Here is a 57671-nt window from a genome sequence, read left to right on the forward strand (position 1 = left end):
CTAGAACCTAGAACCTAGAACCTAGAACCTAGAACCTAGAACCTAGCTCCATAAAGCTCGCTAACTTTACTCTCGTCCCTCGCTAACTCTTCATTTCTTCAATATCTTATCTTTAAAGTCGAGTACTTTACCAATGCCTGAGCCCAGCTTCATTAAGCTTTGTAGCTGTTCTGGGCTTAAGCGCTGTAGCTCTGATGACCATTTTGTGACTGTTTCGAGCAGGTCGTGAATTTCATGCATTTGCTGTTGAGCAAACTTTTCATCGTCATTGTTTGCAGGCTCTAGCAGGTTATCTCTGAGTAGACTTAAGGTCGGGTCTATTTCACGTTTTTTGCGCTCTTCAAATACGCGGTTGGCCATATCCCAAATAGTACCTGCAGGGGCGTAATATTCTTTTCTGTCACCTGGAATATGCTGCACTTTTATTAAACGCCAAGATTGCAGTTCTTTGATCCCCATGCTGACATTACCACGAGAAATGCTTAAGGCATCGGCGATTTCGTTTGCTGTCATTGGCTCTTTGGTGATGATCAATAAACCACACATTTGGCCAATGGTGCGATTAAAACCCCAACGACTACCCATTTCGCCACAGTGCATTACAAAGGCAAAGTTCTTATCTGATAATGTCATTGCTTCTCAAGTTTCAATAAATAATGAAATTAATGCTAGCACGCTGAATATGTTTAGCAAGATTTACTGCGCAATACGCTGAATTTTCCTTGGCTGAAGCAAGCCTATGGGATTATGTGTTGGTACTAGGGCGTGTTGACCTTTGTGGATTAAAATTTGTTCACTCTAGGGGTGATTTAATGGCGGCGCGAGGTTTGTAACCTAGTGGGGCTAAGTAAAAATCGAGCAACAAAGAGTTAATCGCCCCTAGGAAGAACCCTAAGGGCAGCGCGTGTTTGGCATTGATGCTGCGTTATCGCCTATTTATGGGGAACAACCACACTACATAGGCTCTGCCTTGCCTAAATACCAAACACACTGCTGCAAAATTAATCACAAAAGGTCAACACGCCCAAATGTCGTTCTGAACAAGTTATATCACTAAAGTTTGATTTAGATTAATTTTCACTCATCTAGAGTCGCGTAAGGTGTACACTAATTTACGACAACTAATTTCTTAACAACTATTTAATAACAACTTCGCAACAACAAGGAACGAGCAATGAAAGCAGCCGTTAATAGTACTTACAAAGGCAAATTAGAAATTTCAGACTTACCCATTCCAACCGTTGGAGTCAATGATGTTTTAGTTAAAATAGCCGCATGTGGTGTGTGTCATACTGATTTACATGCCTGTCATGGTGATTGGCCAGTAAAGCCTAAAATGCCGTTAGTTCCAGGGCATGAAGGTGTTGGAGTGATCGAACAGCTGGGTAGCAATATTACTCATTTAGAAATTGGTGATCGTGTTGGCATTCCTTGGCTATACAGTGCATGTGGTCATTGTGAATTTTGTTTAGAAGGTAAAGAGACCTTATGTCTTTCACAGCATAATACGGGTTACTCAGTTGATGGTAGTTACGCAGAATATTGCTTAGCCGATGGGAACTATGTTGTAAAGATCCCTGAAGGCTTAGGTTTTTCAGAAGCTGCGCCATTATTTTGTGCCGGTGTTACAACCTATAAAGCGCTAAAAGTGTCAGGTGCTAAGCCAGGACAATGGGTCGCTATTGTTGGTGTAGGTGGGCTTGGGCATCTTGCGGTACAATATGCAAAGGCAATGGGCTTTAATGTAATTGCAGTGGATACTGGTGTTGATAAACTGGCTTTAGCAAAAGAGTTAGGTGCAGATATCACACTGGACTTTAAAGAATGTGTGCCTAGTGAGGCTATATTTGAGCAGGTAGGGGGCGCACATGCTGTGGTATGTACCGCTGTATCCAAGCCGGGGTTTGAGCAAGCTTATAAGAGTGTTCGCCGTGGTGGAAAATGCGTGTTAGTTGGTCTGCCTCCAGAGGATATGCCGTTGCCTATTTTTGATACTGTACTCAATGGCGTTTCTGTTGTTGGCTCAATTGTTGGCACACGTAGAGATTTACAAGAATGTTTAGAGTTTGCTGCACAGGGCAAAGTTAAAGCAATTATTGAAGAAAAACGTCTTGAAGATATCAATGACATATTTGACGATATGCTCAAAGGTGAAATTAATGGCCGTATAGTAGTCACTATGTAAAGGTAAAAAAGCGCACAAGCATTTTGTGCGCTTTTACAGCTTATAACTTAAAGCTTATAGCTCAAAGTTAGCTTCGCATTGCGTTCTTCGCCTGGCATACCACCTAAAAACATTGCTTTTGAGTAATAAACTTTATTAAACAAATTATTTAAATTTAGCTGTAAGCCCCATTTATCAGTGTTATAACTTAACGCAGCATCATAAATAGTATAGCTTGGTACATAACCATCAGGAATGCCGAATGATGACGAATTAGTACTGCGATCATCAACATACTTTACGCCCGCACTTAATTTTAGTGGCTGGGCTAGTTCAAACCACTGAGCACTGTATGTTAACCATGTGCTTGCTGTTACATAAGGCACACCTTTTTGACGCGCAGCAAATGTGCTCACATTAGGGTTTTTCTGTTCACGCGCATCTTGATAAACACCATTGATATTGACCTTCCATTGATCATTTAAATAGGCATTTAGATCAAGCTCGACACCACGGGTTTTTTCTTCACCATTAAAGTAATTTTTTGGGACCGATGGATCTGGCTTTGTATCATCATAGGCAGGGTTTGCATATTCTAAGTTAGTACGTGCAGTGTCAAATACCACGAATGAGGCGAGTACCTGATCATCAAAGGCTTTTACTCTTATACCTAAATCAGTACTAAGAGACTGTGCATCATCACGGTCAGCTTCATTGCCTGAAACAGAGCCTAAAACGCTATACGCAGTGCGACCCTTCGAATGGTTTATAAATATAGACAGGTCATCAGTCGGTTTGTATGTCGCGCCTAAATTATAGGTTAAACCATTATCCGAGGTACTTGCTTCTGGCGTCGCAGCAGCGGCACTGGCCCGGTAACGTGCATCAACACCTAAATGTTCATATTTTTGAGTAATTTCGTTGTATGCAACACCAATACGGGTTGTGAAGCTGTCATTGATATAAGCAACATGTTGCAGTCCTAAGCCCCATGCTTGCACTTTTTTACTATAGTTACTGGTTTTAAGCGGATCATAGTCGCTAAATTGCCCGTCTGACCAAACCGGTGTACGAATATCTAGAATATAGGGTAAAGAGCCTTGATAGGTTATATCGCCATTTTTATCTTTGAGAATATAGTCTTTATCCCAAATAGAATACTGCGTGAAGCGTATATCGCGGTCTTCATAATTAGCATTGACCAAAAATTCGTTTTCTATATCACCTAAACTAAAGTCATAGCGTAAATCTGCAAAGTATTGCCATGACTTTTCATCGGCCTCTACTTGGCGATATTCTTGACGGCGTGCAGCAAATGGATAAAGTACATCATCAACTACCAATGGCGCACGAGGATCAGCATTGATCACGCCATTTCTTTGCCAATAGACATAATTATAGGCGCCTGTTTGACGTGCAAAACTTGACTCATAATTACGGTATTGTAACTGTTGATTTAAAAATAAATTGTCAGTTATGTAGTAATTATGAGTGAGTTTAAAACGCAGTTCTTCACCTTTATTATCTTTTGCCATGGGTGAGATAATACCGCGATGACCAAATTTATACGGTGTTAAACCATCAGACGCTGCAAGTGAATTCGCTAATTGTTGGCGCTGTGCATCAGATAATTGCAGCCCAGCAGTGGTTGGATCATTGACTAAATCATCCGCAGTTACTTGGCCGGCGGTTTTGCCATTTACCGACTGCGCATTATAAATACGGATAGGGTGGCCAATTGAATCAACTGCAATGGCATCTTTAATATAAGCGGCTGAGATCATAATATTTTGGCGGTCATTGAACACATATTTTAATGCGCCGTAGATTTCATCGCGGTCATCTTTTAAATCACGGTAGCCATCACTGCGTGCTGTTTTTGCATTAACTCTGTATGCTAGATTTTCGGTAATTGCGTTGGTGCTATCAATTGATAATGAATAGGTATTCCATTGACCAATTTCCGCTTGTATGTTGTGCTGCTCTGTAAACTGTGGCTTTTTTTCAATCAAGTTAATAACACCACCTGCGCTGCCCATGCCATATAAACCAGTGGCGGGACCTTTTAATACTTCTACGGCCTCCACATTGGTTAGTGATCGAGTTGGATTGAATGTGTTTCCTAGGCCCGCACCGCCATACATACCATCATAAGTATAATTTGCACCAAGGCCACGGATCACTAAATTGTCGCCAATTCCGTAGTTATTACCTGCTTGGGTTACACCACTGATATTACGCGCTAAGTCTTGTAAGTTATCAACGCCTTGCGAGTTGATAAGCTCTTGATCGACGATAACGATAGGCGCAGGTGTTTCCATTAACGACATATCAGACTTTGTTGCTAAACCCGAATTTAATACAACATGATTTTGCTTTTGATAAACCGTGATGCGTTCAAGATCGGATTGTTCGGCCGCAGTTGCATTATATGCTGTTAAACAGGCTAGGGTAATTAGAGAGAATTTATGCGTTGTCATAGTCATTACCATTAAAAAATTTTCGTAATGATAATGTGTGGCATTTGTATTTCAAGTTTTAATTACCTAAAAAAGGCAATTATTTAAACCTACCCCAAGCTGTTTACCCTTTGCTTTCAAAATATTAATATATTAACAACGTATTTAGTTAGCTGTTAGTTTAACCCTTACTTAATGATGGAGTTAGCTTAACGCTAACTCCACACATTTATTTATAAGAAACACCTGCTTTCATCACAAATGCTACATTTTCTAGCAAGGTTATGTCTTGCAGTGGATTGCCTTTGACTGCGATGATATCTGCGGCAAAGCCCGTTTTGAGTTGCCCTAACTGAGTGTCAACTTTCAACAATTTAGCACTGTTGATTGTTGCAGCTTGTATTGCTTGCAGAGGGGTCATACCAAACTCAACCATTCGCGAGAATTGTTTTGCATTATCACCATGTGGGTAAATTGCGGCATCGGTACCAAATACCATGTTGACACCCGCTTTTACGGCACGGCTAAAGCTGTCGCGTTGCTTTTTAGATACTTGACGTTCTTTTGCTAAGTTTTCTTCTGCTACACCATTTTGCTCACCAAACGTGAGGGTATATTCAGTGTTATAAATATCCATTGAAAACCAAGTGCCGTGTTTTTTAGCCAGTTTAATTGCTTCATCGTCAACAAAACTGACATGTTCAACACTGTCTACACCGGCTTTAATGGCTGCGGTAATACCACTGGTACCATGTGCATGTGCAGCAACCGTTAAACCGCGCATATGTGCTTCATCAACAATGGCAGTCATTTCTTCTAATGAATACTGTTGAATACCTACTTTTGTGCCCTTGGAAAATACTCCGCCAGTGGCGCAAAACTTAATAACATTGGCACCGTACTTGATGTTTTCGCGTACTTTTGCACGAACAGCCCATGGGCCATCAGCCACACCTTCGGCAGTGTATTTCATTTCAGGAGGTAGACGGTTGTTGTCACAGTGACCACCCGTTACACCCAAAGAGGGACCAGCAGCCCAGATGCGTGGGCCAATAATATCGCCTGCATTAATGCCGTCACGTACTGCAATGACACTGTAACCTTCGGCGCCCACGTTACGTAAGGTTGTAAAACCCGCTTTTAAGGTTTTTTCTGCAAAATAGGCCGCTTTAATCGCTTTACGTGGCACTGACTGACCGATACGTTCACTACGAGGGACTGTTGGATCGCTGGTTAAGTGTACGTGCATATCCATCAGGCCAGGCAGAATGGTTAACTCGGGCAACTTAATATGGTCATCACCTTGTTGTAGGGTTGGCATGGTGCCACTACTGATTTTAGTAATAATACCGTCATCGATTTGAATAAGCGGCGCATTAATAAGCTTGCCATTATTTACGTCTAGCATTGCTTTAGCACTAACGTATGTTGTTGCTTGCGCGCTAAAAGCGCTGACACACAGTAAGCCCAAAGGGACAGAAAGTGATAATTTATTCATTTATTTTCTAATTTTTGATTATTTAATATAGCAATGTAGCAAGCAGTTTTTAGGCTGTAAACAAAACGCGATAAGTATCGTATTTTCTTTATTTAGCGATTTGAAAGCTGCATACTTGCGCTAACTACTTATACTCAGGGATCATTATGAAAAAATTTAAGTTAACCTTGCTTGTCGCTGGTGTACTCAGCGCTTTGTCTGCGTGTTCAAATACGGCTAATAATAATTTAAATAAGCCACAAGCAGCATTAACAAGTGAAACTGCCAGCGCAACAACACAACAATTAAATAGCTTGGTTGAGCAGTACTTTGTGGATTCGTTGCAATTTAGCCCTCTTGGCGCCACTTATATTGGTTATAATCAATACAATAACCAATTTACAGCACCGAGTACTGCGCAAAACCGAGCTCAGCAGCTTGCTTTTTATAAAGATTATCAGCAACGTTTAGCGGCGATTGACCAGCAGCAGTTAACCGGTCAAGCCTTGTTAAGTTATGAAATACTGGCACGGGATTTAGCATTAACAATCGAAGGTTTTCAATTCCCGAGTTACTTATTACCAATTAACCAAATGTCTGGCGCTCACAATACGTTTGCAGGCTTTGGATCGGCGCAAAGTGCGCAGCCATTTGCAAATTACCAAGATTATGAAAATTTCGTCGCGCGTGCTGAAGGTTTTGTAACTTGGTTAAGCAGTGTGCAAGATGCTATGCAGCAAGGGGTAAATGAAGGCATTGTTTTACCAAAGCCATTAGCTGAAAAGTTATTACCGCAATTTCAAGCTCATATAGTTACCAGTGCAGAACAATCTTTATTTTATAGTCCGATAAAGCAGCTTCCAGAGCAATTCACAGCAGCGCAAAAGCAACAACTCACTGACCAATATAGTGCACTTATTATGGATAAGTTGGTCCCAGCTTATACAAAAATGAGCGAGTTTTTAGCAACCACTTATATACCAAATAGCCGTGCAACAGTAGGTTATAGCGATTTACCAAATGGTAAAGCATGGTATGAATACCAAATAAAGAAAAACACCACCTTGAGTTTATCTGCAGATGAAATTCATGAAATTGGTTTAAAAGAAGTATCGCGTATCCTTAATGAAATGAAAAAAGTAAAGGAAACCGTTGGTTTTAAAGGCAGTTTAAGTGAGTTTTTTACTCATTTACGAGATTCTGATGAGTTTTATTTTGATACACCTGAGCAATTAATTGCGGCCTATGAAGCCGTAAAGTTAAAAATTGATGCGCGTGTACCTAAATTATTTAACATTGTCCCCAAAGCTGATTACGTTGTAAAAGCGGTTGAAGATTTTCGTGCTGAGTCTGCGGCAGGAGCATCTTATCAATCACCAGCACCGGATGGCTCTCGTCCGGGAATTTTTTATATTAATACCTTTAATTTAAAAGCGCAGCCTAAGTTTCTACTCGAAACATTGTCAATCCATGAAGCAGCCCCAGGACACCATTTTCAAATCGCCTTACAGCAAGAAGTTCAGTCATTACCTGAGTTTCGAAAATTTGGTGGTTACACAGTGTTCGCCGAAGGTTGGGCATTATATGCTGAAAGTCTAGGTAAAGAATTGGGTTTATTTACCGACCCATATATGTGGTATGGCCGTTTATCTGATGAGCAATTACGCGCTATGCGATTAGTGCTCGATACAGGTTTTCATGCTAAAGGCTGGACTCGTCAACAAGGTATTGATTACATGCTGGCTAATTCCTCAATGGCTTTAAGTGATGTAACCGCAGAAGTTGAGCGCTATATAGCTTGGCCAGGACAAGCATTGTCGTATAAATTAGGGCAATTTAAAATTCAAGAACTGCGAGATTATTGTAAACAAGCATTAGGTGATAAATTTGATATTAAAGAGTTTCATACGCAAATTTTAATTGATGGTGCTTTGCCGATGCCAATACTAGAAGCGAAAATTAAACGTTGGGTTGATACGCAGCGCTAACTTTTAAACTTGAAATAGCGCAAAGCTGAATGTAGCTTTGCGCGCGGTGCTCAATTAAGCTAAAATGCGCGCTATTAGGGGCACCGAGTTATACCATGTTTGAAAACCAATTTTGGCTTGAGAAATCACTTGAGCAAATGTCACAAAATGAGTGGGAAGCCATTTGCGATGGCTGTGGAAAATGCTGTTTAAATACCTTTATAGACAGCGAAGATGAAGATGAGTTTACCGCCACAGATCAACTTCGCGATGGTGAAGAACTCATTTTTACTAATATTGTTTGCCAATACTTAGATAATAATACGTGTGGTTGTAGTGAGTATGAAAATCGACAAACATTAGTCCCGTCATGTGTAAAATTAACTAAAGAAAACCTCGACAGCATTTTCTTCATGCCGCAAAGTTGTAGTTACCGCCGTTTACACGAAGGCCGTGGTTTAGCGTCTTGGCATCCACTAAATAACGGTGGCAGCAAAGAATTAATGCATACATTGGGTATTTCTGTAAAAGACAAAACAGTAAAAGATTGTGATGTAGCTCTAGATGACTTTGATCTGTATGAAGCTGATTGGCCAACGAGGGATTGCGATTAATGACTGCGAAGATTGGTTTGATCAATCCTAAAAGCCCCTCTAACGTTGGCGCAGTTTTAAGAGCTGCGGGTTGCTATGGGGCTGAACAAGTATTTTTTACAGGCACGCGTTATTTAAATGCTAAAAAGTTTCATACCGACACAAAAAATGTTGTTGAACGCATCCCACTGACTTGCGTTGACGATTTAGCAACAGCAAAGCCCGCAGGTGCGACTGTTGTGGTGATTGAACTAATAGAAGGTGCAACACCTTTGCCTGAGTTTGTTCATCCTGAAAACGCATTTTATATTTTTGGCCCTGAAGATGGCTCTATTAGCAAAGATGTACTGAACTGGTGCGATGAAGTGGTGTATATCCCCACAATCGGTTGTATGAATTTAGCAGCTACCTGTAATGTGGTTCTTTACGATCGACAAGCGAAACTCGGTGGAGTAGAAAGTTCTGATCAAACGATTATTCAAAGCCGCGACACCAATAATAAAATGATATGGCAGAAATAGTACAAACTGAATTGAACAATTGAAAAAGGGGCAATTAATGCCCCTTTTTTCGTTTAATTCCAAAAAGTTATTACTTTTTAGTAATTTTGATCTCTGAATTAATAACAATCCCTTCATCTTTTATATCTGTTGCAAAATACACAGACATTGTTTGATTTTTTAATTGTTCAAGTTCTTCCGGGATCACTTGTCCTGTCATTTTAAATACTTCGATGACAGGAGTCATTAATGAGCTGAGGTCAACTGCGGAAGTTAAAAATCCATTTTTTTCAAGCGCTTGTTCTGATAATGTATTTGCAATAGCCGCTGATTTTTCACCAGTGAATAAAACAATATGCTTTCCTTTTTTAGCTAATCTAATATCAAGGCCAGCAGGTAAAGGATAAGGAATTGCAGCATTGACACTAATTGCATCGCCGTTTTCTGGTATTTCAAGCTCCGCTAATGCAGGTAAAAATCCTTTAGCAGTAAAAAGTAAATTATCAGGATCTGTCGCAGAAAGTGTGATTAGCGCGTCTAAAGCTTTTAGTTGTGGCAGTTGATTTGCATCGGCTTCTAAAGCAAGATCTTGAATACTTACACTGACACCTTGAATACCATTAGCCATAGCGGTCATCATTGATAGTGCAGCTAAATTTGAGTCTTGAGTTTGTTGCTGTAAAGCAACAAGAGGTGCACACTCAAATTCAGCTTTTTTAAATGTACTTGAGAGTATATTTAAAAGCGGTGGAATTTTTGAAATATCCGCACCATAAGCAAAGCTTAGCATTTGCCCGTCAAGTTTAGTTGTATGCTCAGGAACAAAACCTCGCACAGATTTTAATGTTTTAATAATATCTGTAGCAGTGCTTTGGAAAATAGCATCAGCTTTAAAATGAGCATCAGAGTTTGTTACTTGTATGTACGTGCTACCGGTTACTGATGCAGGCCAATAACTAACAAGATTGGTAATGTCATTTTGGCACTGTGGTGTTCTAGCTACCTCTAAAGCATTTGGATCACCCAATTCTTTTAATAGTTCATCAAGCATTTCACCTAGGCGTGATGGTGTTCTAGCGGTAATAGCATTAGCAATCTCAACATGGTCTATATACGCAATAGAGTGGCCATCAAATGAATAATTAGCAATATAGTTTTCAAGTTTAGCGGTTTGCGTTAATGATTTTGTTGGTTTATCAATTGCTAAAGCAAGACGTAAATCTTTAATTGTATTAAGTTTTGTATCAAACGTGATGGTAGCCCAGTTATCTTTAACAGACACAATTAAGTTTAATGTAATGTCATTTTCAAGTACTAAAGGGTACGTGTTGTAGTCAACACCTTCGATGGTTTGTGTTGTGAAGTTAATTCCCGCTTTATCAGCTGAGCTATTAATTGTATTAAATAAAGCCGTTTCATCTTCAAGTTGATAGCGTAATACTGGCATTAGACCAATCGTATAGGCTAGAGCTTTATAATCATCGGCGAATCCCCAGGCTGCTTTTAGTGTTTCATAAGATGCCAATGATGTTTGATATTGATCTAATAGAGACGCTAAAAACTGTGCATTGTTATCGTTACTTGCCGCTAAATTTTCGATCAATGGCGTAAAATCGTCTGCACCTTTCATTTGATCTGGAATCAAATTGAAATATTTACTATAGGGAAATGGTTTTAGCTGACCATAAAATAAAGCAGTATCAGCAGGGACGTAATCAAGTTGAGCAAGTTCTAATGAGGCTGTTGAACTGTCAGTTTGTGTATAGATTATTGCACCGGCCGCTACAGCAACTGCGCAACCAGCAAGTAGTTTGGTGTTCATTTGGAAATTCCTTTTTTGTATCAGTACCAAGCGGTACGTTCTGTAGTATTTATGTTTTGTAAAACGATATCATAAAAGTGCGTAGTCTAGCGAGGAAAAGCACTATTAGTGTTGGTTGTAATGAGGGCACGGTATTATATAAAATTATTAATTTTTACTGCGATAAATCGGCAATAGTTGGTTAAGATGCAGATGCGCTAGCAATGGCAGCGAAATAGCAACACTGCGCATAAATATATGTTGGCATTTTGCCCTTGGTAATCATCTACAATAGCAAAGCCACTGTTAATCTCACCTAAATAGGCCATTGCATAGTTAAATATAAAATGTGTACAAGAGGCTAAGTAGCGAGTCTATTTATCAAAAAATCAAAAATGGCGCCATCGTCTTTATTGAAGTGCTAAAAGCCTTCCTGATCTTGTTTGTCAACACAATTTAGGTGATAAAAATTTAAACTGGTTTTGATATGTCCTTGAAAAAAAATCACTGCTTTGGAAATTAGCCAGCATCTATGTCCATTTCTAGGTAATTAAATTCGTTAAATAGCGATACCATTGAATAAAAAGTATGGAACGGTCCAAATATTAGTTTGTGATCTTTTTATTGGAGTGTGTAGAATCAAACACAACTTGTTAATGGAGTGAAAATCACGTGAGTGAAATAAATACAAATAAAACGTTTGTCACTGAGCAGTCGCAGCAAAATAATAATTACCTGTTACCTTTGACTGCAATGACAACTCTATTTTTTTTATGGGGTTTTATCACAGTACTAAATGATGTACTGATCCCGCGTTTAAAAGGGGTGTTTGATCTTAGTTATACTGAAGCGATGTTAGTGCAGTTCTGCTTCTTTGGCGCTTACTTTATTGTTTCTTTACCTGCGGGAATATTGGTTAAGAAATTTGGTTATAAAAATGGTGTGCTTAGCGGTCTTATCGTGGCTTCTATCGGCTGTATGTTATTTTACCCTGCTGTAGTCGTACATGAGTATTGGCTATTTTTAACCGCATTATTTGTTCTAGCTGGTGGTATTACCGTATTGCAAGTATCAGCTAACCCTTACGTTGTGGCGCTTGGGCCTGAAAAAACAGCTTCGTCTCGGTTAAATTTAGCGCAAGCGCTTAATTCATTAGGAACGACTATTGGGCCCTATGTTGGTGGTATATTGTTCTTTGGTGCCGCAGGCACATTGACGGCATCTGCGGCGACTGCTGAATCGGTAAAAGTCCCTTATTTAATGCTTGCTGCAGCACTGCTTACTATTGCGGTCGTATTTGCATTTTTAAAACTGCCTGAAATCAAATCACATAAAGAAGAACTTGATTGCAAAGCAAAAGATCATTCTTTAACGCAAGCCCCGCATTTAGTTATGGGGGTGTTAGGTATCTTTTGTTATGTTGGTGGAGAAGTGGCAATAGGCAGCTTTTTAGTTAACTTTTTTGGTGAAGCTCACATTGCAGGACTTGAAGAGCATGCCGCCGCGTCATTAATTGCCTATTATTGGGGCGGGGCGATGGTAGGACGCTTTATTGGCTCTGCTGCATTACAAAAAATTGCACCATCAAAAGCAATTGCTTTTAATGCATTTGCGGTAATTGCGTTACTTCTAATTACAATCTTCACCGAAGGTGACGTTGCTTTGTATGCTGTACTGTCGATTGGTTTATTTAATTCAATTTTGTTTCCAACAATTTTCTCAGTCGCCATTCAAGGGCTAGGTTCATTAACTAGTAAAGGATCAGGTTGGCTTTGTTTAGCGATTGTTGGTGGTGCATTAATACCCTTAATTCAAGGTATTGTTGCTGATGCAATGAATATTCAAGTTAGTTTTATCATCCCAGCACTTTGCTATTGTTTTATCGCTTGGTACGGATTAAATGTTGTAAAACTTGCGAGCAAGTGGCAACAAAAAATAAACTAAGCTAATCGTAAACCTCTTCAGATAAATGCATTTGCAGCACTGTTAATGCATTTATCTACTTATTATTCTCAATTAATTAGCCGCACTCTAAAGTGAAAACCTCTCAGTTATGTTCATTACAAAATAACGACTTATATGCACTGAATACGTATTCAATCGCTATTGCTTATAATATTAATTGGAAGCTTCCAATTTTGAGTTTGTTATTTTTCTGTGTAATTACGAAATTGGCTAACTTTAACTGACAATGAATTACGTTATTAATTTGTTGTATTAATAAGTGCTACACTTAATTTTTTACCATGCTTTATTATTGTTTTTGACTGGGATATAGCAAGTTTTGCCGATAAGATAAGACAAATAGCGTTATTTTTGTTAAAAAGTAGTTAGCTAACAACGATAAAAGATAAATAGGTGTGTCATGCAAAGCTCGCTAAAATTTACCACCAAGGTAACTATCGCAGCATCTGTAGTATTAGTGTTGGTGCTGGGGTTATTTACCATCAATAACTTTATTTCAATGCGCTCACAAACGCAGCAGCAACTGTCTCTAATATTACAAGAAAGCTCTCAATCGGTTTCACAAAATATTGCTAACTGGCTCAATAATAAATTAGCTATTGTTCAGTCTGTTGCGAAAACGCATCAGCAAAATGACACTAAGGAATTAACTCTTAGTCAACTCAATAGCGCAGAAATGGCAGGTAAGTTTAAAAACACCTATATAGGCAAACCTGATGGTACTTTTGTACTCAATGATCAAACAGTTGTATTACCTGCTGATTATGATGCCACAATCCGTCCTTGGTATAAGCTGGTAGAAAATAAAACCACCACAGCGTTTACGACTCCTTATATCGACGTAACCACCAATGAGCTAACTATTTCAGCGGTTGCGCCCATTTTAAATAATGGCCGTTTTAGTGGTGTCGCAGGTGCCGATATTGATATGCAAACCATTACTCAAATAGTCAACGAAATTGATTTTTTAGGTTTTGGTTATGGTTTTCTATTAGACAGTGACGGTCGCATTCTGAGCCATCCAGATATCAAACTAAACGATCAGAGTATGGCGAAGCTGTTTGGTAAAAAGCTTGCTTTAAAAGCTGAATTTGTCGAGCAGGAAATTGCTGGTATTGATCATCTTGTATCATTTACACATATCAAAGGTATTGAAAATGTAGATTGGTATTTAGGTGTGGTGATCAACAAAGATATTGCTTATTCATCTGTTGCTTCATTTAGAAATATGGCTGCAATATATATGTGTTTGGGTGTTATCGCGACGATATTAATGATGCAATTTTCACTGCGTTATTTGATGCGGCCTATGCAGCGTTTAAACGATGCAATTAAAGATATTGCCCAAGGTGAGGGGGATTTAACTCGTCGTTTAGAGATTGAAAACGATGACGAATTTGGTGAACTTTCAGGTTACTTTAATGCCTTTATAGATAAAATTCATACCTCAATTGACCAAGTAAAAACGACCACGGTTGAACTTGAACGTTCAGTGGAAAGCTTAGTTGAGCAAACAGAGTCGACGCTAACGATGTACAGTGACCAAACTAAACGTACAGACAGCGTTGCAACAGCGATTAATCAGCTGTCATCAAGTGCGATTGAAATATCAAGCAGCGCAAGTCATGCATCAACCCTTGCTACTGATGCGAATACACAGTCAGTACAAAGTCAAAGTACGTTAAATGATAATATCAATGCCATTGGTGTGTTATCGCAAAATATGGAACAAGCACAACAAATTATTAGTAGTGTAGCTGAACACTCTGCAAGTATTGGTCAAGTACTCGAAGTTATTAAAGGAGTCAGCGAGCAAACTAATCTACTTGCGCTTAATGCTGCAATTGAAGCCGCTCGTGCCGGTGAGGCTGGTCGTGGATTTGCAGTTGTTGCAGATGAGGTGCGCCAGTTAGCTCACCGTACTCAGCAATCAACTCAAGAAATAGAAAATACTGTTAGCCAATTACAGCAAGGCTCGGACACTGCTGTTTCAGTTATGAAGGCTAGTTTAGTTGAAAGCGAAAATACTGTAAAACAAGCGCAAGCAGCCGGTGAGCAAATGGCAGGAGTAACCAAAGCTATAAAAGCAATTGATGATGTAAATCATAGTGTTGCAAATGCGACCACTGAACAAAATCAGGTAATACAATCTTTAGATAATGATATTCATACAATTAGTGAGTTATCTCAACAAGGCCAGCTAAACTTAAATAACACCTTAGCTGAGTGTACTCGTTTAAAACTGCAATTTGATGAACTTGAAAAAATGGTGCTACGTTTTAAAGTCTAAATGCAATCAGCGATAACTAAAAAGATATAATAAATGACGCCTGAATCACCTGAAAGCCAACCTAGTTGGCTTAACTTAGTTAATATAGACAGTGTTTACAGCGCTGAAAAACAGCGTCGTGCGTTTACATTTTTTACTATGATATTCATTGCGGTTGTATTGATCACAACTTTAGTCACAGTTAACTACTCGGTTTATGCAAAACTTCTGACTATTATGTTAGTGCTATCCGACTTAACCTTTTTTATATGCGCAGTGTATTTTTTGCGTACTGGGCGTTTAACTGGGGTCGCAATACTCGTACTGAGTGTTATTTGTGTATTATGTTTAGCATTGGTGTACACCGGGGGCAAGGAAAATACAGCGCTTTATTGGCTGATGTTTTATCCAGTTGTCTCGTTTTCTACACTCGGCCTAAGAGTTGGATTTTTAGCCGTGTCATCGCTATTAGCACTTACCTGTTTGTTTCTTTATGGTCCTGACATAGGGCAAGTGATGTATGGTAATGCTGAAAAAGTTCGTTTTACCGCCTCATTTATTTTGGTGTTTTTTTTCGCTTTTATAGGCGAGTATTTCCGAAATAAAAGCCACTTAGAAATTGCACGCATTACTTTGTTACAAAAGCAAGACGCCTATACTGATCAGTTAACAGGCCTTGCCAATCGGCGCTTTATTAGCAGCCATTTTTTGCCGTTTGCAAAATTGAACTCTGAGCAGTATTTACCTTTTACAGTGTTGTTAATCGATCTGGATTTGTTTAAAAATATTAATGATAATTTTGGGCATGATTTTGGCGATCAAGCATTAATCGAATTTAGTAGGATGCTTGAAACACAGTTACGCTCATCAGATATTAAAGTTCGCTACGGTGGTGAAGAGTTTATGGTGATATTACCAAAAACAGTAATTACTGACGCCTATGCCGTAGCCGATAAATTTAGAGAATACGTAGCTGCACAAGTAATAGTGTTCAATGAGCATCAATCTACCTCTGTCACTTGTAGCATAGGGGCTGCACAAGTTAGTCATATCGAAACGTTTAACCAAACAGTTAAACTAGCTGATGAATACTTGTACCAAGCAAAACGCCTAGGGCGAAATAACGTTGTTTCCAGTGAACAGCAACAGGCCAATAATGAACAATAGTCAGCTTATATATGTGTGCGACCCAATGTGCAGTTGGTGTTGGGGTTTTCAAAAGTGCTGGCAAAAAATCCAAGACGCCTTAGCGAATGAAGTTGATATTATTTATAAAGTAGGTGGCCTTGCTGTTGATTCCGATCAGCCAATGCCAGTAAGTATGCAACAGTTTTTACAACAAACTTGGCAGCGTATTGGCCAGCAAACCGGTGCTAAATTTAACTTTGATTTTTGGCAAAACTGTCAACCACGCCGCAGCACTTATCCTGCGTGCCGGGCGGTTATTGCAGCACGTTATTTCAATAAAGAGCGGGTTATGCTTGGCGCTATCCAGCAGGGGTATTATTTATCGGCACAAAATCCTTCGGATCTTAATACACTCGTTAGCTGTGCACAGCAAATAGGTATTGCTGCTGATGAGTTTTTAGCTATATTGCAAAGTGAACAACTTGAACAGGCGTTTCAACAAGAGTTAGCGTATGTTCAGCAGTTACCCGTGCAGGGTTTTCCATCTTTAGTTCTTTGTCATAAACAGCAGTACTTTGCTATCGCCGTAAACTATACCAACGCAAATGCTATGATCAGCACCATTCATTGCATACTTGCTGATTAATTTATTTAATCTCACTTCACTCATCATTCAAGCGTATACGCTTGTTAAATATTAAAAACTATTGCTTTATCTAAGGTAAAAAGCTGTATTTATGGCAGTTGTCATAAAAAGGACTTTTTAGCGCAACACCTCTGTCATTTTTCACCTATAGAATCTCGTTCATTGATATTAAGCAACTAGCAAATCCGCTAATTTAACGAGTAAAGGTGTATGCGATGAAAGGCGTTAAACCATTGATATTAGCTAGTATTGTAGCCATGAGTGCAACAGTGCAAGCAAGTGATTTAAATAAGGTTATCGATAAAAGCAGTGAAATTAACCAGTCAGCTGCGCAATCACAAACAAAAATAGACAAGATTGCAGACTCTATGCAGGGTCGTTTACAACAGTTTAAAACCCTTAATAAAGAAATTGATGGTTTGACAGTTTATAACGCACAACTAAGCAAACAGCTTAGTAACCAAGTGAGTGAAATGGAAGCCATTAACTTATCTATGGATCAAGTGTCTATTATTGAACGTCAAATTACTCCATTAATGCTACGCATGATCACAGGGCTTGAGCAATTTGTTGCTCTTGATGTGCCGTTTCTAACCGATGAACGTGAAAAGCGTTTAGCGTCATTAAAAGACATGATGAACCGTGCTGACATTAATTCAAGTGAAAAATTCCGCCGTGTTTTAGAAGCGTACCAAGTTGAAGTTGATTACGGCCGTACCATCGAAGCCTATACCGCATTATTAGATGTTGATGGTCAAGAGCGTGAAGTCGATTTCTTACGCATTGGTCGTTTAGAACTTATTTACCTTACTCGCGATGGTAAAAAAGCAGGCTCATGGGATACAACAAGCAAACAGTTTGTTGCCCTGGATGACTCAACAATCAGCCAAATTAGTAAAGGTTTACGTATTGCACGTAAGCAACTTGCCCCAGATATGTTAACACTGCCAGTACACGCTGCGGATTAAGAGGTTAAAATGAAACTTTTTACAAAAATGACCAAAATTGCTTTATTTGGTGCCACCCTTGGTTTTGCGGGCAACAGCGTTGCTGCTGAAGCTATGGATTTAGACTCGTTATTAAAAACACTTGAGCAAGGTAAAACACAGCAATCAGCACAAAATAAACAACGCGAGCAAGAATTTGCTGCACGTCAAAATGAACAAGTGCAAATGCTTAAAAACACTCAAGCAAAACGTAATCAAATGCTGGTTGAGTCTGAGCGTCTTGAAACACAGTTCGAAGAAAATGAAGTAAAACTTGCTAACCTAACCGATACATTATCTAAGCGTATGGGTTCATTGAAAGAACTTTTTGGTGTGCTGCAACAAGTGGCTGGCGATTCAAGTAATAAATTTGCAACGTCAGTAGTGTCTGCACAGCTACCTGGTCGTGGTGCTTTTATGGATGAATTGGCTCAAAAAATGGGCTCGACTTCTAAACTTGCATCAATCGAAGACATTGAAAAAGTATGGTTTGAACTGCAACGCGAAATGACTGAGCAAGGTAAAGTGTCACGTTTTACAACAGATGTAATTGTAGAAGGCGGCAACAAAGCTAAGCAAGAAGTTATGCGAGTGGGGGCTTTTAACTTAATTTCAGAAGGTAAGTATCTTGATTATAACACCAGCACTAATACGTTAAGCGAGCTTACCCGTCAGCCTGTTGGCCGTTACACCTCAACGGCGAATGATTTACAACAAGCTAAATCAGGCACTGTACAATTTGCGCTTGACCCAACCGGTGGCTCTATCCTTGGTTTATTGGTACAAGCACCTGATACTTCAGAGCAAGTACATCAAGGTGGTGCAGTAGGTTACGTTATTTTAGGCGTTGGCTTACTTGCTTTAATTATCGCTATTGAACGATTTGTTTCATTGATGCTAATGGGCAGCAAAATCCGTCGTCAACTTAAAGACTCAGTGCCACGTGATGACAATCCACTTGGTCGTGTAATGAAAGTCAAAGATCAATACCCTGATGTAGCATACGACACCTTAGAGCTTAAATTAAGTGAAGCGATTTTACGTGAAATGCCAAAAATCACCCGCAACTTAACGCTCATTAAGATTATCTCGGTCGTTGCTCCATTGTTAGGTCTTCTTGGTACGGTAACCGGTATGATCAATACCTTCCAAGCAATCACCTTGTTTGGTACAGGTGACCCTAAGTTAATGGCTGGTGGTATTTCACAAGCGCTTGTTACTACGGTACTTGGCTTAGTTGTGGCAATCCCAACAGTATTTTTATACACCTTATTGAATACCCGCTCTAAGAACTTGCTGCTTATTTTGCAAGAACAAAGCGCAGGTATTATCGCTGAGCGTAGCGAAAAGGGAGCATAACCCATGGTGCTATTGATTGACTCAATCAATGCTATCCGTGATTTTCTCGACACTGGTGGCCAAGTTCTGTTGGTCATCGGAGTGTTAATCTTCGCGATGTGGTTATTGATACTCGAGCGATTTATTTATTTTTTTAATGGTTTTCGTAGTTACAAACATGCCATTAAAAGTAGTTGGACAGGGCGCGATGAGCGTAATAGCTGGAACGCTGAGCAAATCCGCCAAGCAACTATTTCACGCGCTGGGATGAAGTTAAACAACAACTTAGCGCTGATCAATGTGATGGTTGCCTTGTGTCCGCTGCTGGGGTTACTCGGTACGGTAACAGGTATGATAGAAGTGTTTGATGTGATGGCGATTACCGGAACGGGCAGTGCGCGTTCAATGGCATCAGGTGTATCGAAAGCGACTATCCCGACAATGGCAGGCATGGTTGGTGCGTTATCTGGTGTATTTGCTTCTACGTACTTACAACGCAAAGCAAAGCGCGAAGTAGCCCTACTTGAAGACAGCATGGTTTTAGACCATTAAACAACAATTTTTAGTATGTGGCGAAAGCCACATACAATCAGGAGAATAAAATGAGAGCCCCATTAGGAAGCCTTTTTCAAGAAGATGAAGCTGAAGAAATAAACATGACCCCGATGCTTGATGTTGTGTTCATCATGCTTATTTTCTTCATTGTAACCGCCTCTTTTGTTAAAGAGTCAGGTATCGATGTAAATCGCCCAGAAGCGGCAACAGCCGTTAAGAAAGAGCGTGCAAATATTCTAGTTGCGATTTCAGATCAAGGTGAAATTTGGATCAATAAACGTCAAATCGATGTGCGTGCTGTGCAAGCAAACATTGAGCGTTTAAAAGCAGAAAATCCACAAGGTAGTGTGGTTATTCAGGCTGACAAAAAAGCCACTACAGATACCCTTATTAAAGTGATGGATGCAGCACGCGCCGCAGGTGTATTTGATGTGTCTATCGCGGCACAAGAAGCCTAAGGAAGCCATAATGCGTTATTTAGTAGCATTATTAGTTGCCGGTGTTGTGACCTTTATGTTGTTTTTGGGCATGCAAGCGCTTATCACCGGTGGTGAAGGGGCGATGACAGAGCCTGCTAAAGGCAATGTACTTGATTTTGTAAGGCTTAAAAAAGAAGAAACGGTACAAAAGAAAGAACGTAAACCACAAAAGCCGCCAACGCCGAAAGAGCCTCCGCCGCCAATGGATTCACCGCAAATGCAAAATAGTGATCCAAATGCAGCAGCGTCTAACTTTGACTTTGGTGCCAGTGTTGATGCTGACGTGAGTCTTAGTGGTGGTCTAGCTCTTGACTCTAGTGACGGTGAATATCTACCGATTGTAAAAGTGGCACCTGTTTACCCGCGTCGAGCATTGTCACGGGGCATTGAAGGCTATGTGATTGTTGAGTTTACAGTGACTAAGCAAGGTACTGTTCGTGATGCAAAGGTAGTAAAAGCTGAGCCTGAATCATTGTTTGATCAAGCAGCCATGGATGCCGCACTTAAATTTAAATACAAACCTCGCGTAGTAGACGGTGAAGCTGTTGAAGTTGCGGGTGTACAGAATAAAATTTCTTTCCAAATAAATGGTTAGCACTGAATAAATGGATAGAGAAACGAGGCGATTATGAAATTATTAAAAACAGCATTATTTTGCTCGTTAGCACTAAGTGCTAGTGTTGCTTTACCAAGCGTAGTAAGTTTGTTGCCAGGTGTTAATTTAGCAACGGCCTATGCAGAGGAAGTAAAAACAAAGCGCGTGCCGGCACTGCGTGAAAAAGTATATAGCCAATTGGCTCGTGCGCAAAAGTTAGCTGATGATGGTGATGCAAAAGCGGGCCTTGCTGCGCTTGATAATATTAATGAACGTTCATCCAGTATGAACTCGTATGAAAAAGCCATGATGTATAATTTTTATGGTTTTATTTATTACAACGAGAATGATTTACCGAAAGCGATCGCGTCGTTTGAAAAAGTCGTTGCTGAAGAAGAGATCCCTGAGTCTTTACGATTAAGTACCAGCTTTAGTTTAGCGCAGCTTGCAATGGCGAATAGCGATTACAACAAAGTGTTAGACTTTTTAGCGCAATGGGATGCAATCAACACTAAGCCTAAAACGGATGCTTACTATGTGCTTAAGTCGCAAGCTTACTATCAGCTAAAAGATTACCAAAATGGTATTGATAACATTAACTTGGCTATCGCGCAAAGTGATAGTGAAGGCAAACAGCCAAAAGAGAACTGGTTAGTGTTACTGCGTGCTATGTATTATTCACTTAATCAAACTGAGAATGTAGTTGCTGTACTTGAACGTATGGTCAAACTTTACAATAAGCCTGAGTATTGGGTTCAGCTCGGTGGTATGTATGGCGAAACAGGTAAAGAAAAACAGCAGTTAGCAATACTCGAAGCCGCTTACCAGCAAGGTTTTTTGACTTCTAAATCAGACTTGCGTCAACTAGCACAAGTTTATTTATACAATGGTTTAGCTTTTAAAGCTGCCGATGTGATGAGTAAAGCTGTTGCATCTGGTATTGCGGAAAAGTCAGCTAAAAATTACGCATTTATTGCAGAAGCCATGATACAAGCAAAAGAAGATGAAAAATCTGTTAGTTATTTTGCAAAAGCAGCTGATCTTTCAAGCCATGGAAAGTACGAGCAACGTTTAGCCGAAGTGTATGTGAATCTTGAAAAGTATGAAGATGCAGCTGATGCAGCGCGTAAAGCGCTTGATAAAGGTTCACTAGATTTTGAGTCAAATGCTTATGTTGCTTTAGGTATGGCGCAATATAGTTTACAAAACTTTGACGCGTCTATTTTAGCATTCGAACAAGCCGAGAAGCATAAAAAATCGCAGCGATTAGCTGAACAATGGATTAAATACGTGAAACGTGAAAAATTGCATGCTGAAACATTACGCACTGCTTTGTTATAAGTAAATATGCGTTAAGAAACGCTATTTTAACTTCAACGATTTTATTAAAAAACTCGTTTTATAATCGCAACACCAAAACCGCCTCAGGGCGGTTTTTTTCGTTCTAAATATTCCTAACAAATTGTTATTTAAATAAATTAGATTGTCACTTTATGTTTATTAAAGTGTAACTGTATTGTCATACACCTCCAGTATTGTAGTCCTCGTTCTAAAGCTCAAGTGACCTTAAAGCATGTTTTTCGTGTTTTAAAGTGACTTGAGTTTTACTTAATGCGCTAACAAAATAATTAAATACTTTAATGGAGTGAACAATGAAATTATCTGGTTTATTTAAAGTCAGCCTTGTGGCTACTGCAATTACACTCGCTGGCTGTGGCGGTGGTGATATTAATGTTACACCTACAACAGTTGATAACAGTGTAGATAATAGTGTAGACAACTCAGTGACTAACCCAGGTGGTGATAATGGTGGTGATACATTAAGTTGCGCTACATATACATTAGATGGAGCTACATTTACAGGTGAAGCAAAGGGTGTTAACTGTGTTTACAGTCAAGCATTTGCAAGTAATGCGAAAGAAATTACCAGCTCTTTTGTTATCCCTGCATTAAGCAGTGGCGGCGCACATGTATTTGAAGGTGCATTATTTATTGGTGATGATGTAGACACATCAACAGGCGCTACAATTGATGGCAATGGTCCTACATTGTCTATTGAAGCTGGCGCGACGATAGCTTTTACTAAGCCTGAGAGTTTTATTCGTATTGCACGTGGTGCAAATATTGAAGCAATTGGTGAAGTAGATAAGCCAATTATTTTCACAAGCATCAAAGAAGTTGATGGCGATGATGCAACAACCGCACAAATTGGTGATTGGGGTGGCGTTCAGGTAAATGGCAGAGGCCATTCTATCCGTTGTACGGCTGCGGCTGCGGCACAAGATATGTGTAACCACGCTGCCGAAGGTATTGTATCGTATTATGGTGGTAATGATCCGCAAGATAGCAGCGGTATCCTTAAGCATATAGTTATAAAATATGCGGGTTTTGGTGTTGAAGGCGATGAGCTCAATGGTTTAACCCTTAATGCTGTAGGTTCAGGCACAACGATTGATTACGTGCATGTTCATAATGGTTTCGATGATGGTATAGAGCTTTTTGGTGGTAGCGTTAACCTTAAACATATTGTTATTACTGATACAGGTGATGATGGTATTGATTGGGATGAAGGCTGGAAAGGCTATGGACAATTTATTCTTGTACGTTCAAATGAATATGGAAACCATGGCTTTGAAACAGATGGCGCTAAGGTAGATCCATTATCAGCAGATGCACAAGATTTAGTAACAACTGTTTCTAATCCAACAATTGCTAATGCAACGGTTGTAACTACTGGCGACCAAGGTGCTGAAGGGCGTCGTACTGGTGCTGGTATGGAAATGAAAGAATGGGGTAAAGCGCAATTAGCTAATATGCTATTTGTAAACTCTTCATCTGTAGATGGTGCTGGTTGTCTTGATTTATATAATGAAAAAGACCAATCAGGGGATGCTGGTGTGCATGCGAATGCAAATAATGGCGATATCGCATTTATGAGCTCAATATTTGCTTGTGGTAAGAATTTTGAAGACGTAAATACACCTTTAACTGGCGCATTAGCAAGTTTTGATATTGCTTCTTGGTTTACTGGTGGCGAGAATAACCAGTTAATTGGTTTTGCTGATTTTGCAAATGTACTTGGTGCTGATGGTGTTTCAACAGCTGCCACTATTACTGATTCACAAGGCACTGCAGTAGCTACAACAGCTAAAGACATGAGTGAAGTTAACTCTTTCTTTACTAACGCAGGCTATATTGGTGCACTTAAAGAAGGTGAATCAAGTGAGTGGGCTGATTTTGTTGCCGCATCTTTACAACGCGCTAGTAATTAATCTAGACCGGCTCTAATTATAAGGCGCTACGGCGCCTTTTTTAAGGGAATTTTAGGTTTAGAGGATATAAATATGAAACATCAAAAGCAGTTTAAAACCAATCTAATAACTTTATCTCTGCTCTCCCTTTTTTCTTCATTTCATTCTTTCGCTGATCAGGCACAAGAAATAATAAATGAAGACGCGATAGAAGAAGTTGTTGCAACAGGTACGCGCCTTAAAGGCAGTGCTAGTGCGGTAATTGATGAGCGTAAAAATCAGGCGTTTGTCGCTGATATAATGGGTTCAGAGCAAATATCTAGAACGGGTGATAGTGATGCAGCTTCGGCACTTCGCCGTGTTACAGGCTTATCATTAGTTAACGATAAGTTTATCTATGTCCGTGGATTAGGTGAGCGTTACTCTAGCGTACGTTTAAATGGCGCGGTAGTTCCAAGCCCGGATCTAACACGAAATGTAATTCCACTTGATATCTTCCCATCAAGTATTATTGAATCGTTGGCTGTACAAAAAGCCTATTCACCAAATATGCCTGCGGCTTTTGGTGGTGGTGACGTTAATATCAGAACCAAGAGCATTCCAAATGATACTTTATTTAAAGTCGAAATTGGTGCCAGTTATAAAGATACAAACGACGAAGGCTATACATATAATGGTGGCAGTGATGATTGGTTAGGTAAAGATGATGGTACACGCGCATTACCCGGTTCAGTTAAGACTGCGTTAAATACCTATATCAATGGCCTGTCTGATATTTCGTATAGAAATATCAGAGATGTAGAGTCAAAACGTCAGGGGGCTGATATTGGCCAAGCTGCCGCGATAGACTTAAATAAAAGTTTAGCAAAAGCATTGCCAAGAGATTTTGGCTTGGAAAAAGAAAGTTTAAATCCTGATGCCGGTATTAAAGCTGTGTATGGCGACCGTTTTGATAACTTATTTGGCTTAGACGGCTCGTTTGGTTTCTTAGCGTCAGTTGCCTATGAAAATGAATGGTCCAATGCTGAGAAGTTTAGCGCTGTACTTTCTTCTGTTGACGCATCTGAGTCCTCATGTTCACAAGATGACTTTACTTGTTACTCTGCAACAGAGAAAGAAGTGTCAACCAAGCATAATATAAAGTTAAATAGCTCTCTAAATTTAGGTTATAAAATTGGAGGTCATGATTTAACAGCAACTTATATGATGTTACGAGATTCTGAAGATGAAGCCTCTGTTGCGCTTTACCAAGAACCTTCAAAGTCATTAAGTATTGATGCTGGGCAGTTGCAGCGTAGTCACTTAACCTCTTTTGAGGAACGAGAACTTGAAATACTTCAGCTTCGTGGAATGCACAATTTAGATTGGGGTTTTCTTGAAGGTGTTGGTGTAGATTGGCAGTATACTGACTCAACAGCGACTACAAGTATACCTGGTGAGCTTAAAGTAACGGTTCGTGATGAGTACTTAGATGGCAAATATCAACGTACTTTTTACAATGGTAGCTTAGGTGGTAATCCTTATTTGTATCGATTTGTAGAGCTAGAAGACGATGTAGAAAACTGGGGCGTTAATGTAAACAAAGTTTTTTACTTTGATAACGCCGAAGTAGAAATTGCGGGTGGTGGTTATTTTGTTGAAAAAACACGTGATTACCGCACTGATTTTTTTAACTATCGTTTTAACCAAACTCAGTCTTTAGATCTAGCACAAAGTGAAGAAGAAGCACTGTCAATCGGTAGTTTTTTTGCTAACGATGCTGTTGTTGATTCAACGGATGTCGAGTTATTGTTCCAAGAACCAACAGCTGATGATTACTTAGCAGCGCAAATGATTGATGCTTACTACGGCTCTTTTGACGTAACGTTTGCTCAAGATTGGCGTTTAAGCGGTGGTGTGCGTTACGAGGACTTCCGCCAAGTTGCGCTTGCTTTTTCTCGCTCAGCATTCGATCCTGCTTTATTGGCTGATAAATTAAGTGCAGATGCGATAGAACAAGCAAGTGTGATGGAAGATGAGTATTTTACTTCGTTATCTATGACATATAGTCAGCAATCGTATCAAGTTCGTTTTGGTTATGGCAACACGGTTGTACGCCCTGATTTGCGAGAGCTAAGCCCTGTTCAATTCCAAGATCCGCTGACCGGTTATCGAACGCTTGGTAATCCATTCTTAGAATCTAGTTACCTAGATAACTTTGATGCACGTATCGAGTTTTATATGGACAATGGCGATAATTACTCAGTTGGCGCATTCTATAAAGATATCGATAAACCAATCGAAGCACTATTAACAGAAAGCGACGGCCGTTTTACTCTGCAGTTTGACAATGCAGAAACAGCCTATGTTTACGGTATTGAAGCTGAATGGTTAACTGAGTTGCACAGTGATTTATTAGGGGGCGCTTTTTTTACTTCTGGAAATATAACGCTCAGTGATTCAGAAGTTGAAATTGCAGAAGAACAGCGCGGCGATCTCACGAACCTAAAGCGACGTATGACGGGCCATTCAAAGTATGTTGCCAACTTGCAACTGAATTACGATTCACATGATGGCATGCATCAAGCATCTGTTATCTACAATGTATTTGGTGATCGTATTTTAGCTGCGGGTGTTAATAACTTTGATGACGCTTACGAACAACCTTTAAACTCGTTAGACATGGTTTATAGTTATTACCCAACGTTTAATACCACATTAACACTTAAAGTGAAAAATATGTTGGGACAAAACTTTGAAGTAGAACAAAATGATGTGCTAATTCGTTCTCAAGAAACGCCTAGAGAATTAAGCGTGAGCTTTAGCTACGAGTTTTAAAGTCATCTAATAAAGGCAAATTACATAAGTCTCTATTATCTCAGCCCTGCCAAATGCAGGGCTTTTTAATATCTGCTATTTGTAAAACTAATGGTTGTGTATTATCTGTGTTATTAAAGAAGTGATCATTTAATGCAAATTGATATAAGGCTATTATTTTAATGATGATATGTGATTAATGATGAGTTGAACTATGTTGATATTAATTGGAGGAATTTTTGCGCCATGGAATAAGAGCTCAGTTGTTACTGAGCTGTTTGTTTACGTTAGTTACCGCTACCGCACTTTATACTAGCGTACAATGGATAACACTGATTTTTACTACCAGTATTTTTTGAAACCCATGCGCTACCATACCAGTCATATTCCGCATACTCATATTCATCCTCACCACACTGTGCTGCCAGTGATTTCTCGCTTATGACCTCGCTCTTTACAGAATTGATTTCCCGATATAAAACTGACAAAGAAGTTGCTATAACTACTATCAACTATTACGGTAGGGTAGGGTTGATGTAGATAAGCTTTTTGTTGAGCCCGATGTGTTCAACACTGGCAAAAGAAGTATTCGATTCTACATTGATTTCGTTAATATTTGCAGATACACCTAAAGATAGAAAAGTATAATGTTTTCATTTTTTTGATTCCTTTTAATAAATAAAATAATACACAATACATCTGACTATAAAATGCGAAATGATTATAAATCTTGTTTATTGCATTCTTATTAACTTACTTATATACAGATAGTCAGTTTCATATTGCAAAAAAATAGCAACAGATGAATCAGTTGGATGTCAAAAACACCGGTCTTTTACAATGACGCACAATAATCATAACTATTAGAAATATGATTATTGACTCAAGATGAAAAAATTTTATGTTCTATGAGTAACACTGGTGTTGCCTCGATCACAGTGCTAGATTGTTCGTTCTAAAAATTAAATCTCACGCAATGAATTTTAATTTTTAACGTATTAGGTATTTCTTATGACTCAAACAGTGGAACAAACAATGAAAAAAGTAGGATTGGTCGGATGGCGGGGCATGGTTGGCTCAGTGTTATTAGAGCGTATGCAACAAGAAAATGATTTTGCTCATATCGACACCACTTTTTTTACCACCTCACAAACCGGTCAGCTTGGCCCTGATTTAGCGGGTCCTGCAAAACCATTACTTAATGCAATGGATTTTGAATCGCTGGCAAAAATGGATATTATTATCACCTGTCAAGGTGGTGACTACACTAAAGCTGTGTATCCACAATTACGTGAAGCAGGCTGGGACGGCTATTGGATTGATGCGGCATCAGCACTGCGTATGAGCGATGACAGTATTATTGTACTTGATCCGGTCAATAAAGATGTGATTGAACAAGGTCTTGAGCAAGGCGTAAAAACCTATGTAGGTGGTAACTGCACAGTGTCACTCATGTTATTAGCATTGGGTGGTTTATTTGAGCAAGACTTGATTGAGTGGGTAAGCCCAATGACTTATCAAGCTGCATCGGGTGCCGGTGCTCGCAATATGAAAGAGCTCATTGCGCAAATGGGCTCTATTCATGCAAGTGTGGCTGACAAGCTAGCTGATCCACAAGCCGCTATTTTAGAAATTGATAAACTAGTCACACAGCAAATAGCCTCAAGCGATTTACCGCAAGAGCAATTTGGTGTGCCGTTAGCAGGCAGTCTTATCCCATGGATTGATGTGCCAATGCCATCGGGTCAATCTAAAGAAGAATGGAAAGCGCAAGTTGAAGCGAACAAAATTTTAGGTTCATCTAAACAGCCTGTGCCTATTGACGGTTTATGTGTGCGCATTGGTGCAATGCGCTGTCATAGCCAAGCTATGACCATTAAACTACGTGAAGATATTAGCGTCGAGAAAATAGAACAGATTTTAGCCTCACACAATGAGTGGGTTAAAGTTATCCCTAATGAGCGTGATATCACTGCTACGGATTTAACCCCAGTTAAAGTAACTGGTACATTAAGTATTCCTGTAGGGCGTATTCGTAAGTTAGCAATGGGACCTAAATATATTAGTGCTTTTACCGTTGGCGATCAGTTATTATGGGGTGCTGCAGAGCCACTGCGTCGTATGCTACGCATTATTGTTGATAATAAACATTAGTTTATTAGCTGCCATTTATTACAGTTAATATGGAGGGCTGGCAATGTGCCAGCCCTTTTACTTTTAAACACACTTAGTTGCGCGTGAATAGCCAGCAAATATAGTACGATGTTAATTAACGATTAATGCGTTCAAGTGAGTCTGCTAATTGGTCAATTCGGGTCCGTGTTGCATCTACTAAATCACTGATCTGATCAGCTGATCCTGACGAACGACTTGCCAGCTCTCTAACTTCTGATGCGACTACGGCAAAACCTCGGCCAGCATCACCAGCACGAGCAGCTTCAATAGCGGCATTCAAAGCTAGTAGGTTAGTTTGTCCTGCAATACCAGAAATACTGCCAACAATGTCACCGATTTGATTACCCACTTTTAAGAGTTCTTGCATTGCCTGATGTGTTTCTTTTAGTGCAATTTGACGATCAGTAATATCTACACCAAACACTACGTAACGTGTTACTTGATCAGAAAAATCCTTCAATTCACAAACCTGTGCATCGAACGAACGTTGAACTTGTTGTTTATCTGTAAATTCAACGACCAAACTTAGTTGCTCGTCTTGATTGATAGTTGTGCTCTGCTGCTTTTGAAGTTGTTGCCATATGGTATTCGCTGCTACTTTTGCTGCCTCGTTACTGCCCACTTTTTCAAGGAACAGTTTATTCATATTCACGAGCTCACCTGTAGGCTGAAATTCAACAACCATTAACGACCCATTAATGAGGGCTAATCGATCAAGAGAGTCTTTGGCTGATTGTTTAGTTACAGTAATGTCAGCTTGCACAGAGACATAACGATGTACTTTTCCTTGTTCGTTAAATACAGGATTAATTGACATAGCAATCCAATATGGTTTGCCTTGTTTATTATAATTTAATATCTCTTCATAAAAGGGCTGCTTTTGGCTAAGCTTATTGCGAATATTTGCAATGGTTTGGGGATCGGTGTCATTGCCCTGCAAGAATTTACCAGGTATTTTCCCTTTCACTTCATCGAGTTGGTAACCTGTCATTGTTTGAAAACCATTATTTACATAAAGAATTTCACCTTGTTCATTGGTGATAACAACGGCGTTACTGGTCTCATTAGCCACTAGCGATAACATTTCAACTTCTTCGCGTTTCGATACTTCATCGGTGACATCTTTTACAAACGCAGTATATAAAATCTCATCGCCGACAACGACTTTAGCTAAAGTAATTAAGCCCCAGCGAATAGTCTTTTCGCGAGTATGAATTGGTAATTCTATTGGCTTACCAATTAGCCGATTAACCCCGGTATCACGGTTACGATTGACGTAACTATCGTGTTTGCTGCGGTGCTCTGGTGCTACCAACATTTTAATATTTTGACCGATCATTTCCTCACGGCTATAGCCCCATATTTTCTCAGCCGCGGGATTAGCAAAAATGATCAAGTTTTGACTGTCGATAGTTATTACACCATCGTGAGCTTGCTCTAGAACTTGTTCAGTCATTGAGCGCTCATCACGCTCTTTACTGCAATCGCGGGCAAACGCTGTGTAGTAAAGCTTTTTGCCCATTTTTACTTGAGATAAAGTTATATTGATCCAGGTTGTTGAACCATCTTTACGCTCTATTTGCAGTTCAACGGCAGAGCCAACAATCCGATCTTCGTTAGTTGCACGGTGGCGATTTACATAACTATCATGGTTTTTTTGATGAACTTTTGGTACTAGCATACGAACATTTTTACCAAGTACTTCTTCAGCTTTATATCCCCAGAGTGTCTCGGCAGCATGGTTGATGTATACAACGTCATTATTATCATTAATGGTTATAACTGCGATTACAGTTTGGTCCATTGAACGTTTAGACAAATCATTATTTTTGAAAAACATGAAAAACCTTTTCATTTTAGTGTATTAACACACCAGTTTGCAGATGCTATTAGGCGTATTCAGGCTGTTTATTAGCAGTGTGTATTCGCTTTCTAAGAGCGATGAAATATTAGATAAGAGAAAGAGAAGTTAAGTAGCAGGGTTAGCCATATAACGAGCTTAATTCATTTGAAAATAAAATTAGTTATAAAATACATTACTCAGATAGTAGATACATCCTAAACAAGCTTTACAAACATTAGTCTGAGTTATTTAGCGTAACTCCTACCCGTCGAACGTTCTGAATGAACTATTGGATCAGTCGCAGCTATAATTATTTTCAGCAATAGGGTGACATCAAGAGGACAAGAGGATGAAATTCTAAACACTCATTGAATTATAGACCCTTGATTGATATATAGCTAACTTTCTCGAAAACGCAGTAATTAAACTCGTCATTAGCATTGTTTTTATTGTTGTCTTTACCTCGCTTTAGTTTTGTTACGGTTTAATTAGCTTGATAGTTTCTTGCTTAATACTCAACAGCTTACTATATTTATGAGAGTATTTATTTGGCCTTCTGTTATGAATATATCAAAAAAGTTAAAACTATCTTTTGCCTCAGCTATCGCCTTACCTCTTTTTATTATTGCGGCGCTAGTGATCACGCAGACAAGAGACCAAGCGCTTGATAACTTTGCGCAAATGAGCGAAAGAGAAGCACGGCAAATAGATAATGGTATTGCTATGTTTTTTTCTGAAATAGAAAAAAATGTTGATTATCTAGCTTCACATCAAATGGTCTTAGCTGCTAAACAAGATGTCAAAGCTCATGTTGACACAAATAATCCAGTGATGCTGAAACATCTCCAAGGCAGCAGTGTTGAGCGTGCCGCATTTCAACAGTTTGATCACTTCGGCCAAACTCACCCTGGGCTTGCTTATATTTATATGGGTAATGAACAAGGTGGTTATATTCAGTGGCCAGCGGGAGAAGTTAATGCTAATTATGACCCACGATCTCGACCTTGGTATTTAACAGGTAAATCTGCAAGTGGTAAAACGGTTCGCACTAGTGCTTATTATTGGGCAGCTGACGATATGGTTATTGTCTCTACCGTAAAAGCAATAAAAGATAATGGACAAATTATCGGTGTACAGGGAATGGATGTTTCTTTGCAAGGACTGACAGAAATTATTGCTAATATTAAGCTGGGTGAAACCGGTTACTTAATGTTGATTGAAGATACGGGAAATGTACTTGTTGATGTTAAAAATGAAAACTTTCGTTTTAAACGTCTGGCAGATATTGCGGATGGTAAATACAAACAGTTAGCTGCAAATACACAAGGTCAGTTTGAAATTGTCATCAATAACAAAGATTTTATTGCCAATATATATACTTCAGCTAAGTTGGGCTGGAAATTTATTGGTTTAGTTGAAAAGTCAGAGGTGATGAGCGCTGCAAACACCATGACATTGACAATTATAATTATTAGTACGGTGCTAATTATTGTATTCATTTTAATCGCAAGTTACATTTCAAAAGTAATTTCTTCGCCTATAGTTGAAGTCAGTGATGGTCTGACTGAAATTGCACAAGGTGGTGGTGATCTAACTCGACGACTCACAATTAAGACAAAAGATGAAACGGCTAAGCTGGCCAATAGTTTTAACCTATTCTTAAACTTGATTGCTGATTTAGTAAGACAGATCAACGAATGTGCACTAAATGTGAGCGGTACGTCAGAGCAAACGTCTACACAAGCATCGCAATTAACTTGTTCTACCTCACAACAACAGCAAGCACTGGAAATGGCGGCAACCGCAATTAATCAAATGGCTGCGACAGCCAACGAAGTAGCTTCAAGTTGTGCTAATGCGGCAGATCTGGCTATGCAAACGCAACAGGCATCAGAGATAGGTCAAACAGTGATCACAGAGACCGTTCAAAGCGTGGTTGTTTTGAGCGAAGTTATAAGTAAAGCAACGGATGATATATCGCAACTTGACACTGAAAGTGAAAATATCATGTCGATTTTAGGCGTTATAAGAGGTATTGCTGAGCAAACTAATTTGCTTGCTTTAAATGCTGCAATAGAAGCTGCTCGAGCGGGTGATCATGGTCGTGGTTTTGCTGTCGTTGCAGATGAAGTGCGTGCACTGTCGCAACGTACGTCTGAATCCACAGAAGAGATTGCTACGCAATTAGATAAACTACGTAGCATGTCTGGTCAAGTCACTACTGAAATGAAACGCAGTTTAGACAGCACTAATAAAACGGTTGAACTATCCCATGCTGCACAGCAACAATTTACGGAAATAACAGCGTCTATTGTTAATATTAGTGACTTAAATACGCAGATAGCAACCGCTGCAGAAGAGCAGCAGCATGTCGCTGAAGATATAAATCGCAATGTTATAGAAATTAAAAATGCGGCTGATGATGTTAGCGATATTGCCGCTAATACCAGTAATAATGGAGATAAATTAAAAGCCTTATCGCACGTTCTTACTGATTTAGTTGGTAAATTTAAAGTGTAATAATAACAGCGTCTAAAATAAGAATAATCAACATATAGCCATTCTTTGACAATTGAACTCATTATTTTGCAATGCTAATGAGTGTTGTCTGCTTTATAATAGTGATTTTATTCTATGTGCTGCATTAATTTTCTGGTATTTTTTTGGGGTTGAAATTCAAACCTTGTTGTTTTATGTGCTCGTTATAGTGGGAGGCAGATAATGGTTTTGAGAAATAAAAGCCTTGAAATTCTTTACACCCCATATTTGCCATAATTTCGACTTGTTGTTGTGTTTCAACTCCCTCAGATACGCATTTTATTCCAAGTTCATCACACATGACGTGAATTGCTTTTACTAAGCTCTTCTGCCTTGTTGAGCTTGTAACTTGGCTTATTAGCGAGCGATCAAGTTTTAGCTTATTTATAGGATATTCGGCTAAGCGCGCAATATTTGAATAGCCTACGCCAAAGTCATCTACGGAAATTGTGAATCCCCATGATTGTAGGTTTTGCATCAACGCCAATGAATATTCTTGGTTCGCTTCTAATGATGTTTCGGTCAGTTCTAATTCAATTTGACTTGGTTTGACATTAAAGTCCGCTAAGTATTTTACTAATTTTGACATGAAATCGCTTTGGCCAAAATCAAGCAATGATATATTTATTGCAACAGGCACTAGTGGGATTTCATCTTTGCTCCAAGTTGCAATTTGAGCACATACCTTTTGAATTATTAAATCTGTTAGCCGACTGATCATACGGTATTCCTCTGCGATCGGAATAAACACCGCGGGTGATACAACACCAAGAGTTTGACTGTTCCAGCGTGCCAATGCTTCAAGTCCAATGCACTTGCCGTCATGTGTTACTTTAGGTTGATAGTGTAACTCTAACTCGCCGTTATGAAGTGCTTCGTCCAATAACATTGATATTTCGTGTTTTTCTAAAAATTCTTGTGAGCGTTTTTCATCATAACCATTAATAGGGCGATGATTATCAGCAAGTTTTAATGCCTCAATTGCATTGTTTAATACATTAGCACTGCTTTTTCCTTGTCTTGGAAAGTTGGAAAAACCAAATAAAAATGACTGTTGGTATTTTTCGCCCCGGATTATATAAGGTTCATCAACCACATGTTTAATCTCGTTTAAGAGCTTATGTTCTATTTCGTTAGTAGTGCTTGTAGTTATTATAAATGCTAATTTATTATTACCTACATGAGCGCACAGAACGAGGGCTTCATTAGAGTCTTTTAAGCGCTTATAAGCAGATACTAAGTGTGCTTTTGCATCTGCTTTACTGTATTTGAGATTTAAATATTCATTATTCGCACTCTGGGTGACCACAATATAGAAATCGCCTTGGTACTTTGCTACAAATCTTTCACACTGAAGCTCAAACCATTCTCTATTGGGGAGGTGTGTTTGACCATCGCTGTAACGTAAACGTTTGTTTTCTTGCTCCATTGCTAATAAGTTTTGTTTTATTTGATGTTGTTCAGTGCAGTCATCAAAGCGCAGCACACAGTAATTAGAGTTAGTAACTTGCTGGCAATGTACAGTTTTATAGGTATTTTTATATTTAAATACTTGGTCCTTATGTTGGTTAGCTACAATTACTAGATTAGGTAATAATTTATCGAGTTTAACGGTGCTGTTTTTAACTGTTGCTTTGAAACCAAATAACGTTTTCGCTTGGCTGTTAAAATCTATAACGGTGTTATCACTATCGATAATTATTTTTGCAATACTTGATTCAGTAAAAAAAGTTCTATAAAGCTCTTTTTTTGCTGCTAGATGACTATTTGATTCTGCCATGGTTTGATTTAAGCGTTTTGCAGCAACAATGGTTCGCGCAACTGCGAGCGGAATACAGATATTAAAGAATAAAAATAATAGCCCTGATATATACCAGTCTGAATTTGGTAGTTGTGTATTTATAGAAGTCAGAGATGAAATATCAACGTTGTTTATTATAAAGTAAAAAGGCACGATATTTAAAATTGCATAACCTAGCGCGGTCCTCACACCTAACAGCATCAATGCAATAATAGGGCATGCATACATATACATAGAGCCTACCTTTGCAAGGTTGATGTCTGTTAAAAATACATTCATTGAGATTGTTGCGGCAACAATACTTAATAGCAGGGCATGTGCACATAAAGTAAAGTATTTACGGCTAGCAATTAGTAAGGTGGCCATTGTCACAGAAAAGCTTGCAGCAAGCACAATAATATATATTAAGTTGAACTCAATTGCGGCGTTTAAAGTATGGCAAAATACTGAGAAACATAAAATTACACCAGCGGTTAAAATAATGCGTAGTGCACTGATACGCCAGTTAGGTACTAGAACGTTTGAATTAACGTGATCTGATAGTAAAAAGTAGCGACTTAAGTAATGCATTATAGTTGGTGTAGATTTATCATTTTTTTATTAGACCATTGATAAATAGCTAAAAGCAATAATTTATTAGTTTTTAAATCCTTTACTAAGAATAAATGCTTGGTTTAGGGGGGAGGGAAACTACAGAGCAGCTTAATTATAATGGCGTTAGCACCCAAGCCTTTATATCCTTAGGTGCTAGTTTATCAATACTTAGCTTTTGGGTTTTAATAGTGTTTTTAGTTCTGCTATTTGCGCTTTTAACTCATTTATTTGCCCTTGGGTTGCGGGCAATGAATCTACATCGGCTTGCTCTTCGCGGGCATTGCGATGCTCCTCTGACATAACTTCTAAAATAGCGCCTACCATCATGTTTAAAAATACGAAAGCGGTTAAGAATATAAAGGTAAGGTAGTAAATCCAACTTAGCTTATAGACAGCCATGGTTTCGTACATGACGTCGGTCCAATCTTCAAAGGTTGCTATTCTGAACAGAGTTAACATTGAAATTGATACGTCTCCCCATAGGACTGGGTTTATATCAGAAAATAACATGCTACCAGTTGCGGCATAAATATAGAAAATAACAAACATTAATAGTGCAATGTAGCCCATTTGCGGTATGGCTTTTAATAATGAATTAACCAACAAACGCAGTTCTGGCACCATAGAGACTAAACGTAGTACACGGAATATTCGTAATAAACGGGCTATAAAAATGGTCGAACCTGCAGCTGGGTATAAACTGCCAATGACGATTATAAAGTCAAAAATATTCCAGCCTTTGCTAAAAAAGGCTTTTAAGCCTTTACTTGCAACATAGCGGATAATTAGCTCTATTAAGAAAAACACCGTGATGCCAACGTCCATCCAATGTAAAGCAAATTCAACAGTGGGGTGTAACGAATAAGTGTGTGCACCAACAGTGAGCGCTGATACGACAATAACGGCGATAACAAATGATTGAAATAGTTTACTTTTATCGATACGCTGGAACAGCTCTTGTAACTGCGACAACATCATAATTAGCCCTTAACGGTTATAGATATAAAACGTTTGCAATATACAGCAAAATCGTCACGGATGAATTACTTTTCCAGTTTAAAATGTAAGGAATTTTTAATGCTTTTCAATAGGCTAAAATGGGTTGTAAGTGCCTTCGCGGTTCTGTTTTTAACCGCTTGTAGTACTGATGCCCGCTATCACGAAGTTCAAGCTGCTCGCTTAGGCGAATGTAGTCATATGGCAGATAAAGAATACCATCAATGTATAAAGCGCCAAGAAGACGGTTACAAAGAATTTAAACAGCAGCAAGATATAGTCCCAGAGAACGACTTACGCCAAGAGCACACCACTAAAAATGACTAAAACGCAAAAGCAGCTCGATAAATTATTGCGCGCTACTTTAACTGGCGCATGCGAGCAGATCAAAGATCATCTAACAGACTTTAGTTGGTTAACTCATCATATAGATTTAAAAAAACCAGCTACATCACTTAAAGTCAGATGTTATTTTATTGATGCGCTTGCACTTGAGCAGGCAAAACAAAAGCAACAGCTAGCGTTAGTCGAAAGTATTATAGTAACAGAGCTGGCTGTTATTAACTTAACCCCTCAAGAGGTTCTGTTTTTAGCTGATTAAATTTAAGGAAAATCGATGTGTCTAATGTAATCAATAATCAAAATCCAGACTGATTGTTTATTGCACAAGCAAAGCTCAGGTTAACTATCAGAGCGTGAAAACACAACGATTACGGTGCTTTAGTTTGGTATCAAGATGACATACAGCTATAATCCAACAAAATAGTAAAAGAGATCCATTATGGCAGTTCCTACTCGTTCACAAATCACCCCTGGCACCGAAGTTAATATCGTTTTAAAACAAGATCAGCGTAGCGGCACATTAACGCAAGGTGTTGTTGAGCGCCTTTTGACTAAATCACCCAATCATCCGCATGGTATTAAAGTGCGCTTAGAGGATGGTCAAGTAGGGCGAGTGAAAGAGATTTTGTCATGAGTGCACTTACTTTAAGCGAATTCTGGCAATTAGTTACCGTTGCAGATAGAACCGCAGAGCCAGAATCAGTCAGTGAACGTTTAAAAGGTTTACTTACAGATTTAAGCGATGCACAGCTCATTGAATTTGATAAGCAATTTAGCATTTGTATGCGCCAAAGTTATACTTGGGAGCTATTCGGTGCTGCGTTTGTAATGGCCGGTTGCAATGATGAATACGGTTTCTCAGAATTTCGTTGTTGGTTAATTTCTCGTGGTGAAGCAGCTTTTAATGCTGCGCTTGAAAATGCTGATTCTTTGGCTGATTGCACACCTGTTTATCATTTAAACGAGCAGCCTTATCCTTACTTAGATGAGTATGACTTGATCGCTGGTTTATTATATGAACAGCGTAATGAAGACGAATTACCCTTTGCTCCTTCAGGCCTTGATCAACCCAAAGGTAAGCGCTTTAAAGATAAGCCTAAATTTTTAAAGTTGGCATATCCGCAACTATTTGCTAAATATTGGCAGTAACATAATATTAAAAACCAACCATGACTCAGTATACTGGCTGGTTTTTATTTTAATCACCGTAGCTATGCTATGCTGAGTATATAAATCAATAAATGTCAGGTATTTAATGCGCTATCGTAAAGTATTACTGTGTTTAGTGTCGGTTTGTTTAACTACAGTTGTCAGTGCTAAAACTGAGCTGCCAAGTAATAAAAGTCAGTTTATTAATTTATTCAATACTAAGGTTGGTAGTTATCAATTGGTATCAGGTGAGGCTAAAATGTGTGCTGGTGGACAGTTAGCATGGCTTGATGCAAATGAGCCTGATCTTGGCTTTAAGCTCGGTGATGAAATTATTTTTAATAACTTACACCATGGCACACAAACGAATAAAGTCGCTAACTTTTGTTTGGTCACTACTAAGTATAAATACACCACGCAAAGCATTACCATGTCACTACGCCATACTCGCTGTGAAAACGAGACAGATAATTTAGACACGAGCCAAACGCTGCGTTTTATTTCGCCTACAACGCTTGCGTACAGTGTAGAGAGCAGTAATGTTCGTTGTCAGTTTGAACTACAACTTTAAATTTAACGATAATGTGAGTTTTTTATAAATCACAACTTATTTTCGGTAAATGCTGCCAACGCGTTGTGTACTGAGGCGATAAAAATGCACGCTTCATATGCCATGCTTGGCTTTGTTGCTGACTTGCCAGAGTTAGCGTGTCGTAGCCGTATCGCTTATTAATTGAATCTAAACACTCCATTAGTTTTATGTTGTCTTGGCTAGGAGCAAATAGGTCGGGTTGTTGAAACTGTTGTGAACTAAGCTCGAGTGCACCCACACCACATTTATAAAAACGGACGTTGTGTTGATATAGCTGCGTAAATATTTCGCTAATTGCTTTAGCAAATACACGGCTATCTGCGCTAGATACGGGTAACTCATACACTAATGATTTTTTATAGTAATGTGACTCATGGGGCGAGCTTGCCACAAATAGTAACAGGCGTTTAGTTAAGGAGCGTTGCTGACGTAGTTTGCGAGCGACAATAATACTGTGATTGATCAACGCTGTTTTTAATGCAACCGGATCAGTTAAACGTTCACCAAAACTACGGGTCGAAAAAATTTCACGCTTATCTTGGCGTACATCATCCCAATTTAAACACACAATGCCATTTAGCTCATTAACTGTACGCTCAAGTACTACGCTAAATAAACGTTTCATACGTTTTGGTGTTTGTTTGGCTAAATCAAGCGCGCTGTTAATGTTAAGTAGTTTGAGTTTTTTAGCTAAACGTTTGCCAACGCCCCATACATCAGCTACATCCATCGCGGCTAAAATATGTTGTCGTGCTTGTTCGCTATCAATCACTGCAATCCCATTAAAACCGTTGAGCTTTTTAGCAGCATGATTAGCTGCTTTAGCAAGGGTTGGTGTAGGGCCAAAGCCAACTCCAACAGGGAGTTTTGTTTCGCGCCAAACTGTGCGACGAATTAACTGGCCATACTGATGCCAGTCATTAATGAGTGGGGTAAAGCCGTTAAACTGCAAAAATGCTTCATCAATCGAATATACATGTTGGGTGTCGCAAAAACGGCTGATCACATTCATCATTTTATCGCTTAGATCCGCGTACAACTCATAATTAGATGAGCGAATAACCACCTTATGTTTGGCCAGTAAATGTTTAACTTTAAAGTAGGGCTGAAACTTAGGGATATTTAAGCGCCGCGCGATAGGACATATCGCACAAATGCAGCCATCGTTATTGGTTAATACCACAACAGGTTTTGAGCGGATCGCTGGATCAAATACTTTTTCAGCGCTGGCGTAAAACGCCACTGCATCCACTAAGCAATACATTGGCGCAGCTCAGCACTAGAGCGATGTAATCGAATCGAACGAGTAACCACACCTTCTAATTGAAATTCATCACTATCAGTCAGTTGCACTGGGGGATATAAGTCCGATGCAGAGAGTAGCCGTGCATTAGTTTTATCTAATAATTTACAAACAAATAAACCATTTAAGTTAGCTACAATGACATCACCATTTTTAGCTTCTTCGGCGCGATCAACCAATAATAAATCGCCGTCAAAAATACCGACCTCTTGCATTGAGCAGCCGGATGCCACACCAATAAACGTCGCATCGGGGTGTTTGATCAATAGCTGATCCAGTGATAAACCAAGTTCTTTATACTGAGCGGCAGGTGATTCAAACCCGCATACGCCCGCTTCGATATAAATAGGAATAACAAACATAAATAATTAACCAAACACATATACTGTATAAGTGTACAGTATATGTGTTTTAGTTAACTTATGCCAAGTAATGAAGTTGCGATCACTGCATATTTTTAATCATTTTTTGAGCAGTATCTAAAAAGTCATTGATTTGTTGAGAGTTTAAGTTTTTGCACATTTGCTCATTAACATGCTGTTCGGCGTTTAATAGTTTGTCATAAAGAGCATGACCTTCAGAGGTAAACGATAAGATAAAGCAACGCTTATCGTGCTCACTGGCATCTTTGTCAATCAGCTTTAATGTAATTAGTTCTTTAACTAAGCGTGCAATTTGCGCTTTATCGCGCTGGGTTTGATTCACAATATCGTTAGCAGTGCAGTGAGTTGTCGCTGCAATAATATGTAGGCAACGCACATGCATTGCGTTTAACCCAAGCTCACCTGCATTAATAGCTTCTCGTATGGTAACGCGATAATTTTGCATTAAAGCAAATAATGTATTGGCCAATGAAGAGTTCATAATAAATCCATAATAGTTGACAAAGTCAATTAAATTGCTATAGTTGATTTTATCAACCAATGGGGCGTTGTGCAATTAAACACGTAAATAAACCTTCTGAGGAGATCAAAATGAGTAGAAAAGTACGTCGTGCAACCGTAATAAGCACAACAGCGATAGCCCCGCATTTAAAGCGTCTGGTTGTTGGCTCAGATGAGTTTCATGATTTTCCTGCGGATCAACAAGGTGCGTACGTAAAAGTACTATTACCACATGCTGGACAAGATGAGGTTGAAATTGACCTCAAAGCAGCTGAACCTGCACCTAAGCGCTCATATACAATCAGAGCTATAGATACTATTAACCATACAATTACGCTTGATTTTGTCGTCAATCAGCATCGTGGTATCGCAACTGATTGGGCTAAACAAGCAAAGCCTGGTGATAAACTCGCAATTGCAGGCCCTGGCCCTAAAAAGCTTGATGATTTTAGTCAGTCGCAGTATTTGATGATTGCTGATTTAACCTCAGTTAATACTATTAACGGGTATTTACAGCAACTACCTGCAACAGCTGATGTTGATGTGATCATTCATGTTGCTGACGCGCAGGATGTTATCGAGCTCGATACAATCAAAGCACACAGCAAACACACTATAAATTGGTTAATTACAATGCAGCCGCAAATAGATGTGGTTGATCAGGCTTCAGTGCTATTGAATCAATATACGCAAAAACCATTGATTTTCATGGCGCTAGAAGCTGCTATTGTGCGCACCATTAAAGATTTAGCGATTGATAAATATGCAATACCGCGTGAGAAGATTGTCTGCTCAGCGTATTGGAAGCAAGGTGTTGATGCAGATGGCAAGCTAACGGTTTAATCACATTATTAGCAGCAAGTAAGGGAATTAGAGTGCATACCCATGAGAGGAAGTTTACTTAAACAAAATAAGCGTCTCACAGCACTTACTTTAGAATAAGTAAACTTAGGTATGCACTCAGGTTCGGTGTCGAGACGTTAAAGAGTCTTAACTAATCGATTTAAGTATTTAACCATTCTAGCGGGCTAAATAAAGCGCTCACTGTATTAGTAGTTTTTGATGTAGAGCAAGAAAAAATAGCTAAGCCTTTATTGTGTGTTTGATTGTAGCAATGTCTATCTCGACAATTGCTCCACGCTTTTGGATCACTTGGGCGGCCAGTAAATTACCCGCTTGTGCACATTGTTTTATAGGTTGCTCTGTTAACCACTGGGCTAAAAAGCCGGCGTTAAATGAGTCACCTGCGGCGGTAGTGTCGATCACTTTTTCTACAGCGACAGTATTAAACAGCTCGACTGAAATTGAATTATCAAGGTGTTTTTTACTGTATTGGCAGCCATCTGCGCCGAGTTTTACAACGACCTCGTGAGCGCCTTGTTGGTGCAAACGCTCGGTACATTGCGCAACATTACTATCTCCCCATAATTGTGCTTCATCGTCAAAGGTCACTAATGCTAAATCGGCTAGTGCGTATGCTTTATTATTGGCAAGGTGGCAGTGCATCTTGCTTGACCATAATGCAGGGCGATAGTTGCTATCATAAATAATTTTTATCCCTTGCTGTTTTAGTAACGCTAAATGGCTGAGTAAAGTATGGCAATCTTGCTCTGCTAAAATTGCCAGGGAGATCCCCGATAAATAAATAGCATCAACTTCGGCAAGACTGGTTAGTACTTTTTTAAAATCAGCATGTTGCAATAAATATTTAGCGGCTGAGTCGCTACGCCAATACTGAAAAGTACGCTCCCCTGACACATCGTTTTGAATCATATACAAACCCGGTTGTTTGTTATGACTGAGCAGCACATTGTCAGTATTAATATGGTGAGCTTGCCATTTTTCAATCAGTGCACGACTTAGTGGATCAGTGCCCATGGCACTGACGTAATTGACGTTTACTTCATTGCCTGCGAGTTTTTTTAAGTAAATGGCGGTATTCATGCTATCGCCGCCATAATTTTGTTGCATGGCAGTAAATGGTTGGCCGCTAAGCTCAACCATACATTCGCCAATAATTGCGATGGACTTAGCTGTCATTTATAACGTCACTCCTTTTTTCCAAATAGCGACTTCACGAATGTCGTTTATTTCATTGCAAGTTGGCTGGCCGTTTACGATGTTGACTAGCAGTTCAACAAACTCCCCGTGGACTTGCTCCATTGAGACATCGTTAATTAAAACGCCAGCGTCAAAATCTATCCAGCGTTTTTTCTTATTGGCAAGTTCTGAATTAGTAGCAATTTTTAACGTTGGCACAAATCCACCATAAGGCGTACCGCGACCAGTGGTAAATAACACCATATGACAACCAGCAGCACCAAGTGCGCTGGTGGCAATAGGGTCGTTACCTGGTGCATCCAATAGATTTAATCCAGGTATTTGCAGGCGCTCACCATAGTGCAAAACCGCTTGTACTTTGCTGGTGCCGGCTTTTTGCGTACACCCTAACGATTTATCTTCTAAGGTAGTGATCCCGCCTTTTTTATTACCTGGCGACGGATTTTCATAAATCGGTTGATTATGAGCTTTGTAATAACCTTTAAAGTTATTAACCATGTTAACGAGCTTGTTAAAGGTCTCTTCGTCTTTACAGCGCGACATTAATAAAGTTTCAGCGCCAAACATTTCAGGTACTTCGGTTAATACCGTTGTGCCACCTTGAGCAATTAAATAATCTGAAAAATAACCCAGCATCGGATTCGCCGTGATACCAGACAAACCATCGCTGCCACCACATTCAAGGCCAAACTTTACTTCAGATAAAGTACCCGGTTGACGTTTATCTTGTTTTACTTGGGCATAAATTTGTTCAAGTAGCGCAACGCCTTCTTCAATTTCGTCATCCGCTTGTTGGGTGATTAAAAACTTAATGCGGCCTTCATCGTAATCCCCTAAGCCATCACGAAATGCCGGTAATTGATTATTTTCACAGCCTAAGCCAACGACTAAAGCGCCACCCGCATTTGGATGCAGTGCCATGTTTTGTAGCAGTATCCGTGTTGTATCTAAATCATCACCGAGCTGAGAGCAGCCAAACTGGTGAGGAAACGCATAAATGCCATCAATTTCTAATTGTGGATGACGCAGTTTAAACTCTTTGATCATTTGGTTGATCATGCCATTGACGCAGCCTACCGTAGGGATCAGCCAGATTTCATTACGAATGCCAATTTCACCGTTTTGTCTACGATAAATATTTACTTCAGGCGAAGGGGTCGCTTCACTTTGTTCAATAAACTCTGGAACATACTGATAATCCAGTTCATCATTGAGGGTGGTTTTAACGCAATGGGTATGCACCCAACCGCCTTTTTGAATATTCTCTAGGGCAAAGCCAATGGGGGCACCGTATTTAATAACATTCTCTTGTTTATTAATATCGCGCAGCGCCACTTTATGGCCTTTATCAATGTTCTCATTGACTAAGATCTCTTCGCCATCAACGGGCAATATTTCACCAGCGGTGATATTACGCATTGCAATGGCAACATCATCAGTTGGGTGTAGTTTAATTAATGGTTTCATATTATTGGCCTAACTGGTTAGTAAGCGTAGTAGCTACACCTTCAGTGAGCATATTACGTAGGTGAGCTGTAACGGTGGCAGTTAATTCAGGAAGTTCATTTAAATCACTTTCCCAATGCCATTGTGCCCCTAGTACTTGTTCAACAAGCGTGTTTAAGGATAGGGTGTTGTTATCAAAGTCATGCCACAGGGTATTAAATAGTTCTAGCCATTGTGGTGCATCGCTCAATTCAATTTGCTGCTCATTACGTAGGCCTTTATACATCAAAATTTGCCCTGCAATAGCCAATGCCATCATATTCGGTACGGCGTTATTTGTTTTCACATAGGTGTGCAACTGCGGCAAAATACGGGTCTTAAATTTAGTCATACTGTTGAGTGAAATAGCCAGTAATAAATGGCAAATATACGGATTTCTAAAGCGGTTCAGTACATCATTGGCAAAGCGCTTTAATTCATCTTCAGGTAAATCAAGAGTGGGAATAATTTCAGCAAAGATTAATTGTGTTAGGTATTTTTCAAACAAAGGATCGGCCAGCGCATCGCCCACAGAATCAATGTTCGCCATGTAAGCTAGTGGCACTAAAGCCGTATGAGCACCATTTAAAATACCGACTTTTTGTTGTTTGTAAGGTGAAATATCATCAACAATTTTTATATTTAGATCACTGTCTTGCAAGCATAATAATTCAGCTAGATGCTGCGGTCCTTGAATAACAAACAAGTGAAAGTACTCAGCGGTCACCATAAAGTTATCTAAATAACCTAACGATTCTTGTAGTTGTTGATGCTCATCACGGGGGAAGCCAGTGACAATACGGTCAACTAAGCTTGAGCAAAAGTGGTTAGCTTCATTCAACCAGCTTGAAAACGCCTCAGGTAGTTGCCAAAGTTGGCAGTATTGAAACACGATTTCTTTGAGTTTCTCGCCGTTGTAGTCAATTAACTCACAAGGGATGATCACCATGCCGCTGTCAGCTGAGCCGTTAAAGTGATTAAAGCGATGGAACAACCACTGCGTTAATTTAGCTGGGAATGCTTTAGCGGGAGCGTCATCGAGTTTATCAGTATCAATATATTCAATACCAGCTTCAGTGGTATTTGAAAAAATAATTTTCAGATCCGGATTCTCAGCTAATGCCATATAACGCGGAAAATCTTTATAGACAGGAATTTCTTCATTGATTGAACTAATAATACGGTGATCGGCGACGGTTTCACCTTGCTCGTTTAAGCCACGAATAATAGTGGTATACAAACCATCTTGAACATTAAGTAAAGGAATTGCGTCATAATCAATAGGGCGGATCACCGCAACGCCGGCGTTTAGATCACTTGTTTCATTGAGTTTATCAATTTGCCAATCGATAAATGCACGCAAGAAATTCCCCTCACCGTATTGCATTATTTTTGTTGGGTATTTGTTTTTATTAAAGTTTTTTCTATTCAGTGCTTGCATAATATGAACCTATAAACGTTATATGGGCTGATTGATATTTACATCTTAGCTATATTTGCCACCGGTGGCAAATAATATTTGACAAATTGCCACCGGTAGCGAAGAATGGGTATTAACAAGTTTAGTCAATTCAATTTACATTGAATTAGTAATTACGTAATAAACACTTTATACAGGAATTTAAAATGACAGCCACTTTGTTTGATCTAACTTCAAAAACGGCACTCGTCACCGGTGCAAGCCGCGGACTGGGTCAACAAATTGCACTGGGTTTAGCAGCTGCTGGCGCCAAGGTTATTTGCAGTAGTAGTAAAGAGCACGGCTGCCAAGCAACGTGTCAGATGATCAAAGAGCGCGGTGGTGAGGCGTATGATTATGCAGCTGATTTGAGTAATACGGATTCAGTGAATGCCTTAGCAGCTACAGCCTTAGCTAATCATGGCGGTATTGATATTTTGGTTAATGTTGGCGGCACAATATTTCGCAGCCCTGCGGTGGATTACCCGTATGAGCAATGGCAGAACGTGATGAAAGTAAACCTTGATGCCAGTTTTTTATTGGCCCAAGCGGTTGCGCCAAACATGATCAAACAAGGGTTTGGCAAAATAATTAATATTGCCTCAATGCTGTCATACAGCGGCGGTATGACAGTCCCAGCATATACCGCGAGCAAACATGCGGTAGCGGGTCTTACTAAAGCGCTGGCAAACGAATGGGCGCAACACAATATTCAGGTTAATGCTATTGCGCCAGGTTATTTTAGAACCGATAACACCCAAGCATTACAAGATGATGCCGCTCGTAATAGTGAAATTGAAAAGCGTATCCCTGCGGGGCGTTGGGGTGAAGCTGAAGACTTAATTGGTTCAGCCATATTTTTATCATCAACAGCCAGTGACTATGTCAATGGCCATATTCTCGCGGTTGATGGTGGCTGGTTAGCACGATAATTTTTAATTTTAGGTAGCATGTTATGAGCACACAAATAGAGTCACGTTATGCCGTTGGTCCAAATGAAGTTAAAGGCTATGACACCCAACAGTTAAGAGATGAGTTTTTGGTCGACAAACTTATGCAAGAGAACACCATTTATTGGTTATACACTCACTACGAGCGTTTTATGGTGGGCAGTGCGGTGCCAACCAGCGCACCGCTTAGGTTAGAAACGGTAGACAACTTAAAAGCAGCAAACTTTTTAACGGGTAGAGAGCTTGGTGTGATCAATGTTGGCGGCAGCGGCACGGTGACTGCTGATGGAGAAGATTTTCAGCTTGGCTATAAAGATGCCTTGTATTTAGGTAAAGATACCAATGAGGTGCTGTTTACTAGTCATGACAGTGGCAATCCGGCAAAATTTTATCTTAATTCTGCACCAGCTCACCACAAATATCCAAATAAGTTAGTGACACGTAATGATGCCAATGTATTGCATTTAGGTGCGCTTGAAACCTCCAATGAGCGCGATATTAATCAGATGCTGATCAATACCGTAGTACAAACATGCCAACTACAAATGGGGCTAACGGAATTAAAACCAGGCAGCGTCTGGAATACCATGCCAGCTCATCAGCATGATCGTCGCAACGAAGTGTATTTTTATTTTGAAGTGCCAGAGCAGCAAGCGGTGTGTCACTTTATGGGCGAGCCGACTGAAACTCGCCATATTTGGGTACATAACGAGCAAGCAGTGGTATCGCCACCATGGTCAATTCACTCAGGTGCTGGCACACAAAACTACAGTTTTATTTGGGGCATGGCTGGTGAAAACCTCGATTATGATGATATGGATAAATATCAACCAAGCGAGCTGAGATAATCAGCTCTTTAATGATCATATAGCGATAAGAAGAAATAATAATGAATAGAAATCTTCTCATAAAGATAATGCTAGTTTTGTCGTTATTTTTGCTAACTAGTTGCACTGATGACAAAAAAACAGTGCGATTAACTTTGGCACATACATTAGACACCCGCCATGTGGTGCATCAAGCAATGGAATATATGGCTGAACGTTTGGCATTTTATTCAAATGGCACAATGGAAATTGTTATCTATCCAGGTGGTCAGTTGGGGTCTGAACGTGAACTCATTGAGTTGTTACAAATTGGAAGTTTATCAATCACTAAAGTATCGGCAAGCCCGCTGGAAGGCTTTGTACCTGAGATGAAAGTGTTTGGCATTCCGTATTTGTTTCGCGATAGTGAACATTTTTGGCGTGTACTTAAAAGTGACTTAGGCACCGATCTACTTAATAAAGTAAGCACTGCAAGGCTTAAAGGTTTGGGCTATTACGATGCAGGCAGCCGCAGCTTTTACACCACCAATGGCGCGATTAATACCCCAGATGATTTAATAGGTAAAAAAATTCGCGTGTTAAATAGCCCTACAGCAGTAGCAACAGTGCAGGCTTTAGGCGGCGCTGCAGCACCGATTGCATGGGGCGAATTATATGCCGCACTGCAACAAGGTGTAGTTGATGGCGCAGAGAACAATCCGCCAAGCTATTACTTATCTCGTCATTACGAAATCGCTAAATATTATTCGCTGGACGAACATACCTTTGTTCCAGATGTAATTTTAGCAAGCTTAGAAGTTTGGAACTCACTTAACAACGAACAACAACAGTGGTTAACCCAAGCGATGGCCGACTCTGTTGAGTACCAACGTTCATTGTGGCAAAACGCATCTGATGAGGCGCTTAAAGCAGTTATCGCAGAAGGCGTACAAGTGACCTACCCTGACAAACAAGCGTTTCAAGATAAAGTGGCTGATTTTCATGCTTCGTTCGCTGATACAGCGGTTGCAGCTCACATTAAAAAAATAAAAAGCATGTAGGAGCAAACAATGCGACAACTCAACACACACTTAAATCGCATCATAGAGCGATTACTGATTTTGGCCATGATAGCAATTGTAACCGTTGTTTGTTGGCAAGTATTTTCACGATTTATTTTACGTGCACCGAGCTCATACACCGAAGAGTTAGCGCGTTTTATCCTGATTTGGATTGGTGTCTTGGGCGCTTCGTATGCGTATCGTACTAAAGCACATTTAGGACTTGATCTGTTTTATCAAAAAATGATCCCGTCACTTAGGTATAAGTGTTCATTTGTAATCGAAATCTGCGTGCTGATCACAGCATTAAGTATTTTAGTGTATGGCGGCAGCCAATTGATGATGCTGAGCTTTGAATTAAAGCAAACGTCAGCGGCGCTTGAGATCAACATGGGTTATGTGTATATCGTTTTACCGCTGAGCGGGGTGTTGATTGTGATTAATTGCATTGAAAACCTGATCAATTATGCACAGCAAAAATTCACGGAGGAAGCGTAATGGACTTAACAGCAATTGTTTTAATCGTTTGTTTTTTTGTATTGTTATTTATTAATGTACCTATTTCTTTGTGTATTGCGCTATCAACATTAGCAGCGCTATTAATGCACATTGATTTTACGCCTGCCACCACGACCATAGCCCAACAAATGGCCGGTGGCATTGATAGTTTCGCATTATTGGCAATCCCATTTTTTATCTTGTCTGGATTGATAATGGGTCAAGGCGGCATTGCTAAACGGCTGATTGAATGTGCTATGGCGATGATAGGCTTTTTACCCGGCGGCCTGGCACTCGTAAATGTAATGTCGTGCATGTTATTTGGTGCAATATCAGGCTCTGCCGTTGCAGCCACATCGGCGATTGGTAGTTTTATGGTGCCAGAAATGAAAAAACATGGTTACAGTGCCAGTTTTGCTGCGGCGGTTACCGCAAGTGCAGCCACTACGGGCATGTTAATACCACCGAGTAATATTTTAATTATCTATGCCATCGCCAGTGGTGGGGTGTCGATTGCGGCATTATTTATTGCCGGCTACTTACCGGGTATTTTAGTAGGGCTGGCATTGATGATTGTTTGCGCTATTTACTCGATTAAAAACAACTACCCAGTAACAGCAAGACTGCCATTTAACATTGTGATGAAAAAAATACTCGCAGCTTTGCCAAGCTTGTTGCTTATTTTTATTGTTATTGGCGGCATTATTGGCGGTGTATTTACCGCAACTGAAGCCGGCGCTATTGCCGTTATTTATGCTTTAATACTGTCGGTATTTATCTACAAAGAAATCAATATAGCTGAAATGCCTGCTATATTACTAAAAGCTTGTGAAACAACGGCTATTGTAATGCTGATCATTGCCGCGTCTTCGGGCATGTCGTGGTTATTGTCATACACACATATTCCACAGCTGGTCAGTGAGTTCTTTTTAACACTCAGTGATAATCCGATTTTAATCTTGTTGTTAATCAATCTGATTTTAATTTTGGTTGGCGCGTTTATTGATATGACGCCTGCGGTATTGATTTTTACACCGATCTTTTTACCGGTAGCTGAGCAATTTGGTATGTCGCCGATTCAATTTGGGATTATGATTGTATTAAACTTATCAATTGGCTTGGTGTCTCCGCCAGTTGGGAGTGTGCTGTTTGTCAGTTGTGCGGTGGCGAAAACATCGTTACATAAAATAATTAAGCCAATGATGCCGCTGTATGCTGTGATGTTTCTGGTATTGATGTTGGTTACATATGTACCGGCGATCAGTGAAACGTTACCGCGTTTATTTGGTTTAATCGAGTAACTAACCTGAACTTGGGATAATTTATTTGCCAGCGTTTAGGGCAACTTAATCAAACAAATCTGTGATGGAGCTCAACAGCTCCATTTTTCTTTTAAATCAAAGTAGTCAATGTATAACAAGAGCTGACTAACTACTTCTATGGATCTACGGTTAGTGTTAAACTTTGCAATCATCCTAAATAGGAACTTTTATGTCAGTAACGATTAATGATGTAGCTAAGCTGTGTGGTGTTTCAAAGCGCACAGTTTCACGTGTGATCAACCGCTCTCCCGCTGTGGGTGAAGCGACGCGAGAGCGAGTGCTTAAAATTATCAGCGAAGTTGGTTTTTCTCCTGACAAACAAGCACGGGGGCTGGCATCAAGTCGTTCTTACTTATTAGGTTTAATTTATGATAACCCCGATGCATTGTATATTGATCAGGTGCAACGAGGTGCATTAAGCGTCTGCTCTGAACTTGGCTATGAATTGGTTGTTCATCCTAGTTACTCTAAAAGTGCTGAATTTATCGACGATTGCCTGTCATTTATCTCTCGCTCTAAGCTTGATGGCGTGATTATTTTACCGCCAGTATCTGAAAACAAAGAGTTGGCTGCAGCAATTCGTGAAGCAGGTTGTCCTTATGTGCGCTTAGCATCGGTAGATTTAGATGATGCTGATAATATTGTGGTCTCAGACGAACGCGCAGCAATGAAAGAAATGGCCAGCTACTTGGTTGAACTTGGTCATAAAGACATTGGTTTTATTTCTGGACCGCAAGTTTATCGTTCTTCAATCGAACGCTTAGCTGGATTTTTAGCTGAACTGCAACAATGTAATGTGCAACTGCCAGGAAATCGTATTATTGAAGGCAAAAATAGTTACGAAAGTGGTATTGAGTGCGCTATGACATTGTTAAGCACTGAACCAAGACCAACGGCCATTGTTGCTAACAACGACGAAATGGCGGCTGGGGTATTACGGGTTGCCAGTAATTTAAATATCAAAGTACCAGAACAGCTATCAGTAGCAGGTTTTGATGATAATATTTTGGCTTCACGGATCATTCCATCGCTAACGACTATTCGAAGACCGGTACAAAATATGGCATGTTTAGCGGTGCAAAAACTCATTAATAAAAGCCAATCGACACAAAGTGAAAAAATTAAATTAGATGACGTAGTCACTCCTTATTTAGTGAAGCGTGAATCTACTAACAGATGCGCTAAATAGTACCGATTACCCCCCCCCATAATAACCTTTTTGTTACAGACATATAAAGCGCCTAACTGACAGTAGGGCGCTTACTTCTATCCGTAATCCAATATACTTTTTTGATTTAATTCATAAGCTAATTAAATTTGAGGAGCACCTTTGATAAAATAGCATCAAATATCGGTGTTAAACCAAACGGCCGATATGCTGCCTAAAGGATAAAATTCATAGCGCTCGTTTTTAATATCTGGAAGATTTTGAGCGCTGCAAGTTCCTCCAAGTTTGATACTAATCGTATTAAGTTACTGACCATTTATAGCGACAGATAAATACAGTGATAACAAGGCAGGAATTTTGATAGGGTGTTCTCGGCAATTACTCCTGCATTGCTCCACCTCCTGCATCCATACTTGAAAAATTACTAACTCAATTTAAAACGTTTACTTTATGCCCTCGCTCTTTACCCGCAGCGCCTATTAATCTCTTTGTGAATTATTCACTTAAAGATTTTATTGCACAAAGAGAAAGGAATGATATAGATAAAAAAAATACCCTTGCTGTGCGGGCAAGGGTATTGGTAACTATCAAATTGTGTGAAAGCAGCGCTTGGCTGCTCTCATTACAACTATTGGATGGTTATTTCATCCAATGTGATAGTTGCTTCACTTTCCGTTCTGAGAGTGATGAATGAGGTTGCTGTGGCTACCAACCCATCGACGGTGTACGTTTGACCAGGGACGAGCTCTTCAAGTTTTACTGAATAAAACTTTGAAGAGCCGCCATGGATCGAATTAGCGCTACCTGAGGTATTGTTATCTACATATATTTGGAAGCTTTTTGCGGTGTTACCTGCTACAGCCGCGACTTTAAAGCTCACTTGATAGTTGTTACTTAAATCAAGTAGACCCGTTGTGCTTGCATCCGCTGAGGTGGTATTCACCGCAGGGGTGGTATTGGCAATGCTAATACGTGCACCTGTCATGGTTAGTTGCCCAGCGGATACATCGATTGTGCCAGTGACACGATGAAACAGCGGGGTCCCCGTACCCGCTAAACCTGATAGGTCGCGGTAGCTATTACTAAAAAATTCGTCAGCATTTGCTGCGGCAAAATTTTCAGTAAATGGTAAACCAAGCGGCTGTTGCACAGGTGGCTCACTTGGCGCTGCAATGTCTGGGATGTCTAAATCGCTTTGATCTATTTTACCAATACCGGCATGGGCAATAACATGCGCTTTAACGTCCATTACTGGAGTTAACTTATACTCGTAAGGTGCTTGGTATGAGCTGGTGGGTGTCATACCTGTAGCAGTAACCTCTGCTGCCACATCGCCGTCAGCCACATCACCCCAAGTAACGCCTTCACCTAGGTAGTTACCAGAGGTATTCCAATAACCAATTACTTTTGAGTAAAAAGAGACCACAGGATTTTTAGTATGCTCAAAGTAGTTATTCTCAATATGTAGCTCTGCGCCCATTCGTGAGTTAATCGCGCTAGAGGTGATATTGTTATAATAGTTGTTGAATATATGGCCTAGACCAAATCTAAACAACGGAACACGCGATATGATGTTTTCAAAGCGGTTATGGTGAAAGGTAATATGACGATTCTTATTGCTGCTCGAGTCATCATCACTGTGACCATGGAGTGACGTTTTCCAGCTATCGTGAATATAGTTATATGAAATGGTAATGTTTTCAGCACCCGATTTAGAATCGATTAAACCATCATAATAATCTTGATCAACATTTAACGATGAATAGAGTTCGTTATGATCAATCCAGATATTCGCGGTAGGTTTATTTTCATCACCTTCAATCGAAATACCATCTTTACCGCCGGTAAGTACTTCATGGATTTTTAAGTTTTGGATAATGATGTTATTAGCACGACGAATAGCAATGCCGATACCACTTAGCTCACCACGATCTGCCACACCAATGATTGAGATATTATCCATATCTTTAATTTCGATAGAAGAATTATCGCCGCCACTGTTTGCATCAGTAATGACACCGTCGACATAAATAGTCACTGGAACACCTGATGATTTTGCTTGTGCTAAAGCCGATTTAAGCGCTGTGCCATTATCAACGGTCACGACTGTTCCACCTTCGCCACCGGTTAGGTTAAAATTATAACCAGCAAAACCCAGACTATTATTCACCGGTGTAATTGCAATTGGCTCATCTGGCAAGATTGGGATTGCTAGTGGTTCAGGTGTCCAACCTTGGCCATCATTAAAGCTTGCAAAAATAGCATTACGCTCAAGTAAGTTAACCACGTCGCTGTCTTGCATAATGTAACCGCCAACACGGGCACTTAAATCAAGGGCATTACCTGCTAAATCCATGCTGCCATACTCGCGCCAGCCACTGGTAGCCGTTGCAATTTCTGGATTTGGTGCAGGTTGACTGTTAACACCTTGCACAGCCCAACCTGAGGTTGCAATGTGGGTATCAAACTTATTATTGATAAGCGTTATGTTATCGAAATATGTGTCACTGCCACCACTGCGTGCAATATAGGTTGAATTATCTAATACATCATTGCCAATTGGTCCTGGGCCATGAGTAAAACTACTGTTTAAAAAGATAAAGCCAGGATCTGTTTGCACAGGTACGCGTGCTTGTAATACATAGCCTCCAGAGGTGTCTTTCGTTGGGTCATTGTCTTTAGAGTCACCAATGGTGCGAATTTCACTGCTTTCAAATAATGCGGTAACTGGGTAGCCCCAAATAAAGTCAACATTACCAGCAACTAAGCTGTTGTAGAACCAGCTATAACCTTTCAGTAATAGGGTATCTTGTTCGCTAATAAAGCTGGCATTATTAGCCACTAAACGACCATTACTATTAAAGTAAATTGTTTCAGCTTGGTTTGAATCAACCTTGTTACGCAAATGCGTGTTTTTCAATGTTAGGTTGTTGATCACTAACATATCCGCACCTTCAACTAAGAATACACCACGACCGCCACCCGGTGTGCCAGAACCTACAGGCGCACTGCCACCTGAGCCACCATTGAGTGTTTCGAAGTTTTCGTACTGAATAATAGTATTGTCTTGGCTTTGCCCTTGTATAGTTACGTTATTTTTATTACGTAAGAATAGCAGTTCATTATATACACCATCTTTGACTGAAATGGTGGTTTGCTCATCTTTAGCAAGATTTGCCATTGCAAAGTTAAGTGCACCTTGCACGGTTCTAAAGTCAGCTACACCGTCATCATCAACCAATAGTTGATTGCTTGCCGGCGTTGTCACTTTAGTGGTGAACGTCCATTGGCTATTATCACCGAGGCCAATAAAATCAGTACCGTTGAGTTGTGCGCCTAATACCACATCATCACCAATGACAACACGATAAGTATGGCCATATTCAAGCACATTATTATGCGGTTTAATGGTTAAGGTATTGCCTTCAATTGTGAGCGGGTAGTAGTACACAGAGCGGACTTTATCCTGGCCGGTGTAGCCTATCACATCGACATTTTTACCCACTTTGAGGGTATCAACTAGGGTGTTGTCGTTTTGCTTATAAATACGAACTTCACCTAAACTACCAAACGTAGGGGCGTTATCAAAAGTAATCGATAACTGGGTATCAACAAATTGGCTATCGCTAGCAATCGCTGGCATCACTTTATCTGTTAAATCACCATAGTCAGCGGTTGGCATAACAAAGCCTTCTGCAACAGAGACTTTAATAGTACGGGTAATACTTGGGTCTGAATCCGATACAAATGTGACCGTTGCATCGCCTGCAGCAATCGGTGTAAGGGTGATCGCATTTCCATCGATTGCAACGCTCACCACTGCTTCATTGCTTGAAGTGACCGTGTAGGTGTCGGCTGTGATACCGTCGTTTTTAATCGCTGTAACGTTGATCAACAATGGATCCATACTGGTACTTGTGTCCCAATTAGGCTCTTTGTAATCAAGGGTTAACTGAATTGGCTTGATGCTAGGGTCGCCCACTTTTACATCATCAATTTCAAACGAACGATTATTCGTAAACACACCAATTAAGCCACGCGCTGTATAGCTGGTATCAGTCGCAGAGCCCATTTTCTCACCATCTAAGTATACGGTAAGTTGATCATCAATCATCTCAAAGCGAGTGGTGTACCAAACGCCATCTTCTGTAGCGCCTTTTTCACCGAGTAAGATTGGTGATTTTGTTTGCACTGGACGCGAAATTGATCCTTCGCTACTAACGGCAACTTCCACTTGCGTACTGCTTGATGAGTTTTGCACATTTAAGCCACCGGCGTACCAATTACCGGCATTTAAATAGCGTGCCATCAGAAAGATCTGCTTATTGGCCGTGGTAGAGTTCTGGCGCGGGCGAATTTTCGCTTCAACAAAGTAGTTACCTGTCGAAGGCACGTTTGCCATAGCTTCTTCAGTGGCTAAAATTAGCTCGCCCCCAGCACCGCCTGCGGTGTATCGCATCATGTTATTACCCATGATATCAAGTACATCAAACTCACCCATTGGGGCTTCAGTGTTATCTGGCTTGGCTAAAATTTGCCAATTATTTAAATCACCATTGGCAAAGTCATCACAAAAATACAGTTCAGGTGCATCCGTGCAGCTAAATACAGATGGATCTTTAACATACTCAACTCTGAGGTTATTGATAACCACAGTGCCGCCTGTTTCGGTACGTAACTGTAAAAATGAGTTTTTAGTCGCAAGCTTTCCGGGTACTGTTAAAGTTTGACCAGCAGTAAGCGAGTTGATCAATTCATTATAAAAACGTGAGTCATTACCATGGATTGATTTAGAACTGCTTGATGAGTTGTTATCCACATAAATTTGGAATTTATTATCACCTTCAGGGTCACTTATACTGACAATATCCATCACCACTTGATAAGGACGAGACAAATCCAGCGCTCCACTGGTGGTGGTATCCGTTGCTGCTGTTTCAATACCTGGGGTGGTGTTACCTAATGTGAAACGACCTCCATTGAGTTCTAATCCAGTATCAATCACAGTGACTGAGCCGCCTGTTTTGCTAAACATGGGGATTTCATCGCCGTTTGCATCAATAATTTTTTGATGATCAACAGAGAAAATATCCGCAGTAAGTGCGGTAAAGTCAGTGGTAATTGGTAATTCTACTGTTGGGATCTCACCTTCCACAGGAGGATCAATCGGTGGTTCAACCGGTGGTTCAACATCTGGTACGTCGGTTGCCACTGTTTCAATGGTTAAGTTATCAATGACAATCATTGCCGCTGAATCAGTGCGTATTTGGAAATATGAATTTTTAATCTCAGGATTTAAAATACCGCGGGCATCGACATGAGTCAGATCAGGGCCAGTATTTACATCTTCGCCTGGAATGTAGGTATATGAAAACCGTTGACCTACAGGGGTGTTGGTTTCGTTTATGTCTTTACCATAAAACTTTGAAGCACCGCCATGCACTGAATTACTTTGACTGGCAGTATTATTATCAATATAAAGCGATAATCCACCAGCACTATTATGAGAAACAACATCAAAGCTAATGGTAAATCCTTCGCTTAAATTATAAATCCCCACACCTGAGTTATCAGTCGCTGTTGATTCTTTGCCGGGCAGGGTATTACCGATGGTAATACGGTCGCCTTCAAGAATTAGTTGGCCTGCTACATCGTCAATTTTTGCACTACCGCCA

44 protein-coding genes (1 of these 44 running past the window's edge) are annotated in these 57671 nt (G+C 39.8%); 30 read left to right on the forward strand and 14 right to left on the reverse strand.

The genetic code is table 11. The annotated features are described in order from the left end of the window. Positions 1–90 precede the first annotated feature (90 nt). Positions 91–633, reverse strand: coding sequence for a GbsR/MarR family transcriptional regulator (locus H5180_RS04300; RefSeq protein WP_182757733.1), 543 nt, complete (start codon positions 631–633; stop codon positions 91–93). 541 nt (positions 634–1174) lie between these two features. Between H5180_RS04300 and adhP the strand changes: the two genes are divergently transcribed. Continuing rightward, positions 1175–2185 carry an alcohol dehydrogenase AdhP gene (adhP, locus tag H5180_RS04305; protein WP_145235625.1) on the forward strand — a complete coding sequence of 337 codons (1011 nt, stop codon included), beginning with the start codon at positions 1175–1177 and terminating at the stop codon, positions 2183–2185. A gap of 47 nt (positions 2186–2232) precedes the next feature. Here adhP and H5180_RS04310 read toward each other — a convergent pair whose 3' ends face one another. After that, positions 2233–4644: a TonB-dependent siderophore receptor gene (locus H5180_RS04310; protein WP_182757734.1), complete on the reverse strand. Its 2412-nt coding sequence runs from the start codon at positions 4642–4644 to the stop codon at positions 2233–2235. Positions 4645–4852: 208 nt separating this feature from the next. Further along, entirely contained in the window at positions 4853–6121 is a 1269-nt protein-coding gene (locus H5180_RS04315) for an amidohydrolase family protein (protein ID WP_149980239.1), read from the reverse strand. 146 nt (positions 6122–6267) lie between these two features. On the opposite strand from H5180_RS04315, the gene H5180_RS04320 reads away from it, so the two are divergent. From H5180_RS04320 to H5180_RS04330, 3 genes are all read left to right on the forward strand, one after another. Then, positions 6268–8088, forward strand: coding sequence for a DUF885 family protein (locus H5180_RS04320; RefSeq protein ID WP_145235614.1), 1821 nt, complete (start codon positions 6268–6270; stop codon positions 8086–8088). Positions 8089–8183: 95 nt separating this feature from the next. Beyond that, positions 8184–8681, forward strand: coding sequence for a YcgN family cysteine cluster protein (locus H5180_RS04325; protein WP_149980241.1), 498 nt, complete (start codon positions 8184–8186; stop codon positions 8679–8681). Further along, positions 8681–9181 (forward strand): RNA methyltransferase, encoded by a 501-nt coding sequence (locus H5180_RS04330; RefSeq protein WP_145235608.1) that lies wholly within the window; start codon positions 8681–8683, stop codon positions 9179–9181. Before H5180_RS04325 ends, H5180_RS04330 begins: the two co-directional genes overlap by 1 nt. Positions 9182–9251: 70 nt before the next feature. On the opposite strand, the gene H5180_RS04335 is transcribed toward H5180_RS04330, so the two are convergent. Next, positions 9252–10982, reverse strand: coding sequence for a hypothetical protein (locus H5180_RS04335; protein WP_182757735.1), 1731 nt, complete (start codon positions 10980–10982; stop codon positions 9252–9254). A 651-nt stretch (positions 10983–11633) separates the two neighbouring features. Between H5180_RS04335 and H5180_RS04340 the strand changes: the two genes are divergently transcribed. The 13 genes from H5180_RS04340 (at position 11634) to asd (ending at position 29123) form a co-directional block, all read left to right on the forward strand. After that, positions 11634–12905, forward strand: a complete 1272-nt coding sequence (locus H5180_RS04340) for a sugar MFS transporter (RefSeq protein WP_145235602.1) — start codon at positions 11634–11636, stop codon at positions 12903–12905. A gap of 421 nt (positions 12906–13326) precedes the next feature. After that, positions 13327–15216: a methyl-accepting chemotaxis protein gene (locus H5180_RS04345; RefSeq protein WP_182757736.1), complete on the forward strand. Its 1890-nt coding sequence runs from the start codon at positions 13327–13329 to the stop codon at positions 15214–15216. A 33-nt stretch (positions 15217–15249) separates the two neighbouring features. Next, positions 15250–16362, forward strand: a complete 1113-nt coding sequence (locus H5180_RS04350) for a diguanylate cyclase (protein ID WP_182757737.1) — start codon at positions 15250–15252, stop codon at positions 16360–16362. Next, complete coding sequence (locus H5180_RS04355) at positions 16352–16969, forward strand: DsbA family protein (protein ID WP_182757738.1); 618 nt, start codon at positions 16352–16354, stop codon at positions 16967–16969. The genes H5180_RS04350 and H5180_RS04355 overlap by 11 nt, the downstream gene beginning before the upstream one ends. Positions 16970–17184: 215 nt before the next feature. Further along, complete coding sequence (locus H5180_RS04360; RefSeq protein ID WP_024605229.1) at positions 17185–17937, forward strand: DUF3450 domain-containing protein; 753 nt, start codon at positions 17185–17187, stop codon at positions 17935–17937. A 9-nt stretch (positions 17938–17946) separates the two neighbouring features. Beyond that, complete coding sequence (locus H5180_RS04365; RefSeq protein ID WP_145235582.1) at positions 17947–19314, forward strand: MotA/TolQ/ExbB proton channel family protein; 1368 nt, start codon at positions 17947–17949, stop codon at positions 19312–19314. A 3-nt stretch (positions 19315–19317) separates the two neighbouring features. Further along, positions 19318–19845 carry a MotA/TolQ/ExbB proton channel family protein gene (locus H5180_RS04370; RefSeq protein ID WP_145235579.1) on the forward strand — a complete coding sequence of 176 codons (528 nt, stop codon included), beginning with the start codon at positions 19318–19320 and terminating at the stop codon, positions 19843–19845. Positions 19846–19895: 50 nt separating this feature from the next. Beyond that, on the forward strand, positions 19896–20306 hold the full coding sequence (locus H5180_RS04375) for a biopolymer transporter ExbD (protein ID WP_145235576.1): 411 nt from the start codon (positions 19896–19898) through the stop codon (positions 20304–20306). A 10-nt stretch (positions 20307–20316) separates the two neighbouring features. Next, a complete protein-coding gene (locus tag H5180_RS04380; protein ID WP_149980248.1) occupies positions 20317–20922 on the forward strand; it encodes an energy transducer TonB in 606 nt (201 codons plus the stop codon). Between the two features lie 33 nt (positions 20923–20955). After that, positions 20956–22263, forward strand: a complete 1308-nt coding sequence (locus H5180_RS04385) for a tetratricopeptide repeat protein (protein ID WP_145235570.1) — start codon at positions 20956–20958, stop codon at positions 22261–22263. Between the two features lie 311 nt (positions 22264–22574). Next, positions 22575–24194, forward strand: a complete 1620-nt coding sequence (locus H5180_RS04390; RefSeq protein WP_145235567.1) for a hypothetical protein — start codon at positions 22575–22577, stop codon at positions 24192–24194. A gap of 72 nt (positions 24195–24266) precedes the next feature. Continuing rightward, positions 24267–26990: a TonB-dependent receptor plug domain-containing protein gene (locus H5180_RS04395; RefSeq protein ID WP_145235564.1), complete on the forward strand. Its 2724-nt coding sequence runs from the start codon at positions 24267–24269 to the stop codon at positions 26988–26990. 990 nt (positions 26991–27980) lie between these two features. After that, positions 27981–29123, forward strand: a complete 1143-nt coding sequence (gene asd, locus H5180_RS04400; RefSeq protein ID WP_182731235.1) for an aspartate-semialdehyde dehydrogenase — start codon at positions 27981–27983, stop codon at positions 29121–29123. Between the two features lie 115 nt (positions 29124–29238). Here the strand turns inward: asd and H5180_RS04405 are convergent, their stop codons facing one another. After that, on the reverse strand, positions 29239–30984 hold the full coding sequence (locus H5180_RS04405; RefSeq protein ID WP_182731234.1) for a PAS domain S-box protein: 1746 nt from the start codon (positions 30982–30984) through the stop codon (positions 29239–29241). 564 nt (positions 30985–31548) lie between these two features. Between H5180_RS04405 and H5180_RS04410 the strand changes: the two genes are divergently transcribed. Then, the gene (locus H5180_RS04410; protein WP_145235555.1) at positions 31549–33507 is read left to right on the forward strand and encodes a methyl-accepting chemotaxis protein; all 1959 of its coding nucleotides are present in this window, start codon (positions 31549–31551) and stop codon (positions 33505–33507) included. Between the two features lie 124 nt (positions 33508–33631). Here the strand turns inward: H5180_RS04410 and H5180_RS04415 are convergent, their stop codons facing one another. Both H5180_RS04415 and H5180_RS04420 read right to left on the reverse strand, forming a co-directional pair. Further along, positions 33632–35896 (reverse strand): GGDEF domain-containing phosphodiesterase, encoded by a 2265-nt coding sequence (locus H5180_RS04415; RefSeq protein ID WP_182757739.1) that lies wholly within the window; start codon positions 35894–35896, stop codon positions 33632–33634. 192 nt (positions 35897–36088) lie between these two features. Further along, on the reverse strand, positions 36089–36895 hold the full coding sequence (locus tag H5180_RS04420) for an ion transporter (protein WP_182731243.1): 807 nt from the start codon (positions 36893–36895) through the stop codon (positions 36089–36091). A gap of 102 nt (positions 36896–36997) precedes the next feature. Here H5180_RS04420 and H5180_RS04425 point away from each other — a divergent pair, with 102 nt between their 5' ends. The 5 genes from H5180_RS04425 to H5180_RS04445 all read left to right on the forward strand — a co-directional run bounded on the left by H5180_RS04425 (position 36998) and on the right by H5180_RS04445 (position 38978). Further along, a complete protein-coding gene (locus H5180_RS04425; protein WP_182757740.1) occupies positions 36998–37243 on the forward strand; it encodes a hypothetical protein in 246 nt (81 codons plus the stop codon). Continuing rightward, on the forward strand, positions 37236–37517 hold the full coding sequence (locus H5180_RS04430; RefSeq protein ID WP_145239153.1) for a hypothetical protein: 282 nt from the start codon (positions 37236–37238) through the stop codon (positions 37515–37517). The genes H5180_RS04425 and H5180_RS04430 overlap by 8 nt, the downstream gene beginning before the upstream one ends. Positions 37518–37697: 180 nt before the next feature. Further along, positions 37698–37892, forward strand: coding sequence for a YwbE family protein (locus tag H5180_RS04435; RefSeq protein WP_145239148.1), 195 nt, complete (start codon positions 37698–37700; stop codon positions 37890–37892). Then, entirely contained in the window at positions 37889–38407 is a 519-nt protein-coding gene (locus H5180_RS04440) for a DUF4240 domain-containing protein (protein ID WP_145239146.1), read from the forward strand. The genes H5180_RS04435 and H5180_RS04440 overlap by 4 nt, the downstream gene beginning before the upstream one ends. Before the next feature lie 106 nt (positions 38408–38513). Then, a complete protein-coding gene (locus tag H5180_RS04445) occupies positions 38514–38978 on the forward strand; it encodes a hypothetical protein (RefSeq protein ID WP_145239144.1) in 465 nt (154 codons plus the stop codon). 22 nt (positions 38979–39000) lie between these two features. Here H5180_RS04445 and H5180_RS04450 read toward each other — a convergent pair whose 3' ends face one another. The 3 genes from H5180_RS04450 to H5180_RS04460 all read right to left on the reverse strand — a co-directional run bounded on the left by H5180_RS04450 (position 39001) and on the right by H5180_RS04460 (position 41166). Then, entirely contained in the window at positions 39001–40263 is a 1263-nt protein-coding gene (locus tag H5180_RS04450) for a Y-family DNA polymerase (RefSeq protein WP_145239141.1), read from the reverse strand. Next, the gene (locus tag H5180_RS04455) at positions 40251–40664 is read right to left on the reverse strand and encodes a LexA family transcriptional regulator (RefSeq protein WP_145239137.1); all 414 of its coding nucleotides are present in this window, start codon (positions 40662–40664) and stop codon (positions 40251–40253) included. The genes H5180_RS04450 and H5180_RS04455 overlap by 13 nt, the downstream gene beginning before the upstream one ends. A gap of 82 nt (positions 40665–40746) precedes the next feature. Continuing rightward, positions 40747–41166, reverse strand: coding sequence for a MarR family winged helix-turn-helix transcriptional regulator (locus H5180_RS04460; protein ID WP_145239134.1), 420 nt, complete (start codon positions 41164–41166; stop codon positions 40747–40749). A 110-nt stretch (positions 41167–41276) separates the two neighbouring features. Here H5180_RS04460 and H5180_RS04465 point away from each other — a divergent pair, with 110 nt between their 5' ends. Next, positions 41277–42029, forward strand: coding sequence for a siderophore-interacting protein (locus H5180_RS04465; RefSeq protein WP_182757741.1), 753 nt, complete (start codon positions 41277–41279; stop codon positions 42027–42029). Positions 42030–42269: 240 nt separating this feature from the next. Here H5180_RS04465 and H5180_RS04470 read toward each other — a convergent pair whose 3' ends face one another. Genes H5180_RS04470 through H5180_RS04480 form a run of 3 tightly spaced genes read right to left on the reverse strand, consistent with a single transcriptional unit; the run spans position 42270 to position 46173 of the window. After that, positions 42270–43226 (reverse strand): sugar kinase, encoded by a 957-nt coding sequence (locus H5180_RS04470; protein ID WP_182757742.1) that lies wholly within the window; start codon positions 43224–43226, stop codon positions 42270–42272. After that, the gene (locus tag H5180_RS04475) at positions 43227–44714 is read right to left on the reverse strand and encodes a UxaA family hydrolase (RefSeq protein ID WP_182717259.1); all 1488 of its coding nucleotides are present in this window, start codon (positions 44712–44714) and stop codon (positions 43227–43229) included. A gap of 1 nt (position 44715) precedes the next feature. Then, positions 44716–46173 (reverse strand): tagaturonate reductase, encoded by a 1458-nt coding sequence (locus tag H5180_RS04480; protein WP_145239122.1) that lies wholly within the window; start codon positions 46171–46173, stop codon positions 44716–44718. A gap of 185 nt (positions 46174–46358) precedes the next feature. Here H5180_RS04480 and H5180_RS04485 point away from each other — a divergent pair, with 185 nt between their 5' ends. The 6 genes from H5180_RS04485 to H5180_RS04510 all read left to right on the forward strand — a co-directional run bounded on the left by H5180_RS04485 (position 46359) and on the right by H5180_RS04510 (position 52017). Further along, positions 46359–47123 (forward strand): SDR family oxidoreductase, encoded by a 765-nt coding sequence (locus tag H5180_RS04485; RefSeq protein WP_145239119.1) that lies wholly within the window; start codon positions 46359–46361, stop codon positions 47121–47123. Between the two features lie 23 nt (positions 47124–47146). Continuing rightward, complete coding sequence (gene kduI, locus H5180_RS04490) at positions 47147–47989, forward strand: 5-dehydro-4-deoxy-D-glucuronate isomerase (protein WP_145239116.1); 843 nt, start codon at positions 47147–47149, stop codon at positions 47987–47989. A 41-nt stretch (positions 47990–48030) separates the two neighbouring features. Continuing rightward, complete coding sequence (locus H5180_RS04495) at positions 48031–49008, forward strand: TRAP transporter substrate-binding protein (protein ID WP_259397119.1); 978 nt, start codon at positions 48031–48033, stop codon at positions 49006–49008. A gap of 9 nt (positions 49009–49017) precedes the next feature. Then, positions 49018–49506, forward strand: a complete 489-nt coding sequence (locus tag H5180_RS04500; RefSeq protein ID WP_145239113.1) for a TRAP transporter small permease — start codon at positions 49018–49020, stop codon at positions 49504–49506. Further along, a complete protein-coding gene (locus tag H5180_RS04505; RefSeq protein WP_145239111.1) occupies positions 49506–50807 on the forward strand; it encodes a TRAP transporter large permease in 1302 nt (433 codons plus the stop codon). The genes H5180_RS04500 and H5180_RS04505 overlap by 1 nt, the downstream gene beginning before the upstream one ends. Positions 50808–50997: 190 nt before the next feature. Further along, positions 50998–52017, forward strand: coding sequence for a LacI family DNA-binding transcriptional regulator (locus H5180_RS04510; protein ID WP_145239108.1), 1020 nt, complete (start codon positions 50998–51000; stop codon positions 52015–52017). A 607-nt stretch (positions 52018–52624) separates the two neighbouring features. Here the strand turns inward: H5180_RS04510 and H5180_RS04515 are convergent. Continuing rightward, a protein-coding gene (locus H5180_RS04515; RefSeq protein ID WP_182757743.1) for a pectinesterase family protein crosses the window boundary here: on the reverse strand, positions 52625–57671 show its 3' portion. 1124 nt of this gene lie beyond the right edge of the window; only the last 5047 of its 6171 coding nucleotides appear in the window; the start codon falls outside the window, past its right edge — the gene reads right to left on this strand; its stop codon occupies positions 52625–52627.

The sequence above is a fragment of the Pseudoalteromonas sp. SR41-4 genome (assembly GCF_014163985.1).
GTDB lineage: Bacteria > Pseudomonadota > Gammaproteobacteria > Enterobacterales > Alteromonadaceae > Pseudoalteromonas > Pseudoalteromonas rhizosphaerae.

What these genes read in the sequence shown, in the direction of transcription:
- H5180_RS04300 (WP_182757733.1), bottom strand. Translation starts at nt 633, where the DNA reads ATGACATTATCAGATAAGAACTTTGCCTTTGTAATGCACTGTGGCGAA.
- adhP (WP_145235625.1), top strand. Translation starts at nt 1,175, where the DNA reads ATGAAAGCAGCCGTTAATAGTACTTACAAAGGCAAATTAGAAATTTCA.
- H5180_RS04310 (WP_182757734.1), bottom strand. Translation starts at nt 4,644, where the DNA reads ATGACAACGCATAAATTCTCTCTAATTACCCTAGCCTGTTTAACAGCA.
- H5180_RS04315 (WP_149980239.1), bottom strand. Translation starts at nt 6,121, where the DNA reads ATGAATAAATTATCACTTTCTGTCCCTTTGGGCTTACTGTGTGTCAGC.
- H5180_RS04320 (WP_145235614.1), top strand. Translation starts at nt 6,268, where the DNA reads ATGAAAAAATTTAAGTTAACCTTGCTTGTCGCTGGTGTACTCAGCGCT.
- H5180_RS04325 (WP_149980241.1), top strand. Translation starts at nt 8,184, where the DNA reads ATGTTTGAAAACCAATTTTGGCTTGAGAAATCACTTGAGCAAATGTCA.
- H5180_RS04330 (WP_145235608.1), top strand. Translation starts at nt 8,681, where the DNA reads ATGACTGCGAAGATTGGTTTGATCAATCCTAAAAGCCCCTCTAACGTT.
- H5180_RS04335 (WP_182757735.1), bottom strand. Translation starts at nt 10,982, where the DNA reads ATGAACACCAAACTACTTGCTGGTTGCGCAGTTGCTGTAGCGGCCGGT.
- H5180_RS04345 (WP_182757736.1), top strand. Translation starts at nt 13,327, where the DNA reads ATGCAAAGCTCGCTAAAATTTACCACCAAGGTAACTATCGCAGCATCT.
- H5180_RS04350 (WP_182757737.1), top strand. Translation starts at nt 15,250, where the DNA reads ATGACGCCTGAATCACCTGAAAGCCAACCTAGTTGGCTTAACTTAGTT.
- H5180_RS04355 (WP_182757738.1), top strand. Translation starts at nt 16,352, where the DNA reads ATGAACAATAGTCAGCTTATATATGTGTGCGACCCAATGTGCAGTTGG.
- H5180_RS04360 (WP_024605229.1), top strand. Translation starts at nt 17,185, where the DNA reads ATGAAAGGCGTTAAACCATTGATATTAGCTAGTATTGTAGCCATGAGT.
- H5180_RS04365 (WP_145235582.1), top strand. Translation starts at nt 17,947, where the DNA reads ATGAAACTTTTTACAAAAATGACCAAAATTGCTTTATTTGGTGCCACC.
- H5180_RS04370 (WP_145235579.1), top strand. Translation starts at nt 19,318, where the DNA reads ATGGTGCTATTGATTGACTCAATCAATGCTATCCGTGATTTTCTCGAC.
- H5180_RS04375 (WP_145235576.1), top strand. Translation starts at nt 19,896, where the DNA reads ATGAGAGCCCCATTAGGAAGCCTTTTTCAAGAAGATGAAGCTGAAGAA.
- H5180_RS04380 (WP_149980248.1), top strand. Translation starts at nt 20,317, where the DNA reads ATGCGTTATTTAGTAGCATTATTAGTTGCCGGTGTTGTGACCTTTATG.
- H5180_RS04385 (WP_145235570.1), top strand. Translation starts at nt 20,956, where the DNA reads ATGAAATTATTAAAAACAGCATTATTTTGCTCGTTAGCACTAAGTGCT.
- H5180_RS04390 (WP_145235567.1), top strand. Translation starts at nt 22,575, where the DNA reads ATGAAATTATCTGGTTTATTTAAAGTCAGCCTTGTGGCTACTGCAATT.
- H5180_RS04395 (WP_145235564.1), top strand. Translation starts at nt 24,267, where the DNA reads ATGAAACATCAAAAGCAGTTTAAAACCAATCTAATAACTTTATCTCTG.
- asd (WP_182731235.1), top strand. Translation starts at nt 27,981, where the DNA reads ATGACTCAAACAGTGGAACAAACAATGAAAAAAGTAGGATTGGTCGGA.
- H5180_RS04405 (WP_182731234.1), bottom strand. Translation starts at nt 30,984, where the DNA reads ATGTTTTTCAAAAATAATGATTTGTCTAAACGTTCAATGGACCAAACT.
- H5180_RS04410 (WP_145235555.1), top strand. Translation starts at nt 31,549, where the DNA reads ATGAATATATCAAAAAAGTTAAAACTATCTTTTGCCTCAGCTATCGCC.
- H5180_RS04415 (WP_182757739.1), bottom strand. Translation starts at nt 35,896, where the DNA reads ATGCATTACTTAAGTCGCTACTTTTTACTATCAGATCACGTTAATTCA.
- H5180_RS04420 (WP_182731243.1), bottom strand. Translation starts at nt 36,895, where the DNA reads ATGTTGTCGCAGTTACAAGAGCTGTTCCAGCGTATCGATAAAAGTAAA.
- H5180_RS04425 (WP_182757740.1), top strand. Translation starts at nt 36,998, where the DNA reads ATGCTTTTCAATAGGCTAAAATGGGTTGTAAGTGCCTTCGCGGTTCTG.
- H5180_RS04430 (WP_145239153.1), top strand. Translation starts at nt 37,236, where the DNA reads ATGACTAAAACGCAAAAGCAGCTCGATAAATTATTGCGCGCTACTTTA.
- H5180_RS04435 (WP_145239148.1), top strand. Translation starts at nt 37,698, where the DNA reads ATGGCAGTTCCTACTCGTTCACAAATCACCCCTGGCACCGAAGTTAAT.
- H5180_RS04440 (WP_145239146.1), top strand. Translation starts at nt 37,889, where the DNA reads ATGAGTGCACTTACTTTAAGCGAATTCTGGCAATTAGTTACCGTTGCA.
- H5180_RS04445 (WP_145239144.1), top strand. Translation starts at nt 38,514, where the DNA reads ATGCGCTATCGTAAAGTATTACTGTGTTTAGTGTCGGTTTGTTTAACT.
- H5180_RS04450 (WP_145239141.1), bottom strand. Translation starts at nt 40,263, where the DNA reads ATGTATTGCTTAGTGGATGCAGTGGCGTTTTACGCCAGCGCTGAAAAA.
- H5180_RS04455 (WP_145239137.1), bottom strand. Translation starts at nt 40,664, where the DNA reads ATGTTTGTTATTCCTATTTATATCGAAGCGGGCGTATGCGGGTTTGAA.
- H5180_RS04460 (WP_145239134.1), bottom strand. Translation starts at nt 41,166, where the DNA reads ATGAACTCTTCATTGGCCAATACATTATTTGCTTTAATGCAAAATTAT.
- H5180_RS04465 (WP_182757741.1), top strand. Translation starts at nt 41,277, where the DNA reads ATGAGTAGAAAAGTACGTCGTGCAACCGTAATAAGCACAACAGCGATA.
- H5180_RS04470 (WP_182757742.1), bottom strand. Translation starts at nt 43,226, where the DNA reads ATGACAGCTAAGTCCATCGCAATTATTGGCGAATGTATGGTTGAGCTT.
- H5180_RS04475 (WP_182717259.1), bottom strand. Translation starts at nt 44,714, where the DNA reads ATGAAACCATTAATTAAACTACACCCAACTGATGATGTTGCCATTGCA.
- H5180_RS04480 (WP_145239122.1), bottom strand. Translation starts at nt 46,173, where the DNA reads ATGCAAGCACTGAATAGAAAAAACTTTAATAAAAACAAATACCCAACA.
- H5180_RS04485 (WP_145239119.1), top strand. Translation starts at nt 46,359, where the DNA reads ATGACAGCCACTTTGTTTGATCTAACTTCAAAAACGGCACTCGTCACC.
- kduI (WP_145239116.1), top strand. Translation starts at nt 47,147, where the DNA reads ATGAGCACACAAATAGAGTCACGTTATGCCGTTGGTCCAAATGAAGTT.
- H5180_RS04495 (WP_259397119.1), top strand. Translation starts at nt 48,031, where the DNA reads ATGAATAGAAATCTTCTCATAAAGATAATGCTAGTTTTGTCGTTATTT.
- H5180_RS04500 (WP_145239113.1), top strand. Translation starts at nt 49,018, where the DNA reads ATGCGACAACTCAACACACACTTAAATCGCATCATAGAGCGATTACTG.
- H5180_RS04505 (WP_145239111.1), top strand. Translation starts at nt 49,506, where the DNA reads ATGGACTTAACAGCAATTGTTTTAATCGTTTGTTTTTTTGTATTGTTA.
- H5180_RS04510 (WP_145239108.1), top strand. Translation starts at nt 50,998, where the DNA reads ATGTCAGTAACGATTAATGATGTAGCTAAGCTGTGTGGTGTTTCAAAG.